The 57,671-nt window shown below is 66.7% G+C and carries 50 protein-coding genes and 1 pseudogene; 28 read left to right on the top strand and 23 right to left on the bottom strand.

What is annotated here, in order from left to right; genetic code table 11:
- The first annotated feature begins 113 nt into the window (after positions 1 to 113).
- Both O5O46_RS33325 and O5O46_RS33320 read left to right on the top strand, forming a co-directional pair.
- The gene (locus O5O46_RS33325) at positions 114 to 239 is read left to right on the top strand and encodes a hypothetical protein (RefSeq protein WP_269859407.1); all 126 of its coding nucleotides are present in this window, start codon (positions 114 to 116) and stop codon (positions 237 to 239) included.
- Positions 240 to 595: 356 nt separating this feature from the next.
- Positions 596 to 979, top strand: a complete 384-nt coding sequence (locus O5O46_RS33320; protein ID WP_269859406.1) for a hypothetical protein — start codon at positions 596 to 598, stop codon at positions 977 to 979.
- On the opposite strand, the gene O5O46_RS33315 is transcribed toward O5O46_RS33320, so the two are convergent.
- Positions 966 to 2,399 (bottom strand): DUF6177 family protein, encoded by a 1,434-nt coding sequence (locus tag O5O46_RS33315; RefSeq protein WP_269859405.1) that lies wholly within the window; start codon positions 2,397 to 2,399, stop codon positions 966 to 968. The two genes, O5O46_RS33320 and O5O46_RS33315, sit on opposite strands and share 14 nt — an antisense overlap.
- Positions 2,400 to 2,961: 562 nt before the next feature.
- Between O5O46_RS33315 and O5O46_RS33310 the strand changes: the two genes are divergently transcribed.
- On the top strand, positions 2,962 to 3,801 hold the full coding sequence (locus O5O46_RS33310) for a hypothetical protein (protein WP_269859404.1): 840 nt from the start codon (positions 2,962 to 2,964) through the stop codon (positions 3,799 to 3,801).
- A 114-nt stretch (positions 3,802 to 3,915) separates the two neighbouring features.
- Here the strand turns inward: O5O46_RS33310 and O5O46_RS33305 are convergent, their stop codons facing one another.
- The 7 genes and pseudogenes from O5O46_RS33305 to O5O46_RS35730 all read right to left on the bottom strand — a co-directional run.
- The gene (locus tag O5O46_RS33305; protein ID WP_269859403.1) at positions 3,916 to 4,383 is read right to left on the bottom strand and encodes a hypothetical protein; all 468 of its coding nucleotides are present in this window, start codon (positions 4,381 to 4,383) and stop codon (positions 3,916 to 3,918) included.
- A 106-nt stretch (positions 4,384 to 4,489) separates the two neighbouring features.
- Positions 4,490 to 8,227 carry a hypothetical protein gene (locus tag O5O46_RS33300; protein WP_269859402.1) on the bottom strand — a complete coding sequence of 1,246 codons (3,738 nt, stop codon included), beginning with the start codon at positions 8,225 to 8,227 and terminating at the stop codon, positions 4,490 to 4,492.
- Positions 8,224 to 8,616: a DUF6507 family protein gene (locus O5O46_RS33295; RefSeq protein ID WP_269859401.1), complete on the bottom strand. Its 393-nt coding sequence runs from the start codon at positions 8,614 to 8,616 to the stop codon at positions 8,224 to 8,226. The genes O5O46_RS33300 and O5O46_RS33295 overlap by 4 nt, the downstream gene beginning before the upstream one ends.
- 54 nt (positions 8,617 to 8,670) lie before the next feature.
- Positions 8,671 to 8,979: a pore-forming ESAT-6 family protein gene (locus O5O46_RS33290; protein WP_269859400.1), complete on the bottom strand. Its 309-nt coding sequence runs from the start codon at positions 8,977 to 8,979 to the stop codon at positions 8,671 to 8,673.
- A gap of 20 nt (positions 8,980 to 8,999) precedes the next feature.
- Positions 9,000 to 9,332 (bottom strand): hypothetical protein, encoded by a 333-nt coding sequence (locus O5O46_RS33285; RefSeq protein WP_269859399.1) that lies wholly within the window; start codon positions 9,330 to 9,332, stop codon positions 9,000 to 9,002.
- A gap of 273 nt (positions 9,333 to 9,605) precedes the next feature.
- Positions 9,606 to 9,836 (bottom strand): hypothetical protein, encoded by a 231-nt coding sequence (locus O5O46_RS33280; protein WP_269859398.1) that lies wholly within the window; start codon positions 9,834 to 9,836, stop codon positions 9,606 to 9,608.
- 175 nt (positions 9,837 to 10,011) lie between these two features.
- A pseudogene (locus tag O5O46_RS35730) lies at positions 10,012 to 10,161 on the bottom strand (IS701 family transposase); the annotation flags it as partial.
- Between the two features lie 304 nt (positions 10,162 to 10,465).
- On the opposite strand from O5O46_RS35730, the gene haaT reads away from it, so the two are divergent.
- From haaT to haaN, 4 genes are all read left to right on the top strand, one after another.
- Complete coding sequence (gene haaT, locus O5O46_RS33275; protein ID WP_269859397.1) at positions 10,466 to 13,246, top strand: cyclophane-containing RiPP biosynthesis TPR protein HaaT; 2,781 nt, start codon at positions 10,466 to 10,468, stop codon at positions 13,244 to 13,246.
- Positions 13,247 to 13,376: 130 nt separating this feature from the next.
- Entirely contained in the window at positions 13,377 to 13,577 is a 201-nt protein-coding gene (gene haaA / locus O5O46_RS33270; protein ID WP_269859396.1) for a HaaA family cyclophane-containing RiPP peptide, read from the top strand.
- A 13-nt stretch (positions 13,578 to 13,590) separates the two neighbouring features.
- Positions 13,591 to 14,751 carry an FxsB family cyclophane-forming radical SAM/SPASM peptide maturase gene (locus O5O46_RS33265; RefSeq protein WP_269859395.1) on the top strand — a complete coding sequence of 387 codons (1,161 nt, stop codon included), beginning with the start codon at positions 13,591 to 13,593 and terminating at the stop codon, positions 14,749 to 14,751.
- A gap of 76 nt (positions 14,752 to 14,827) precedes the next feature.
- Entirely contained in the window at positions 14,828 to 15,301 is a 474-nt protein-coding gene (haaN, locus tag O5O46_RS33260; protein WP_269859394.1) for a cyclophane-containing RiPP N-acetyltransferase HaaN, read from the top strand.
- 256 nt (positions 15,302 to 15,557) lie between these two features.
- Here haaN and O5O46_RS33255 read toward each other — a convergent pair whose 3' ends face one another.
- The gene (locus O5O46_RS33255; protein WP_269859393.1) at positions 15,558 to 16,511 is read right to left on the bottom strand and encodes an IS481 family transposase; all 954 of its coding nucleotides are present in this window, start codon (positions 16,509 to 16,511) and stop codon (positions 15,558 to 15,560) included.
- A gap of 371 nt (positions 16,512 to 16,882) precedes the next feature.
- Here O5O46_RS33255 and O5O46_RS33250 point away from each other — a divergent pair, with 371 nt between their 5' ends.
- Entirely contained in the window at positions 16,883 to 17,572 is a 690-nt protein-coding gene (locus O5O46_RS33250; protein ID WP_269859392.1) for an amidohydrolase family protein, read from the top strand.
- Between the two features lie 253 nt (positions 17,573 to 17,825).
- Here O5O46_RS33250 and O5O46_RS33245 read toward each other — a convergent pair whose 3' ends face one another.
- The 3 genes from O5O46_RS33245 to O5O46_RS33235 all read right to left on the bottom strand — a co-directional run bounded on the left by O5O46_RS33245 (position 17,826) and on the right by O5O46_RS33235 (position 21,864).
- Positions 17,826 to 19,685 carry a DEAD/DEAH box helicase gene (locus O5O46_RS33245; protein WP_269859391.1) on the bottom strand — a complete coding sequence of 620 codons (1,860 nt, stop codon included), beginning with the start codon at positions 19,683 to 19,685 and terminating at the stop codon, positions 17,826 to 17,828.
- Positions 19,682 to 21,100: a ParB/RepB/Spo0J family partition protein gene (locus tag O5O46_RS33240; RefSeq protein ID WP_269859390.1), complete on the bottom strand. Its 1,419-nt coding sequence runs from the start codon at positions 21,098 to 21,100 to the stop codon at positions 19,682 to 19,684. Before O5O46_RS33240 ends, O5O46_RS33245 begins: the two co-directional genes overlap by 4 nt.
- 92 nt (positions 21,101 to 21,192) lie before the next feature.
- Positions 21,193 to 21,864 carry a hypothetical protein gene (locus O5O46_RS33235; protein ID WP_269859389.1) on the bottom strand — a complete coding sequence of 224 codons (672 nt, stop codon included), beginning with the start codon at positions 21,862 to 21,864 and terminating at the stop codon, positions 21,193 to 21,195.
- Between the two features lie 330 nt (positions 21,865 to 22,194).
- Between O5O46_RS33235 and O5O46_RS33230 the strand changes: the two genes are divergently transcribed.
- The 3 genes from O5O46_RS33230 to O5O46_RS33220 all read left to right on the top strand — a co-directional run bounded on the left by O5O46_RS33230 (position 22,195) and on the right by O5O46_RS33220 (position 24,777).
- The gene (locus O5O46_RS33230; RefSeq protein ID WP_269859388.1) at positions 22,195 to 22,890 is read left to right on the top strand and encodes a hypothetical protein; all 696 of its coding nucleotides are present in this window, start codon (positions 22,195 to 22,197) and stop codon (positions 22,888 to 22,890) included.
- A 458-nt stretch (positions 22,891 to 23,348) separates the two neighbouring features.
- Positions 23,349 to 24,323, top strand: coding sequence for a NaeI family type II restriction endonuclease (locus O5O46_RS33225; protein WP_269859387.1), 975 nt, complete (start codon positions 23,349 to 23,351; stop codon positions 24,321 to 24,323).
- Positions 24,307 to 24,777, top strand: coding sequence for a very short patch repair endonuclease (locus tag O5O46_RS33220; protein ID WP_269859386.1), 471 nt, complete (start codon positions 24,307 to 24,309; stop codon positions 24,775 to 24,777). The genes O5O46_RS33225 and O5O46_RS33220 overlap by 17 nt, the downstream gene beginning before the upstream one ends.
- Here O5O46_RS33220 and O5O46_RS33215 read toward each other — a convergent pair.
- Complete coding sequence (locus O5O46_RS33215; RefSeq protein ID WP_269859385.1) at positions 24,736 to 25,914, bottom strand: DNA cytosine methyltransferase; 1,179 nt, start codon at positions 25,912 to 25,914, stop codon at positions 24,736 to 24,738. The genes O5O46_RS33220 and O5O46_RS33215 overlap by 42 nt on opposite strands.
- A gap of 861 nt (positions 25,915 to 26,775) precedes the next feature.
- On the bottom strand, positions 26,776 to 27,027 hold the full coding sequence (locus O5O46_RS33210; RefSeq protein ID WP_269859384.1) for a hypothetical protein: 252 nt from the start codon (positions 27,025 to 27,027) through the stop codon (positions 26,776 to 26,778).
- A gap of 1,070 nt (positions 27,028 to 28,097) precedes the next feature.
- Between O5O46_RS33210 and O5O46_RS33205 the strand changes: the two genes are divergently transcribed.
- Positions 28,098 to 28,817 carry a hypothetical protein gene (locus O5O46_RS33205; RefSeq protein WP_269859383.1) on the top strand — a complete coding sequence of 240 codons (720 nt, stop codon included), beginning with the start codon at positions 28,098 to 28,100 and terminating at the stop codon, positions 28,815 to 28,817.
- A gap of 316 nt (positions 28,818 to 29,133) precedes the next feature.
- Entirely contained in the window at positions 29,134 to 31,215 is a 2,082-nt protein-coding gene (locus tag O5O46_RS33200; RefSeq protein WP_269859382.1) for a hypothetical protein, read from the top strand.
- 44 nt (positions 31,216 to 31,259) lie between these two features.
- Here O5O46_RS33200 and O5O46_RS33195 read toward each other — a convergent pair whose 3' ends face one another.
- The 3 genes from O5O46_RS33195 to O5O46_RS33185 form a co-directional block, all read right to left on the bottom strand.
- On the bottom strand, positions 31,260 to 31,556 hold the full coding sequence (locus O5O46_RS33195; protein ID WP_269859381.1) for a hypothetical protein: 297 nt from the start codon (positions 31,554 to 31,556) through the stop codon (positions 31,260 to 31,262).
- Positions 31,557 to 32,925: 1,369 nt separating this feature from the next.
- The gene (locus tag O5O46_RS33190) at positions 32,926 to 33,969 is read right to left on the bottom strand and encodes a methyltransferase (protein ID WP_269859380.1); all 1,044 of its coding nucleotides are present in this window, start codon (positions 33,967 to 33,969) and stop codon (positions 32,926 to 32,928) included.
- A 29-nt stretch (positions 33,970 to 33,998) separates the two neighbouring features.
- On the bottom strand, positions 33,999 to 35,216 hold the full coding sequence (locus O5O46_RS33185) for a cytochrome P450 family protein (protein WP_269859379.1): 1,218 nt from the start codon (positions 35,214 to 35,216) through the stop codon (positions 33,999 to 34,001).
- 234 nt (positions 35,217 to 35,450) lie between these two features.
- On the opposite strand from O5O46_RS33185, the gene O5O46_RS33180 reads away from it, so the two are divergent.
- The 8 genes from O5O46_RS33180 to O5O46_RS33145 all read left to right on the top strand — a co-directional run bounded on the left by O5O46_RS33180 (position 35,451) and on the right by O5O46_RS33145 (position 42,174).
- Positions 35,451 to 35,579 (top strand): hypothetical protein, encoded by a 129-nt coding sequence (locus O5O46_RS33180; RefSeq protein ID WP_269859378.1) that lies wholly within the window; start codon positions 35,451 to 35,453, stop codon positions 35,577 to 35,579.
- Between the two features lie 102 nt (positions 35,580 to 35,681).
- The gene (locus O5O46_RS33175; protein WP_269859377.1) at positions 35,682 to 36,599 is read left to right on the top strand and encodes a SagB/ThcOx family dehydrogenase; all 918 of its coding nucleotides are present in this window, start codon (positions 35,682 to 35,684) and stop codon (positions 36,597 to 36,599) included.
- 60 nt (positions 36,600 to 36,659) lie between these two features.
- On the top strand, positions 36,660 to 37,676 hold the full coding sequence (locus O5O46_RS33170; protein WP_269859376.1) for a TOMM precursor leader peptide-binding protein: 1,017 nt from the start codon (positions 36,660 to 36,662) through the stop codon (positions 37,674 to 37,676).
- Positions 37,669 to 39,024 (top strand): YcaO-like family protein, encoded by a 1,356-nt coding sequence (locus tag O5O46_RS33165; protein WP_269859375.1) that lies wholly within the window; start codon positions 37,669 to 37,671, stop codon positions 39,022 to 39,024. Before O5O46_RS33170 ends, O5O46_RS33165 begins: the two co-directional genes overlap by 8 nt.
- A 2-nt stretch (positions 39,025 to 39,026) precedes the next feature.
- On the top strand, positions 39,027 to 39,797 hold the full coding sequence (locus tag O5O46_RS33160; RefSeq protein WP_269859374.1) for a CPBP family intramembrane glutamic endopeptidase: 771 nt from the start codon (positions 39,027 to 39,029) through the stop codon (positions 39,795 to 39,797).
- Positions 39,794 to 40,306 carry a hypothetical protein gene (locus tag O5O46_RS33155; protein WP_269859373.1) on the top strand — a complete coding sequence of 171 codons (513 nt, stop codon included), beginning with the start codon at positions 39,794 to 39,796 and terminating at the stop codon, positions 40,304 to 40,306. The genes O5O46_RS33160 and O5O46_RS33155 overlap by 4 nt, the downstream gene beginning before the upstream one ends.
- Entirely contained in the window at positions 40,303 to 41,367 is a 1,065-nt protein-coding gene (locus O5O46_RS33150) for an LLM class flavin-dependent oxidoreductase (RefSeq protein WP_269859372.1), read from the top strand. The genes O5O46_RS33155 and O5O46_RS33150 overlap by 4 nt, the downstream gene beginning before the upstream one ends.
- 90 nt (positions 41,368 to 41,457) lie before the next feature.
- A complete protein-coding gene (locus tag O5O46_RS33145) occupies positions 41,458 to 42,174 on the top strand; it encodes a TetR/AcrR family transcriptional regulator C-terminal domain-containing protein (RefSeq protein WP_269859371.1) in 717 nt (238 codons plus the stop codon).
- 2 nt (positions 42,175 to 42,176) lie between these two features.
- On the opposite strand, the gene O5O46_RS33140 is transcribed toward O5O46_RS33145, so the two are convergent.
- Positions 42,177 to 42,950 (bottom strand): helix-turn-helix domain-containing protein, encoded by a 774-nt coding sequence (locus tag O5O46_RS33140; protein ID WP_269859370.1) that lies wholly within the window; start codon positions 42,948 to 42,950, stop codon positions 42,177 to 42,179.
- A 652-nt stretch (positions 42,951 to 43,602) separates the two neighbouring features.
- Here O5O46_RS33140 and O5O46_RS33135 point away from each other — a divergent pair.
- On the top strand, positions 43,603 to 44,106 hold the full coding sequence (locus O5O46_RS33135) for a helix-turn-helix domain-containing protein (protein ID WP_269859369.1): 504 nt from the start codon (positions 43,603 to 43,605) through the stop codon (positions 44,104 to 44,106).
- A gap of 28 nt (positions 44,107 to 44,134) precedes the next feature.
- Here O5O46_RS33135 and O5O46_RS33130 read toward each other — a convergent pair whose 3' ends face one another.
- Together O5O46_RS33130 and O5O46_RS33125 are read right to left on the bottom strand one after the other, a co-directional pair.
- A complete protein-coding gene (locus tag O5O46_RS33130; RefSeq protein WP_269859368.1) occupies positions 44,135 to 45,784 on the bottom strand; it encodes an MFS transporter in 1,650 nt (549 codons plus the stop codon).
- Positions 45,785 to 46,522: 738 nt separating this feature from the next.
- Positions 46,523 to 46,744: a hypothetical protein gene (locus O5O46_RS33125; RefSeq protein WP_269859367.1), complete on the bottom strand. Its 222-nt coding sequence runs from the start codon at positions 46,742 to 46,744 to the stop codon at positions 46,523 to 46,525.
- Positions 46,745 to 46,825: 81 nt separating this feature from the next.
- On the opposite strand from O5O46_RS33125, the gene O5O46_RS33120 reads away from it, so the two are divergent.
- Entirely contained in the window at positions 46,826 to 47,125 is a 300-nt protein-coding gene (locus O5O46_RS33120) for a hypothetical protein (protein ID WP_269859366.1), read from the top strand.
- Between the two features lie 178 nt (positions 47,126 to 47,303).
- On the opposite strand, the gene O5O46_RS33115 is transcribed toward O5O46_RS33120, so the two are convergent.
- Both O5O46_RS33115 and O5O46_RS33110 read right to left on the bottom strand, forming a co-directional pair.
- On the bottom strand, positions 47,304 to 48,104 hold the full coding sequence (locus tag O5O46_RS33115) for a hypothetical protein (protein WP_269859365.1): 801 nt from the start codon (positions 48,102 to 48,104) through the stop codon (positions 47,304 to 47,306).
- A 5-nt stretch (positions 48,105 to 48,109) separates the two neighbouring features.
- Entirely contained in the window at positions 48,110 to 48,496 is a 387-nt protein-coding gene (locus O5O46_RS33110) for a hypothetical protein (protein WP_269859364.1), read from the bottom strand.
- Between the two features lie 67 nt (positions 48,497 to 48,563).
- Here O5O46_RS33110 and O5O46_RS33105 point away from each other — a divergent pair, with 67 nt between their 5' ends.
- The 5 genes from O5O46_RS33105 to O5O46_RS33085 all read left to right on the top strand — a co-directional run bounded on the left by O5O46_RS33105 (position 48,564) and on the right by O5O46_RS33085 (position 56,436).
- Complete coding sequence (locus tag O5O46_RS33105) at positions 48,564 to 52,892, top strand: CHAT domain-containing protein (protein ID WP_269859363.1); 4,329 nt, start codon at positions 48,564 to 48,566, stop codon at positions 52,890 to 52,892.
- Between the two features lie 468 nt (positions 52,893 to 53,360).
- On the top strand, positions 53,361 to 53,870 hold the full coding sequence (locus tag O5O46_RS33100; RefSeq protein ID WP_269859362.1) for an XRE family transcriptional regulator: 510 nt from the start codon (positions 53,361 to 53,363) through the stop codon (positions 53,868 to 53,870).
- A gap of 138 nt (positions 53,871 to 54,008) precedes the next feature.
- The gene (locus O5O46_RS33095; protein ID WP_269859361.1) at positions 54,009 to 54,698 is read left to right on the top strand and encodes a hypothetical protein; all 690 of its coding nucleotides are present in this window, start codon (positions 54,009 to 54,011) and stop codon (positions 54,696 to 54,698) included.
- Complete coding sequence (locus tag O5O46_RS33090; protein ID WP_269859360.1) at positions 54,695 to 55,849, top strand: MAB_1171c family putative transporter; 1,155 nt, start codon at positions 54,695 to 54,697, stop codon at positions 55,847 to 55,849. The genes O5O46_RS33095 and O5O46_RS33090 overlap by 4 nt, the downstream gene beginning before the upstream one ends.
- Entirely contained in the window at positions 55,846 to 56,436 is a 591-nt protein-coding gene (locus O5O46_RS33085) for a phosphatase PAP2 family protein (protein ID WP_269859359.1), read from the top strand. The genes O5O46_RS33090 and O5O46_RS33085 overlap by 4 nt, the downstream gene beginning before the upstream one ends.
- Before the next feature lie 98 nt (positions 56,437 to 56,534).
- Here O5O46_RS33085 and speB read toward each other — a convergent pair whose 3' ends face one another.
- Positions 56,535 to 57,533: an agmatinase gene (speB, locus tag O5O46_RS33080; RefSeq protein WP_269859358.1), complete on the bottom strand. Its 999-nt coding sequence runs from the start codon at positions 57,531 to 57,533 to the stop codon at positions 56,535 to 56,537.
- Between the last annotated feature and the right edge of the window lie 138 nt (positions 57,534 to 57,671).

Below are 57,671 nucleotides of genomic sequence, written 5' to 3'. Positions count from 1 at the left end.
GAGGCTTTCACACGCTCGGACTTGAGCCTCGCGCCGTTCCGCCACCTGGACGTTGCATGGGCCCCTGGCAAAATCCAGACCTGGATGTCAGTGCCTCCCCGTACGCTTGTGCCATGCCACCGCGAGCAACCTTGTCGGCGGTGCCCGCCGAGCGCGCGGCCCACGCCCAGCAGCGCATACGCGCCCTCACCACAAAGGGCAACCTCGCGCCCGCCGACCGGCTCAACCTCGCCCGCTAGCAACGGGAATGGGTCCAGGCGTGGAAGGCATCGTCGGGGCACGATTACACCCCTGCTACGTAGGCTGGCGGCCGTGCAGAGGAAGGCCCGTGAACCGGATCGTCCGGGTTCTGTCGCGAGAGCGCTCATCCCTCCCTGGGCTCATGGCGCCGAAGCCGTCACGGCGATGCTTCGTGTGCGCCGGGTCAAGAGCCACACGTGGCCCCTCGACCAGGACTTCCGTTTTCGTCTTGTGGCTCGTTGGGTGCACAACACAGATGGGAACAGAAGACCCATCCGGCCGCCCCGTCCGCAGCGCCTCCCCGGCGATGCGGGCTGCGGCTGCGGCGGTGTCGCCAGCCAGCACGACGCGCGTCGTGGACTTGGACGAGCAGATCCGTGCCAAGCAGGCCGAGATCAAGGCACTCCGGCAGAAGACCCCAGTCCGACAGGATCCCGCTCTCGCCGACGCCTTGCCCGCCGGAACCTGCGAGATCGCGGCACTCCCGGATGCCCTCCGAAGGAGGATGTTCGAGGCTTTCCAGCGGCAGATGCACTACGACAAGCGGGTCAACCGCGAATGCGTGAGTTGGACGAAGGAGGAAGGACGCCTGGGACTTCTCACCCTCGTGACGGTGCCCCCCGTGACTCCAACAGGTCGCCCCTCGAACTCCAAAGCAGACAAGGCCAAAGTACGCAGTCCGGCGAGGAGACACCTCGGGGAAATATACCGATTAGTTACGCTCGTCAAGTACGCATGATGTTCGCCTCGCCCAAGTGTCGTGTGAGCTGTTCGAGGCTCTTCCACCCCGCGGTGGCATCTGCTGTGTCGAGGCGGTAGTACAGGCCGGGGCGGTCGGGTGGGCCGAGTGGTTGCGGAGGAGTGGGCAGCGGCGGACGACTGGCGTGGGCAGGGCCTGCGTCTTCGACTGGTTGGGGGCCGAGGGCGAAGGCGAACGGAGTGGGGATGCCTTCGACATGTGGAGGGACCGTGAGGTCACAGCGAGCCGTCCGGTGTTGCGCAAGTAGCGAGCGCAGATTGTGGTTGGTCACCAACTCGCCTGCTAGGGAGGCAAGCTCGCCTTCGGCAATTTCCTGCCCCTTGCGATAGCCGACCGCGAGCGTGATGTCTTCTTCCACGCCATCCTCGGTGCGGGATACGCGCATCGTGGCTATGGCCGGGCAGTCGGGTGAGCCCACGGTCGTGATCCACGTGTCGTCGGGGGCGCGGTGCCGGGCAAGGCGGGTGATGTCCGGCCGGGACCATGGGAGGTTCACGGGCTCGGCGGTGGCCCAGCCGGCGGGGGGTGCGCCGGTCAGGGTGCGCCAGGCGCTCTCCAAGGCGCCGCCGAGGAGGAGGTCGTCGGTGGCGGGGTGGCAGGTAGTGAAGGAGAGCAGGAGCTGTCCTTCGCCTGCATGCGCTGCATCGGGCGTGGTGAAGGCGTGGGCTATGGGTGTCTCGCCTGATGGGGCTGGTACCAGTGTGAACGCTCCATCGTTCCAGTGGAGTTGGGCACCTGAGAGCCCGTCGTAGTAGGTACCGTTCGGGTCGCGGATGACCCATCGATTGGGCAAGCCGGTCAGCGCTGTGCGGGTGGGCAGGCTGAGGCGGGCGTCAGGTGGGGTGACGATCTGCAGGGCGCGGCCACTGGTGATGCATGCTCGGAGCGTGTCGGAGAGCCATGACGTCATGGGCACGACCGGGCGGTTTTGGATCACGACTGCGACGCGGTCGGTGAGGACGTCGACGGCGGGCTGTGCGGCTGCTGGGGTGGGGACGACCGTGGTGTCCGCTTTGACCGGCGCTGCGTTGTGGGGCGGGAGGGCGGCGTCGGCGGGCCAGACCGTGCCGTCGAGTTGGCGGGCGAGGTTGCTTGCGAAGGCGGCTGCAATGCGTTCGCCCTCTAGGGCGGCGGTCGACGCCCGGGCCTCCACCCACCAGGTGGGCGTGGTGACTGCATCGGCATCCGCGCCGAGCAGACGGGCGGTCTCGCCCGGAACTTGCACGAGGATCGGGGACTCAACCGACATCAAGGGGCGACCGCCGCCGTCGCAGAGCTGGAGGACGGCGCCCTCGGCTACGGATTGCACATGGAAGTCCGGGCCCGCGGACAGCAGTGCGGCAATGATGCTGCGGCTGTCGGGCATGCGGGGTGTGAGTGCGATGACGTCCTTGGTCACGCGGAATCCTCTCGGGGCACCGGTTGCCGCATCTCGCCTGCTGGGCGAGGTGCGAGCGCGATCTGGATCAAGCGGGGGTCTCGCCCCGGCGGATGAAGCTTCCCCGCCCGGGGGCTGGATGGTCGCAGGGGCGGTGCCCATCAGCTGGCCTTCGGTACGGTCGTCGGAGAGGACCAGGCCGGTCTTGCCGCCTTCGCGCAGCGCGACCAGGAAAGGGTCACACAAGCCACGGGAGCCGCCAGCAATGCAGCGGATGCTGCAGACCACGGAGACGGTAAGGACGACCCGACCGACTGCAGCGTCCTGGCGCTGCGCACTACGGCCATCGTGATCACCGAGGTCATGACGCCAGCGATCGGCCTTACTGTGTGCGCTGCACTCCCGATCCTCTCTTGGCGCAGGGTTAACGGTGCCGCGATCGTGCGAGGGGCGGTGCCGACCAGATGCCGGGGCGTGCGTACCGGGCGGTGCACGAGTCGCATGGTCACCGGCACCTCCCACTTGATATGAACGACCGGTGAGCAGTGACGACGATCGTGCGAGGGATGGGATCGCTGCAGACGTGCGGGCGCTCGTTGCCGATCTGCTGCCGGTGCTCGCTCCGCACGCCATGCTCGACCAGGACGCGGGTCGTCTCGTCCTTCTCGTCGGTACCGCGCACGCGGAGGTCTCCCTCGACAGGCTCACCGCTGCCTGCGCGAAGCTCCCGCCACACGCCTGGCCGACTCGCGTCGAGGCGTGGCTCGGCGAGAAGACGGGAGAGGTCGCTGCGGCGCTCCAAGAGCGGGAGCAACGCGGCTTGGTAGAGGAGGCGTTGCGGGTCCAGGTCACACCGCGCAAGCGCCGAGGTGAGCGCAGGCTGCTGATGTGTACGCCGTACGGCAACCTGCTCGACGTTGTCGTCACGCATCGACCCCTCGCTGGCGGCGGCCCGGCCAGCGTTTCGGCGCTTAGCCGGGAGGACGTCAACCGGCTGGCCGTGGCGGATCCCGGCAGTCGTGCCCTCGCCAACACCTTGCGCGAAGAGTTGCCGATGTTCACCGTCGCTGACCGGGTGTTGCCCACTGGCGATCCGGTGCGTGTCATCAGCCATTCGACCAGCCCGTATGTCACCAGCGCCCTGCTGGACATCACCCGCTTCCTGCCTGGCCCATGCCCGTACGGCGCCTTGATCGCGCTGCCGCGCTACAGCGAGATACTCCTGCACCGGGTCCATCCTCAAAGTCTCCATCAGGCGGCCCGTGCCCTGGCCGATCTCGTCAGCGCAACCCGCGCGCGAGCTCACGACCCCTGCACGGATCGGCTGTTGTGGTGGGCGGACGACGCGCTGTACGGCGTGAGTTTCGGTCGGCTGGCAGGACGGCTGAGGGTGCCGCGGACCCTGCGTGGTCTGATCCACTAACCCTCCCCCTCACCTGCGTACGGCCTGGTTTGGCGGCGCAACCACAACCGTCGACGGCGTACTGCCACCGACTCCAGCAGCTGACTGTCGGAATCCGGCAAGATCGGCCCGAACTCAGGTGGTCTGCTCCGGGGGCAGGCCCTTGATCTTGCGTGTCACCCTCTCGACGAAGGCGTTTGCCTCAGCCTCGGTGATCTCCTCGTGCTCGTCTTCGTCATTGTGTCCGAGCTCGTACAACCTCAGGTACTGCGTAGGCTCCCAGCGCAGGTTTCGTGTGAAGGCCTCGTCATGTTCGACGCCGCCACTGATCCGGCGTCGAACGACGCCACTCGGGTTGCTGCGAGAAAAGCCCTCGCTAAATCTCGCGTAGTACTTCGTCAGCTCTTCCGCCGATCCCCCCTGGGAGGGTTGCCGGTGCTTGCGCTCCTCGGGAGTCAAGCGTTCGTACGCGGCGAGAACCCTCTCCTTCCCCTCCGCCAAGTCGAAGGTCGTTCCGCCATCTCCGGGATAGGGGTTGCGGTGGTCGTAACCGCCGGGGTGGATGTCGCGGGGGATACCGCCGGGAAATGCCGCGCAGGACATGATGTAACGATCGGCTGTCGTGCGGGAATCTGGATTCAGCCGACGCTGCAAGTGCGAGCAGGCGTCACAAATCGTAGGGGTGCGGCGCATTATGGCAGGAGTCCTTCTAGGGTTTGAGGTACTTGTCGATCATCTGCCCAATGCTGACGGCGAGCGGGCGGGGGCTGGGGGCGAGTTTGTACTCCGTGAACAGTTCGGCCATCATCTCATGCGGGTCTGTCGCACCGTAGTCAGAGACCAGCAGGGCGACTTCACTCTCGGTGATGGGGTCGTGCGGCTCGCTACTAGAGTCGTACGGCCGACCTATAGCCTCCGAAATCCTATGCTCAAGCTCCTGGTTCGCGGCTGGCGAGTCGAAGATTTGCTGGGCCAAGTGGTGGCCGAACTCATGGTAGAAGATCCCTTGTACGGACCCTCCGCCGGGCACGGTCCAGTTGGCTGCCTCCTCTTCCGCGCCAAGCCTCATCCGCTCACCGTAGTCCGCAAAATCCCCGGAATCCAGATAGATTCCCCGCACCTCCGGCCCGCCATCGTGCAGGATGGCGTACGCCAACACCGAGTCCTCGCCAGCGGGGATGGTGTGTACTACTTCTAGGCCTTTGAAGGTTGCCGGATACTCCGAGGAAAGCGCGTCCATTGCCTTGTTGATATCTCTGGCAACTTCAGGCGAGATAGCGTTCGCTGTGTAATTGATGTCGACGCCGTGCCGGTCACCGATCGTCTTTCCTTCCAGCTCCGCGGCATTGAGCTGGGGATCTGCAGGGCCGTCGCCGTACAGACGGTGATCTGCAGTGGCGTGATCAGATCCGCCCGTGTGGCCGTGGTCTCCTTGGCCGTCGTGAGGCGTGTGCTCGGTATGGGGAGGTCCTGAATCTTCGCGGTGGGTCGGCAGGGCGGTGCTATGGCGCTCATGGGCCGCGGAGGTGCCCGCATCATGCCCAGCGTGGTCCAAATGGATCGTGTCGGCATGCGGCGGAACCGGGACACGGCCGAACAGCTCATGCTGCTGTGCCTTGATCGCAGCGATCTCGTCAGCCGAGGTACCGGGCAGTCGTTCCCGCTCGTAGAGCACGTGCGTGTCCATCTTCGCCGTGAAGCTCTCCGGCGTGTGGAACTGCACCTCGAACATCTGGCCCGTAGACGGGTCGCGCCAGGTCGAGTTGATCCCCTTGTAGCCTGAACTCTCCCAAGTGTTCTTGAAGGTGACGTTTTCAAAACCACGAGAGCGAAGGTCGTCAACGGCGTGCTGGACGCCGTGCGTGTAGTTTTCGCTGGGGATTTCGACGGTGTAGCGCAGCGAGTCCTTGATCCGGGCCAGCGCGCCTTCCGGGGTGAGCTCGGGGTTTTCCAGCATCGCCGTGGCGATCTTGCGCTTGAGGGAGTCCCCGCCCTTCAACCGGTATTCGAGCCCGTTGAGCTTGGCGTGGTCCACGTCGTGCGCGATCGACTGCACCGCCTCAGTGATGTGAGGCTCGGTGGAGACGGCCCGGTCCAGGAACTGGTGCGTTGCGGCATTGGCTTCTGGGCTCAGCGTGAGGCCGTTGGGCCCTTCCCAGGAGCCGTCGACCAGGTTGCTGCGGGGGGGCTCGTCGGGCGGAAGGTGGATGCCGCCGTAGTTTCCGCCGTGCGAGCCGACTTCACCCGGCGCAGCGTGGCCGTCAGTGGTGCCGGGAGGCTCCATGTGCTCGTGTGTGACGGCGTGTGGAGGTGCGTGCGGGGCGTGCGGTGAGGAGCCCGCGTCGGTGTGGCCGAGATCGTCCGTGGAGAACGGGGCGGAGTAGTCCTCCCGCGCGGGAGGCTCTCGGTGTGTGCTCCAGTCCGCCACCTTGGTGGCGGCAGCGTGCGCCTCGGTGTACGGCGCTCCCGGGTGGGCGACGTAGTACCGGTGTTCGGCGAGTTCGTGCTCCAGTAGCAGGACATCCGCGGGTGTGTGCTGTCCGGAGCGCAGCCGGATCCATGCCTCGGCCATGTCTGGGTTGGCGTCATAGCGCGCATGCACAATGCCGCCATCGACTGATTCGAGGGGGTGCTCCTCTTCGAAGATGTGGTGCTTGATGGCATTGAGTTCTTCCGTCGAGAAGCCGTGCGTGCCGTCCAGGCGCTCAACGTCGTGGAGCGCTGCGGCCATGCTGGGAACGTCGTCGGTCCCTCGGATGGAGGTGTAGGCGTCGTTGGCCCACTTCTCCGTCTTCATCCAACTGCGGAAGGTGCCGTCGTCCGGAGGGCGGATGGAGCCGCCTGTTTGTCCTGGCAGGAGGGCGATGCCGTCGGTTTGCGGGTGGTCGTGGCCGATCCATGGGTCGGTAGGGGCGGCGTGGCCACTGTGGTCAGCCGGGCCAGGAAGCGCGTGGTCGGCGTGGGTCCCGGCGCTGTGCGCTGCTTCGTGGGAGTGGTGGGCTGATGGATCCGCCAGATCGTGGCTCACGTTCCCGGGCGCGTGCGTGGTGACGTGCTCTACGGTGAGAGGGGTGTCGTGTCCCACGTGGGAGACGACGAGTTCGTTGGCGCCGTGCGCCTCGATCACTGTGCCGTCGGGGAAGTGCCACTCTCCGTTGTGGAGGACGGAGCCGTCGGAGAACTTCGTCGCACCGTCGGGAAGTTCGACACCGTGGAGCTTCGAGAGGTCATCGAGGCCATGGATGTCGCCGGTCTTGAGGCTGTCCAGGGCGGCGGCGATGTCGGAGAGCTTCGGCAGCTTGCCGGCCGCTGTGCCCACAGCCTTGGCGACGTACGTCATCGGGTCGACGAGACGTCCAGCCTTACCGAGGGCGCCAGCGGCCTTGGCAGCCGCGGCGAAGCGCCCGGCCTCCTCGGCTTCCCCGATCTTGGTGAGGGGGCCGGCGGCAAGGGTGCCGACGTTGAAGACGGTCGAACCGGCGGCGCGGACGGGGTTGGTCTTCCACTCATCCCAGGCGACGAAGCTCCTGGCGAAGGCGTCAGCTGCCTTCTGGTCGCGCTGCATCCACTGCGGGACCTCGCCGGTGGGAAGGCCCGCTCCGGTGCCGGGCGCCATCCCGTTGGCGAGGCTGTTAGCGGCGGCAGGGAGATTAGGGATGGCCTTGGACAGGAAGCCGACCGTCACATCGCCCAGCCCTGCCCAGGACTGGCAGAAGGTGTGCGGGTCAAAGACGTTGACCAGATGGCCGAGGCCCTTGAGACCACCCCAGACGCCGTCGACGATGAAGCCGTCCCACACACCGACTTTCGCGTAGTGGCCGAGACTACCCAGTACGCTGCCGAGGCTGTTCCAGCGATAGGTCTGTTCGACTGCCTGCCCCCACGGCAGCTCTTTGGCCTGGTTGAGCTGGCTCGCGGTGTAGCCGTACATGTTCGGCTTGTTGGATCCATCGTTGGCAGTGAATCCGACCCCGCAGAAGAACGACTCAATCTTGCCAGCTGCCTTGCGCTCGGCATCCCAGAACGCCGACACCGTGGCGTTGACTTCATGCCAAAGGTTGTTGTGTTCGTCGACGCTGTGCTGGTTGGAGCGCCAGTGCGGGTGGCCCTGGATGCGGGCGCGGAAATCCGCCGCCTGCCTGCGCAGGTCCTTCAGCTTCTGCGCAATGGGGCGGACCTCGTTGGCGTACTCCGACAGTGCGGAGGCGACGGTGGCCAGGTCGTCGCCGAAGGTCTTTGCGCCATCGGCCACCGGCTTGGTGGTGGCGAACAGCTGCTCCGCCTCGGGTGCTCTATAGAAGGCGGACAGCCCCTGGAACGTGGAGTGCACATCACCGCCGGACTTGGTGATGTTCCCGCCGTCAGTCTTCAAGCCCGAGGCTTCGGACTCGAGTTGGTCGAGGTTGCCGGTGAACTGCGGGATCTTGTCGGGATCGATCAGATTCACTGCTTGTCCTGCTGCGGAGGAACGTACGGAGGAAGGGAGGGGTACTTCTGGACGGCGTTCTTCTGGGCTTCGGCAGCCATGTCCAGGTCGCCGTTGAGGTAGTCCTTCGTCGCATCCACCGCGCCTTGCAGTGACGCGCCGCTGCGCTGAAACAGGTACTTCAACGATGCCTCGGTGGATTGGGCGAACTGGCCGAGCGCCACGCCCACCAGGCCGACGCCATCGATGCCCTCGCCAGTCAGAGTGCCAGCGGCGTGCGCGGCGCCTTCCAGGTGCTTGGCGTACGACTTGGCATCGCCCTCCATGCCCTTGGCGGCCTGAGCAGTCTTGGTGACGATGCTGTTGACCCCCGCCGGGTCGATGTCCCACTTTCCGTCCCCGTGCGACAAGCCGTGCTCACCCCTCCCCGTAACGTTTCTGCTGAACCGCGTACCGTCTCGGGTTCAGCCGATTGCGTCGACCGAGGCCTTCGCGCGCTGCAGGGTCTGCTGCGCGGTGCCGTCGTTCTTCTCCAGCGTGGACCGCACCAGGTGGATGATCTGCCGCACCTCGTTGGCCGCACGGTGCCACCGCTGCTCCTTGCCGTGGTACTCATCCGAGACACCATCAGCCTGAAAGTCGGCCATCGCCGCCTTCACCTGCTGGTCCCGCGCGTTGATCACCGTCTCCAACTGCGAGATCACACCCGCCAGATTCGTCTGCGCCTCCGCGGACGCACCCGTGTCATAGCTACGACGATCAGCGTTACCCATGAACCCAATCCCCCTGTGTCTCAGCGGCCGGAGAACCGGGCCGCGTCGAAGTTCGCCGAACCCATCGCCGACCGCGCGTCATCCGACATCTGCGTGTCACCCGTAGTGAACGACTTGTTCATGCCACTCTGCCCACCCAAGATCGAACCCAGCGAACCGTTCAAATCCGCCGTGATCCGGTCCGACTGCGCCTTGAACGCATCGAACGCCGCCTTGCCCGCACCGTTGAACTTCCCCTCCAACGGCTGCGCCGCCGCGATCAACTGCTTGATCAGCGAACCCAGATCCTCACTCGACCCCTGGGTGCCCTTGATCAAAGTCGACAGCGTGGAGCTGCCCATGTCGAACTTCACGCTGGTTCCCCGCCCCGTGTGAGTGCTGCCTCAACTCGCCCACCTGCGCGCTCAGTTCGCCGCAGGCACAAGAGAGATCAAGTCTATATTCCAGCTCAGTGTCACCTTGAGGCACATCTCAGCCAACCTTGAGGTCAGCCGGAACCTCGCTACTCCGGGCCCTGACGGAGGGCGCGGAGCTACCAAGATGACGCGCTGGTTGGGAGAGGGCCTGGTGCTCCAGTTGCGCCTCGGTGCCACATTGCGCTCCCCCTGCGCGGCCTGTCGACTCAACTACGACTGCACGAGCAGTCTTTCAGGGGCAACGCCATCGCGTACCCAAGCAGCGGCCACCTTCATGGCGACCGCACGATAAAGGACATCTTCGTTGTCGTCTTCAGGACGGGTGACTTCGGCTACTTTGTCGAGAACAAGTACACGCTCACGTTCCTGGATATCTGTGAACTTATAGCGCACTTCTTGGTCGTCCTCAGACATCTTCTCGACTCGCGCATAGAGCGCCATTGTCAACTCCTGAGAGGCCAGGTGGTCGTCGTTCGCGGCGGCCGGAGCAGGCTCCGAGAGCGATCTTAACCAGCTCGACGGGCCACACACATCGCGTCGGACAGCTTCGGAGCTCCTCCACGCCATCGTCCGCCCACACTGGCTACCGGTAGTTCGTTAAACCGGGCGGTAGAGATCAAGGCCGTGCGCGGTGCTGACCGCGTCCAGCAGGGCTTGGAGTTCGGCAGGCGGGTCCTTGTCCGTCCAGGCTCGCCACCACCGGGTCAGGGTGGTGGCGGGGGTAAGCCACTACCCCCTCGGCGAGAGCCCGTCTGCCTCCGGTTGGGCGGCGCTGCAACAGCTCATGCGCCATCTTCGCCCCGCAAGCGAAAGGCAAGGCTGAAGATCTGCTGATCCGGCGCGACGTCCTGTGGTTGGCTTCGTTGTCCTTCATGCGCAATGGTGTGTCGACGGGTGGCCCGCCTCGGCGTCGACCTTGACCAAGCCCCGCGAAGGCTGGTCCGCTTGGAGGACGAGGTGTCGTACTGGGGGGTGGCCTTCGTGGTCAGATCGGATCTATGTGCGCTGTCTCGGGTAGACGGCGGCCAAGCGGACACGAACAGGCTCGTGACCAACGTGGCGGCGCGCGCATGAGGCTTCGTCGGGGCATCGCTATCGCCGTCGTCGCCGGTGGTGGCGCGCTGACGACAATGCTCGTGGGGCTCGTCACGAACGCGGTGTCCAGCCAGTCTCATTGGCCCGGATGGCTGGGCTGGATCCAAAGACACCCCTGGTTCTCGTTCGTCGTGCTCGGCGTGGCAACAGTCGGTTTAACCGCTTTACTGACCGCGTTGTCCGAGAGCCGCGGGCCCACGTTGAGTGCTGAGCCGTCGCCCCGGCCGAAAGTTGACGCGGGCCCTCCGGGTGCCGCGCTGGTGCTGCGGTCGCTGCCGCGCGACTCCGTGGTGTTCACTGATCGGTCTGCCGAGCTGGAGCGGCTGGTGGTGTCGGTGGCCGCCTCGCAGGAGAGGGGTGAGGCGCTGCCTGTTCATGTGATCGACGGGATGGCGGGGGTAGGGAAGACCACCTTCGCAGTCCACGCCGGGCATGTGCTCTCGGAGCGGTTTCCGGACGGGCAGCTGTTTGTGAATCTCAACGGGCACACGTCGGGGCGCAGCCCGGTGCAGGCTGACGAGGCTCTGGCCTCGTTATTGGCGGCTGCTGGTGTGCCGACGCAGCAGATCCCGGTCGGTGAGGACGTGGGCGCGGTCACGGAGGCGCGGGCCGCGATGTGGCGCAGTCGGCTCGCGGACAAGAAGGCGCTGCTCATCCTCGACAATGCGGTCAGCTACCGGCAGTTGGAGCCGTTGCTTCCGGGTGGCGGCGGCTGTCTGGTGCTGGTGACCAGTCGCAGGCGGCTGGCGGCGCAGGAGGAGGTGGTCTTGCCGGTGGATGCGCTGCCGCCGGACCACGCGGTGGATCTGCTGGTACGGCTGAGCGGGCGGTCGGCGGACACGCTCGACCGGGGTGTGCTCGAGGAGTTGGTGCGGCTGTGCGGATACCTGCCGCTGGGGGTGTCGCTGCTGGCAGCGCGGCTGCGGCACCATCCGTCCTGGAGTGCCGAGGACCTGCGGGAGCGGCTGGTGGCGGCCCGGGATCGGCTGGGGGAACTGCGCGCCGGGGAGGGTACGGTCACCGCGACGTTCGATCTGTCCTGTCGGGATCTCGCGCCGGAGCGTCAGCGCTTCTTCCGGTTCCTCGGCTTCTACCCTGGTACGGACCTCGACGCGTATGTCGGGGCCGCACTCTGCTTGGTTCCGGTGGCGCAGGCCCGTCGCCACCTGGACGCGCTCTACGACGCCCACCTGATCGACGAACACCCAGGGGGCCGCTACCGGCTTCACGACCTCTTACGCGACTACGCCCGCGGTCTCGCCGACGAGGGAGACAGCATGGACCACGTTCAGGCCGTCCAACGTGTGTGTACCTACTACCTGGCCGCGCTCGCCGCCGCGAACACGCACATCGTCCGCGGCGACGCGGTCACGGCGCCCGCGCTGGATGCCGCCTCGCGGGTGGAGACCCCACCCATGAAGACGCGTACAGCGGCGCTGAGTTGGCTGGAGAACGAGCGGCCCAACATTTTGGCCTGCATCCGGCAGGCGAACAGCCTCGCCCTGCACGACCTGGTGATTCGCCTGGCTGCGGCCATGGCGCCTTTCCTGCGGCAGGCCGGCCCGTGGGACCAGGCTGTCGGCCTGCATCGGGCGGCAGCCGAAGCCGCTCGGCACACCGGCGACCGGCGCGCGCTCGCCGGTGCGCTGGCCGAACTCGGAGTCGTACGACGCTGTATGGCCGCTTACCCCGAGGCGACCGAGGCACTCAACGAGGCGGTGACACAGTATGAGACGGTCGGCGACCGGCGCGGAAAGGCGGATGCCCTGAACCAGGTGGGCATTGTCTGGTACCTGACCGCGGACAACGAGGCTGCGGCCCGAGCCCAGAGCGAGGCCCTGGCCATCTACCGTGAGCTCGGCGACCGGCTCGGCCAAGCCAACGCGCTCGCGGACCTGGGCATGGTGCGCCGGCAGACAAGCCAGTTCGACGCAGCCGTGGAGGCGCAGGGCGAAGCCCTGTTGATCTACCGTGAGCTGAACGACCGGTACGGGGAGGCCAACTCGCTGCGGGACCTCGGCGTGGTGCACTGCTGCTTGGGCGAGTACGACCGAGCCGCCCGACGGCACCGCGAGGCGTTGGACATCTACCGCGAGCTCGACGACCGGCACCACGAGGCTTACGCATTCAACGAGTTGGGCGTGGTGCGTCGGCTGAGCGGTGATCTCGCCGGTGCCCGGGACGCTCATGCCCAGGCGCTGGAGCTCTTCACCGAGTTCGGCGACCGGTTCGGGCGGGCGAACAGTATCCGTCATCTCGGGGTACTGGAGCGCGTTTCCGGGAACGCCACGGAGGCGATCCGGCTGCTGGAAGAAGCCCTGGACGCGTATAGCGATCTGGGCAGTCGCGGGGGCGAGGCCGCCTCGCTGAGCGAGCTTGGAGCGGCTCTCGGGAACATCGGGAACCGGGACGGCGCTGTGGAGGCGTTCCAGCGCAGCCTGGAGATCCTGAGCGAGCTGGGTGACCGGTACGGCGAGGCTGAGGTGTTGAACCACTGGGGATCGCTGCTGCGCACCTGCGGTGACCAGACCGCCGCCCGCGGACACTTCGAGCGAGCGCTGACTCTGGCCCGCGACATCCGCTGCCCGCTGGAGGAAGCACGGGCGCTGGAAGGCATCGGCCGCTGCGACTGGGCGGTCGACAGGTCCGTTCAAGCCGCAGGCTCACTGCGTCAAGCACTGGCCACATACCGGAAGTTGGGCGCGGGCCCGGCGGCTGACGACATCGAGCGACTGCTGGCATCACAGGCCAGATAGCCCGGCATGTGACCGGTTTCCGTATGCCGCCGCGAGCGGTACGACTGTTACGTTGCCAGCTCATCTGTCGTCTCCACCGCCGCCGCACTGTGCCGGTCTGCCACGGTGCGCCCATCACGAGGAGCGCTGAATGCCGTCACCCACGTCTGCTCCCGCGCCACACGCCTGGGCTCCCGTCGTCCCCGAGCCCGCTCAGCCGGCACAGGGCACGGTGGTCTTGGACCGTGTCGCAGCCCGCGTCCGGCAGCGGCTGGCGGCCGAGCAGGCCGCGACGAACCGCGTCGGCGACGGCGCCCACGCAGCCTCGATCATCTGGCCCTGGCCACTGTGAGCGCTACCGCTCGATGACACCCCTGGAAGACACCGCACCCTTTCAGACGTTCATTCTCAAGGTCGCGAACCGCTGCAACATCGATTGCGACTACTGCTACGTCTTCAACTCCACGGACCAGGCGTGGCGGCACCTTCCCGCCCGGATGAGCCTGGACGTGGCCCGAGCAGCGGGTCGACGGATCGGTGAACACGTCGCGGCGCACGGGCTGCGCACGGTGCATATCGTGCTGCACGGTGGGGAACCGCTGCTCGCCGGTCCCCGTCACATGGCCGACCTGCTCAGCGCTCTCCGGACTGGGGTACCGGCGGATACGGCGGTCCGCTTCGAGCTGCAGACCAACGGGACGCTCCTGACGACGGCGTGGCTGAACCTCTTCGAGCAGTACGAGGTGGCCGTGGGCGTCAGCCTCGACGGACCGCCAGCCGCGAACGACCGGCACCGGCTCACTCATGCCTCGCGATCGAGCGCCGCCTCGGCCGTACGCGGCATCGAACTCCTACGCTCCCGACCACACTTGTTCGCCGGACTGCTCGCCGTCGTGGACCTGGCCAACGACCCGGTCGAGGTCCACGACTACCTGGCAACATTCGATCCCCCGGTGATCGACTTCAACCTCCCTCACGCGACGCACGATCAGCCGCCCCACCGCAACGACCCGACCGTGCCCGAATACGGGCTGTGGATGAGCCGTGTCTACGACGCCTGGCTCGCCCGGCCCGACCACCGGCACAGCGTCCGGATGCTGGAAGACATCGTCGCGCTCACCTCCGGCGTACACGGCTCAGTGGAAACCCTCGGCCTCGCCCCACCGACCAGCGTCGTCATCGAGTCCGACGGAACAATCGAAGGCGTGGACACCCTACGATCCGTCGAGGAAGGCGCCTCCCAGCTAGGGCTCAACATCGCCAACCACAACTTCGACCAAGCCCTTCGCCATCCCAAGCTGCAGCACCGGCAATACGGCATTACCGCGCTCGCCGAAAAGTGCCAGAACTGCGCGCTGGTGGACGTGTGCGGCGGCGGCTACCTCCCGCATCGCTTCAGCGCCACCGATGGCTACCGGAATCCATCCGTCTACTGCACGGACCTGGAGCACCTCATACGCCACGTCCAGAACTCCCTGCGGCAGCACGGTTGGGACCCGCACGCACCATCTGCACCGTCCCCGTAGCCATGCCGTACCCCCCGCATCGGATCACGCGTTGGAGCAAGCGAGTGCAGCGACTGAAGAACGACAGGAGACGCCGATGACCGTGACGATCCGCCCCGCCGACAAGCGGGACATCCTCGCTGTGGCCGAACTGATCGAGGAGATCGAACGGTTCTACGGGTCGACCGAAATCCAGCCGCTCGAAGAACGCCGGTCCCAAGTGGAGGAAGCCCTCTTCGGGTCACCGCCGCTGGCATCCGCTCTCCTCGTCGAGGACGAAGCCGGTGACCTCGTGGGCCTCGCCGCATACTCATTCCTCTGGCCGGCAGCAGGCGCCTCCCACTCCCTCTTCCTCAAAGAGCTCTATGTCCGCGACACCCTCCGCCGACAAGGCATCGGCGCCCAACTCATGAACGAGCTCCGCGACCTCGCCGCCGCGCGACCCGGCTGCAGCCGCGTCGAGTGGATGACCGACCACGACAACCCAGACGCACGGGCCTTCTACCGATCGCTCGGATTCACCGAGTTCGAGGGAAAGATCGTTTACCGGATCGACACCAATACAGCGTGAGGGCTGAGTAGCAGGAGCCAGCTGAGCAGGCGAGTGAGCATCACGTAGAGTAGGCTTAGCGACCACGATCCGAGATCAATCCCTGCGCGTACTGCTCCACTCGCCATCGCTAGTCACAGGGCGGGGCCGAGTCCGAGTTCTGCAACCTCACAACCCAGTGCCCGCCTGATGCGGTCTTGGTTCCCCCTCCGTGCTTGGTCACCCGGGGCCGACACCGGATGCGTACGGCGCCGTAGGTGAATGCCGGATCGGTGACCTAGCTGTATTGCCCTGTGAGGTTGGGGACGCGGCTGGCGGGTGGTTGGCCGCCCAGCGCGGTGTGTCCGCGGTGGTGATTGTAGGTGTGCAGCCACTGCGGGAAGGCGTCGCGTCGTTCCTGTTCGCTGCGGTAGGGGCGGGCGTAGGCCCATTCCTCCAGCAGGGTGCGGTTCAGGCGTTCGACCTTGCCGTTGGTCTGGGGCCGGTAGGGCCGGGTGCGTTTGTGGGTGATCCCGGCCGTGGCGAGCATGTCGCGCCAGTCGCGTGAGCGGTAGCAGGAGCCGTTGTCGGTCAGGACGCGCTCGACAGTGATTCCCGCCTGGGCGAAGAACGCCTGGGCCCGCTGCCAGAATCCGGTGGCGGTCTCCTTCTTCTCGTTGCCGAGGATTTCGCTGTAGGCCAGGCGGGAGTGGTCGTCGACGGCGGTGTGGATGTAGCTGTAGCCGGTTTTGGAGCGGGTCTTGCGGCCTGCCTGTCGGCCGAGCGCCTTGTGGCCGCCGCCGTCGGGGATGTTGCCGAGCTTCTTGATGTCCACATGCACCAACTGGCCTGGTCTGTCGCGTTCGTAGCGTCGTATGGCCCGGCCGGTGGCTCGGTCGAGGTGGGTCAGGCGGGCCAGGCCGTAGCGGGTCAGTACGCGGTGCACGGTAGAGGGCACCAGGCGGAGCTTGCCTGCGATGCGGGCTGGTCCCCAGCGGTGCAGGATCCGGATCTTGATGATGCGGCGCTCGGTTCGTGTGGGGGTGCGTCGCGGGTTGGCGTGAGGGCGGCTGGAGCGGTCGGCCATGCCTGCCTCGCCGAGTTCGCGATAGCGGTGGACCCACCGTTGGGCTGTTGTCGGTGAGACCTGGAAGCGTTCCGCGGCCCGGCGCAGGGGCCAGCCGTCGTCGACCACGCAGCGGGCCAGACGCAGACGGCCGGTCTCGGTCAGGGGTGCATTACGGTGGGGCACGAGGGCCTTTCTGTCGTCCGGCGTAGATGTCGCAATCCACACCGAGCCAGAAGGCCCTCACCCATTTCAAGGTCCCTCAACCGAGACCTGCATCACCCGTCCACAACCTACCGGGACAGAACACCTAGCTCGACCAGACGTACGCCTCGCCGGGGCCGAGTTGGGCTAGCTGCTCGGCAGTGCGTCCAGGCAGGACCGCATTCGCCTTCTGCAAGTGCCTCAGCCAGGCCGGGGAGGTGGACTTGTGCGGGCTCACGTGGTTGGGACAGCCCGATCAGCTGGACGGGCACCGAGGGAGGGTCCTGGCTCGCCACAAGGACGCCCATACTCTCTAGGCCCTAACCGACTCGCGGAGAACGGGAGTTGCGACGTTGATCAACGCTCGCCGCGTCCTCACGGGTACCGCGGGGGAAGTCTTCGAGGACGGCGCAGTCCTTGTCGATGGCGCCGCCATTGTCGCCGTGGGCCCGCGCTCTGATGTCGAAGCGCAGGCACCGTTAGGTGGGCAGCGCCTCGCCTTCCCTGAATCGACCGTGCTGCCAGGATTGGTCGACGCGCATGTCCACCTTGACTGCGACGGAAGACCTGACCCCGTCGCCGCTCTTCAGGGCCGTGACAACGACGCACTGCTCCAGGACATGGCGACCAGAGCGGAGCAGCTCCTGAGCATTGGCGTCACGACTGTGCGCGACTTGGGCGACCGTGACCACCTGGTGCTGCGCCTGTCGGAGGCGATAGCCGCCGGTACGGTTGCCGGTCCGCGCCTCATGTCGGCGGCCACGCCTGTCACGCCGCCCGGCGGTCACTGCTGGTTCCTCGGCGGTGAGGTGAACGGCGTGGAAGAGATCCGTCGCCTTGTGCAGCACAATGCGGCGGCCAGGGCGAAGGTGATCAAGGTGATGGAGACCGGCGGGGGGCTCACCAAAAGCGGCGCGAAGAGTTGGGAGTCCCAGTTCACACCTGACGAGCTGGCCGCGCTTGTCGACGAAGCGCATCGGGCAGGACTACCAGTCGAACATGTCATGCTTGACGAAGCAGCGCGTATAGGTGTCGAAGGCTGAGGCGAGCCATAGTTGACTCGGCAACAGACCGTCACCGGCCCTCGTTGCCCGTCTTTCTTTGCTTGCTTGCCCTGACTTTGTTGCCGGACACAGTGCGTGGGTAGCTCTGCAGCAGTACGACTGGCGGGACTTGAGCGGTGGACAGCTCGCACAGTCAGGGCTTGATAGCGTGTGTATAGGCGACCTCGAGTAAGACAAAGCCTTCCCTGCGGTGAACAAACCTCGGCGCCTACCTCAAGGGCTCAAAGTGACGCTATCTGGCGTTCAGGTCGTCAGCCCCCGGGCCGCTGCCAACATCGATATGTTTAAGAAGCGCGCGCACATCTGCCAAATCCATGCCAGCGGCCGCGGAAGGCTCCTCAACTAGATCAGCGAGTTGCTGGACGGACGGGTCGTCCAAGATACGGCCCATGAACTCAAGTTTCTGCTCCAGTCGCATTGCCACAACCTCGTCTACAGTCCCGGCTGCTACCAGGACTGTGACCCTGGTCTGCGTACCCGGCGCAAGGCCGAGGCGATGGATGCGGTCCATGCTCTGCAAGAATCGCCCAGCCATGAAGTCGCGGTCCACGTACACCGCATCATGGCAGACATGGTGGAGACTGATTCCCTCGCCGAGGGTAGCCGGATTGGACAGCAGGACCAGACAGTCGGGGTCTTCACGGAAGCGCCGCAGCTCCTCTTCCCGTTCAGCGGTGCCGCCGTGGACCGCAGCTGGCTGATAGGGCGCAAGCAGTTGCTGAAGGGTGATGAGGCTTCGGACGAAAGTGGTCCACACCAACGTTTTACGGCCGAGAGCGGCGTTGTCAGAGACGATCTTCAGTGTCTCATGGTACTTCGGGGAGAGCTCATAGCTGGGTAGGTCTCGAAGCAGCGCATACAGCGAGTCGTCCGGTGACGCCTCAAGGGGCGGCACCCGGTAGGACAAAGGCTCGTACCGGGTCGTCCCCTCGACGAGCAGCGCGGGACTCGTGGCCGCCATAAGCAACCGGAGCATGGACTTCCCGAACGCCTCGAAATCCCCCCGCGACGCCTCGGCACGTGCAGAAAAGTTACCCTTCAGAGTCTCATAGATCTCCCGGTGGATCGGCGGCATTTCCACGTGACGAACCTTAGGCTCAAACGGCGGCAGTCCGAGCTCCTTCTTCGTCGTTCGCGTGAATAGCGGACGCAACACCTCGCTGGCGTAGGCGAGATCGCCGCCTGCCACCGCGTCCGTGACCACCCGCTTCCCGTGGCCGGGCCACACGAAGGACAGCAAGTTCTCAAGGTCCCGTGCCCCGTTGGGGGCCGGAGTGCCGGTCAGGATCAACCGACGCGCAGCCAGTGGGCCCAGGGCTAGGCACGCCGAACCGTAGGTTCCATTGGCCCCGAGCTTCATCCGGTGAGCCTCGTCCAGAATCACCATCGAAGGCGCCGCGCGGAGCCATGAGGCAAGCCCCGTCAGCGATCGATCCAGTCGTTCGTAGTTCACAATGAGCACCTCGGCGCCCGGCTCGGGGGAAGGCCCCATCACTACTGCGCGCAAGGGCGCCTTGAAGCAGGCGGTGCTCTCGTACAGCCACGACTCATAGGCGGACTTCGGACCCACTACCAACAGGCGCCGGGCTTCCCCACGCACGCGCGATGCAGCGAACACCGCGAGGCCCACCCGCGTCTTGCCGGCACCGGGCACGCTGAAGTTCGCGCCGTGCCGGAGCGAGAGCAACCGGGCGATATCCCGCAGCTGGAACGAGGTGAGGTCTGCCGTCCAGTCGTCGCCGAAAAGACTGACGACGTCTTGGTGATCGGCACCGTCGGGCAGCGCGGACACGTAACCATCGAGGCTGCGCTGCGCGGCGTCGGCGTCATCCAGAACACCGTTGACCAGCGCCACGAGCGCTTCCTCCCATTGGACCCCGGGGTGCTGCCAGCTGCCCAACTCACCCAAGCCGACCAGGAAGTCATCGAGGTCGATCTCGGCCATCAGAGAGCCGCGTTGGCTGCCCGTGGCAATGCGGGCAGCCAACTGGGCGAAGTCACTCTGGAAGGCCGACTGTGTCCGCAGCACCACCCTTGTGCGCGTTACATCGAAGCCGAGCTGGAGAGACGGGCGCTCCGTGGTGGCCGTCATGCCCGCACCTGCTCTGCGGAAGCCGCCTCGATCATCCAGGCCAGGCCGTCGCCTGGAGGCTCGATGCTCCGCTGCGCTTCAATGGCGAGCTTCCCCATAACGGTGCGGAGCTGGATGAGTGCATCGTCGAATGCGCCCTCGTCCAGACTGCTGGTGCTGCGCGCTAGTACCAGGTCTGTGATGGCTTGCTCCAATGCCTTGCACGCGTCGCTGACTCGGTCCGGAGCTGCCTGGCGCTTCTTCTTCAGACGGACGTCGCGGCCGGCCACAGTGATGGCCTCGTTGAAGGCTTCCTGAAGCGAACCGATGACCTTGGAAGCGGCGTTCAAATCGGCAGGCGCTGCCTTGCCGCCGGCAACCTCGACAGCCTTGGCTTTGAGCAGCGTGTCAGTCAGCGAACGGGCAGCGGAGACCTTGGCACCAGCGGTCTGCACAGTCCGGTTAAGGCCAGGGATTACGACCGCCGCGGGTGCTGCGCCTCCACTTGGCTTTAGCGACTCGGGGAGCAGTCGCTCCAAGTACTGGGCATGGAAGTCCGGTTCGATGAACCGGACGTCCGTCTTGGCGAAGTCGAGCACAATGGCGGCCAGCCGCGCCTCCTTGAGGAGATCCGCTCGCTCCCTGTTCCTCTCTTTTTTGTAGGCGCGGTAGAGCTCGGCCAGCTTCTCCTGCGACCTCTCCAAGTCCATAAGCCGGAGTTCGAAGTTGCTGTTCCGGCTGCGTGAGATCAGTTCCCGCAGCTGCGCCAGAATCCACATGTCGCGCTCCAGCGCGGGAACCGTGGTGTGAAAGACCTTCGCGATCTCGGAGAGTTCGCGGCCGATCTGGACCTGCTCCTCTACGGCCATCAACTGGTTGATGTACGAGTAGTCCCGCCGCTTGTCCGGACGCAATTGGAGGGACAACTCAACTGCGTTGACATCGTCCCAGGTGCAGGACGTGGGGAGCACGCCTACCCGCATGCTCGTGACCCCGAGCTCTTTCAGCGCCGCACGCCGAGTGTTGCCGTTGACCAGGATCCCCTCACGGGTGATCAGGCCCGGTTCGCTCTGGCGGTGCTCACGCAAGCTCTCCTTGAGGGTGTCGAAGTCCGGGTCACGCCGCTCCGGTTCGGAAGGCCGGGCCTGGAGCAGATAGTGCAGGTAATCCTGGCTCTCGACGCTCCAGGCATCCTGCTGGAGGCACAGATCTCGTGCCGAGTCGTAGCTGCGCTGTGCGCGGATACGGTGGGTGCCCGGGTTGTAGAGCAGGGCATCCACGGGCATGTCGATGACCTCTATGTGGAGCGGAGCCCCCCGCCATTCGACTCTCAGCGTCTCCGTCACGCCCTCGGCCTCCTTGAGCTCCTTCAAACGCTGTTCGACGAGCCTCCGGTTCTCAACGGCGGTCGGCGGTAGGCCGAAATCAGTGAACATCTGCGCAATCTCCTAGACAGGCCGACGAGTGCGAGCGTGGGCGGAGACGGCCGAGCCGGGCCTCTCCCCGTAGGACGATGGTCGCGAATGGGTCACCTAAGTACGGCCCGGACTTGGTCGCGGGCGTCCGCCGGCAGCGTCCTGTAAGCCGCCCAGATATCCTCGACTTCACTGAAACCACGAGCGTCCTGCTCGACCCACGCGTACAGCATCTTTCGCTCGATCGCCGACAGCCTTCCGATGCGGGAAAGCACGTCGCCAAGATCGGCGGTCAGATTGCGGCCGCCCACCCGACAGCGGTTGCACTCAATTACTGCCTGCACCTCGGTCGCGCCGGAGGGGAGCCGCACCTCGCGACGGGCGATGTCGAGCTGGGATGCAATGTAGGTGCCGGGGTACTGCTCGCCGGGACCAATCCCGCACGAGCGGCACTTGTGCCCGTCGCGAGTGAGTAGCGCATGCCTCTGTGCGGCCGTGAACGTCTGAGTGGACTTGGTTGCCTTGCCTGGCTCCCAGACCGGTGCGCCCTGTTCCACGAAGCGCTGCTCGTGAGCCTCGAGAGTCGGATCCTCGCGGTTGGTGTCGATACGCCAACCGAAGTCACGCAGGTCGCGCATCCGTCGGTCGATCTGCGACGTCCCCAGGAAGGCTTCGCGCAGTTGCCCCTTGGTGAACAGTCCCCCGACACCCACCTCCTGCACCAGCCACAGTGCAGCACGCTTCATAGTGCCTAGCTTCGGATCCCTCCAGGACGGCATGTCCATGCGCACGGTCCACCTCTCTCATCGGCAACGGGCCCCAGACGAGTGCCAACCCCGGTCTGGTCTCACCGGGAGCGGGCCTTCTGTCCAGCAACAACCAAACCGCAATCGCTTGAGAAGACGGAAGGGCAATGGTGTCCCACTTGTGGTACCGGGAAACTCGGAACAGGTAATGAGCCTCCAACTCCGCTAGGAAGGCGCCAGAATCGTCTCTATACCTGTCAACTAGCCGATGGGGAGGTCAACTTGCCCCAGCTGCACCAGTTCAAGCCGCTCCCCCCGCTCCTCCCTGCGGAGTGGCGTGCTCTGGCTGAGGCCGTCCGGAACCTGGTCATGGCCATTGGCGAGTCCTACGGGAAGATCAGCGACCGCTTGGATAGGCAGGTCTTTCGGAGCAAGTCCGTGCTCTCCGACCTCGCCAATGGCAAGCGGAAGCGCCCGCCCAGCATCGGCCTGCTGCAGGCACTTCACGGCCTCGCATCTGTAAAGGCAGAGGCCGCGGGCATTGCGGTCCTCCCCTGGGACGAGCTGAACAAGATCTGGGAAGCACTCACGCCGCCACCGCCGATCAAGCCTCCGACCTGCCCGGCTTGTGGGGCTGCTGCGCCTTACGAGCGGGCGCAGGCAGGGAAGGAGCCGACCAGCACCTCCGTTCGGAATCCGCGCGCGGCGGACGTGCCGTCATTGCCGGTCCCCCCTCCGAGGGGGGACCGGCAACAGCTCGCCGATGTTCGGTCGCCGTCCATCGCCGTCGTGGAGGCTTGTCTCGCTGCCGGCGACTTGGAAGGAGCGGTTGGCCTTCTTCACCATGCCGGCGCAGAAGCACCTCCGGACGAGACGGCCGCCGCGATCGCGGCCTGCGCAGACCGAAGCCTATTCGAGGCCGTCGGCATGATCGCCAAAAGCGCAGCCAACCGCTCTGACCGCGATGTCCTGCGGGTACTCTACGAGCTCAACGTGCTGCGAAGGCACGCCGAGGCGGAATTGCTGCTGGGGTTGGCGCTCGGCATGTCCGCGAACCAGGCATGAGGACGGGCCTGATCCGTGCTCACCCGGGTCCAGGAACCATCAGAATCTGTGTCAGGCCACCCCTAGTTCTGACACATCTCTACGAGACCTCAAGGTCAGGTCGCGTTTTGAGTGCAGGGAGCTGACTGTCTGCCATGCGATGAGAGCCTTAGCTGATGGAACGTCGCCTGAAGTGGTAGCTCCTGGCGCTCGCTCAGTATCGGCGGCGCCGTTCGGACGGTGCCTGACCGGTCACGTCGCTGGCGGTGTGGGGTCCAGGGATGACGTGCCACCCGGAGCATGCGCATCTCTGCCAACGTGGCAGGGAGGAGACCTGATCCGTTTCTGAGCCCCCTTTCCGTTCCGGCCTGCGCGGCCGTTCAGGCGCGAGCCGTTGCCGCAACTCGGCTCTTTGCATCGTCCGTCACAGCTAGCGTTGCCTTCCAGTCCAAAAGTCGAGAGATGCGGAGCCCCCCGTCGTGGGCAGACTCGTACTACAGCCACTTGGCACCGTCTGTGAGAACCCTGCGTGCAAGTCGCCGGGCCGAATCTTGCAGGCTCCGACCGACGACGAGGACCTCCAAGGCGTCCTGCGCGCGATCGCCACTCCATGCCTGGCCGACGGCTTCACGGAGGCGATCAGATCATCGGTGGACTACGTCCTGGACGGGGCCCGAACCTCGCGCTTCAACCTCCTGTCGCCGAAGGTCCACCCGGGCGAGCGAGCCTCGGTGGGAGCCAAGCTCGAGTACGAAGTCCAGAGGGTATTCGGTTGGAAGAAGGCCAAGCCGCTCGACATCTTGATCAACGATACCCCCGTGGACCTGAAGGCCACTGTCGGGGACAATTGGGCAATCCCTGCGGAGGCGCACTGCCACCTCTGTATCTGCACTCAGATCCAGCTGAAGAAGAACCGCCACCGCAGTTGGCTGGTCCGCACCCATACCTCGTGGCTCTACCGCGGGAGTAACAACGACGGCAAACGAGGGATTGCTGCCGACGCCCGTGAGCAATGGGCAGTCCCGCTCTACGAGTGGACGCCGCTCCCCGTGAATCCGCTCTCGCTCCTCACAGAGGAGCAAGCCAACGCCGTGCTCGCCGAGGATCGGGGCCAGGAGGCGCGCCTCCTGATGCTGTTCGGCTACCTTCCGGGAATCGTCATCCCTCGCAGCGTAATACTGACCGTATGCGCCGGCCGGCAGGACCCGATACGAAGGGCCCGCGCCATCCGCGAGAGGGCGGAGGCCCAGGGGCTGCTCCTGCTCTGCGGGAAGTGGCAGGACCAGCGCGTAACAGCAGCTGCGCATGGATACGATCTCGGGCCTGGCGACTGGGTCGCCCTTCCTGCCGCAGACCGAGGCGCGCGCCCCGCCATCCCGGAGGCCCGCCCAGGCCAGGCGGGAGGGGAACAGTGGAGTGGAACACGGGAGGCTAGCGATGGTGCACTCTTCTGACTGGGAACCACCCGTCGGCTCTTGGGCCTCCTCAGCCGCCAACCGCCGCAGTATGCTCGGCAATCGCAACCGCGACACATCCCCGGAGCTTGCCCTGCGTTCGCTCGTCCACGCGTCGGGCCTCCGCTACCGGGTCGCTGCGAAGCCTCTGCCCGGTATGCGCCGCACCGCAGATCTCGTCTTCCGCCGAGTGCGTGTTGCCGTGTTCGTGGACGGGTGCTTCTGGCACGGATGCCCGCAGCACTTCGTGCCTCCCAAGACGAATCCGGACTACTGGCGCCAGAAGATCGGCCGGAACATGCAGCGCGACAAGGACACCGATATTCGACTTGCCGAGGCAGGCTGGCTGGTGCTGCGCTTCTGGGAGCACCAGCCAGCAGAGGAATGTGCTGAAGCGGTCAAGGACGCGGTCTCAAAGCGCAAGGAGTGCGGGCTGCTCGTACACCGGGGCTGAGACGGGCTCATCGCTTTCACAGCGCGGGGCCGGGGGTGCAGCGCCCTTGTCGGCCTGCTTAAGAACATCGATGATCATCTTACCGACTGCTTCGGCCACGGGGGGCGGGAAGGCGTTCCCGACCTGCCGGTAGGCGGCCGTCTTACGCCCGGAGAATTTCCAATCCTCGGGGAATCCCTGGATTATCGCAGCCTGCGGCACGGTAAGCATCGGGCCGTCTTCACTCAAGAGGTGTCGGCCGGGTTTCACCATGGGGTCCTCGTCGGCCACGCCGAGAGCGTTGACTCCCAAGTCTTTCCACGCTCGCTTGGCCCTGGTCGGGCCGAGATCCGCACCGCCGTGCTTCTTAGAGCCGCCAACCAGCGTGGGAGCGGCAGCCTTGCGAGCTCCCTCGTACTCCAACCACCGCTCGTAGCATTCTGCGGCTCTCTCTGCAAACTCGGTCCCACGAAGAGCGTCGTAGCGTTCCTTCATTGAATCCCGGAGCGCGTCGGCCACCGTGGGAAAGGCAGCCCCATTACTTTCAGGAAGTTCGTCGAAATAGGGAGCGTACCGCCCTTTCACAGCCACGAGGATGGCCCTAGGGCGCAGCTGAGGGACCCCGAAATTCTTGGCTTCCAGGACCTTCCAATCACGCTTGGTGTATCCCATTCGCGATAGCTTGGCCTCGATTTTCGCCCTGTAGGCGGCGAACTTGTGCTTGGGCTCCAGAAGGCCGCGGACGTTCTCGATCATCACAGCCTTGGGGTCGAGAGCGTCGACCATTTCAAGCATCACAGGGAACAGATCACGCTCGTCGTCCTGCCCGAGCTGCTGCCCGGCCACAGAGAAAGGCGGACAGGGAACGCCACCAGCCAGGAGGTCCACTTCCCCCCGCTTCAAGCCGAGGTCGGCGATAGTGAACTGCTCGGGCCGCTTGCCCTTACGCTTCCTGGTGAACAGCTTGAGGTCCCGCTGGTGTACGTCCCCTTCGCGTCCACCCAGCTTCCCGATGTTGTCCCGGAGGGTCTGGCACGCATCCGGGTCGATCTCAATCAGAGCCAGGTGCCGGAAGCCTGCTGCGTCGAGCCCGACCGCCTGCCCTCCCGCGCCGGCGCAGATCTCGACCGAGGTGTATACGCGGTCCTGCACCGTCACAGCAACCCCTCCTCAGCACGCGCCAGCGCATTGCGCTGGCGCGTGCACCTCTGGCGGTGCAACCGCCGAACCAATTTGATCGAACAGGAGAACGATCAACATGCATCGCCGATCGTGCCAGGACCTCACCGAGAGATCCACCAGCACCACAGAAGCGTCGCCGCAACGGGTGAGCCAGGGACCACACGACCGAATATGAAGCCCAGAGTCTAGTTCCCAGGCGAACGGCGGATGCGCCATGGTCCCAGACACGAGGCGTGCGCCGTCACCCAACACCCACTCGAACTCCGCCGACCAAGGCCCTGGCCGGACCAAGGGGCTCGAACCTGCACAGAGTCCCCGACCACCCGACGGACTCCAAATTCAGAACGACACCGTCGCAGTAGCGGCCAGCGACCCCGCTCTACCACGCGATGATCCGGCTTTGTTGTGTTGGGCCAGCCCATCCACTGCTCCTTCGGACACAGCCGCTCCGGGCAGGCGGCCCCAGCCAGCAAGGCGCCCGTCCGCCCCTACCGTGCCCCCCGACGGCGCCCCGTCCCGTACACCCCGTGCACACTCCCGTCGGCACGCCCGAGAACCCGCAGCAAATCCCGGGAAGTCCGGCAGACAGCCCAAGGGCCCTGACCAGGCCAAACGCCCAGGTCAGGGCCCAAGCGGCAGACAAGCCGAGCTGTACGCCGGGTTCAGAACGAGACGGCCGCCGTCACCACCAACATCCCGCCCCGCGTCCGCACCGACCCGACTTCCCATGTTCTGCTGCTCCCGCCGGGGGCACCCTTCCTGAGGCAGGGCCGCAATCGCTGCCCTGACCTGCAGGAAGTCAAGGTTTCTGATCTTCCCGGCCCACTTCTTTACTTGTCAGTAAGCGAAATTCCCTCCCTCCGGCGGCTGCTCAGCGCGTGATCCAGGCCGCGTCGCAGCGCGATCTTGTTCCGGCGGAGCCGGGCGCTTGGCCGACCAGCCAGCCAACAGGTCCGCTAGAGCGGCGACCGCCTGCCGTTCCTGTTCGGCGCTCAGCGGCACGAAGTCCGGAGCGGCGAGCACGACAGGCTGGGTGCGCGAGCCCTTGCCGCGTCGGAATTGCTGTACTTCAGTCCATGTGTTCTTCATGTCCTCATTAGGCACCGAAGTGCGCCGATGCGCCGTTGTGGGAGCCGAGAAGGCCATCCATCCATGCATGCGAGAGGGCGGATCGGCGGGCAATTCACCGGCGGTCGGCACGGCCAGGCCTGATGATCGACTGCGCTGCTCCGCTTGGCTTATCCGGCGATGACGAACGCCTTCGCCGCGCTGCGACTGCTGCCGGTGAGTGTCGGGAGAAGGACGTAGAGATCCTGGTGCTGCGGCACCAACTCGCCATGCTGGAGCGCCAACTCGACGGGACCCCCGCTTCACACCCGTGGACCGCGCATTTCTCGTTGAACAGGTTCTGAACCTGTTCAACGAGCTTGGGTACGAGCGGACCACGCTCACCGCGGTCAGGGACCGGTTCAAGCTGCCGAAGTCCACGGCGCGCGACCGCCTCGCCGAGGCTCGGAATCAGTCGGCATGAACCACGCGAACCCCCCTGGGGGCCGAGCCGGGGTTCGTTAAACCATCAAGCACCTGCGAGAGAGGAGCGATTATGGGCCTCCAGTTCAGGGAGTCGAAGAAGATCGGACTGTTCCGGACAACAGCTCCTAAGAGCGGCATCAGCACCTCGGTCGGCGTGCCGAGGGGTGAGGATCACCAAGCGGGCGGACGGCCGCACCCAGACGACGCTGAGCGTCCCAGGGACGGGCGTGCGCTCCGTGGCCACCCAGGGCAGCAAGCCAGGAATGCGGGGCAAGCAGCAGGCTCAGGCTGCGGCGCCGTCAGCCAGCGGAGTTCGCTACGGGGGCCAGGGAGCCAACCGTTTCGCCCTGCTCGGCTTCACGGGCGGCACGATCACGGTCAGGGGAACACCTTCGAGCTGCGTCGCCACGGGTCCGCCGTCCTGCCACCTGTTCGTCGAGATGAAGTACATCTCCCACGTCTACGTCACGGCACCGGAACACCCTCGATTGTCCGTAGAGCGCTGTTCTCGGCGCCCCGGCCACGTGAGCGCGATCACTGAGGGTGACGTGGTGCCGCGGCAGTTTCCAGTACGCCCTGCGAGTGTGTGGCGGCCCGATACGTGAAGCGCCGGGCACAATGGCGGGATGCGTGAAGACCACGAGCTGCTCGCCAGGGTGCGGGAGTTGCGGCAGCGAGGCAGTGGACCAAAGCAGATCGCCCGTGCGCTCGGTGTGTCCTCTTCCCGGGCGGGCGCGTTGGTACGGCAGGTGGCCCAGGCCGAGCAGGCAGACCTCGCGCCGGACCGTCGAGCCGTGGTGGGGTGCTGGGTCAATGCGGGGTGGACCAGTGGTCTTGGCATGTCCGCCGCCCCGCAGTGGGTGGCCGCCGATCCGCTCGGCGCCCAGGACCAGCCGGGCACGGGCGGCTTCGCACAGATCCTCATCGCCCGTCAGGAACGAGCCAGCAAGGTGACCGTATGCGGGTTCCTGGTGGATGTGTACTGCCTGGGTGTCAAAAATGTCATCGGCCCCGAGGTCATGGGCTCCGGCTCGGTGGACGCCCATGTCCGTACCTATTACTCCGCCTTCGACCACCCGCCCCTGACGATCGGGATACAGCAGGCACAGCAGATCGTCCACGGAGCCGTCGCCTACGCACGTGCTGTGGGCTTCGGACCCGCCCCGGGCTTCGACGAGGCCGCCACCCACCTCGGAACCCCCCCACCCGGACTGCCCGCGATCAGCTACGGCCGGGAAGGCACACCGTTCTACATCGCTGGCCCGTACGACGACGCGCCGGCGATCGTCCGAAAACTGGAGGAGACCTGCGGCCCGGGGCAGTACCACTACTACGCCCAGATCTGAACCGAGTACGACCGAGAAGCAAGCACCAGCGCCCGAGTAGCCGGGAGGAGGCTTGCGCCATCAAGCGGGAGCGCCGGGTTCCGCTGCCACGGAATCGGTGACAGCCCCCTCCAGCTGCTGCTCGGTCAGCACCTCGGTCTTCACCGTGCGACACACGATTCACCGCCTGTCGCCGCCCGTAGCGCAACCCGCGCAGGTCCGCCACGGCCCCGGCGGGCTGAGCCGGCCTCGAACCAGCCGGCTCAGCCGCCGGGTTCACGGGGCCGACGGACCGGTACGGTGAAGAGGTAGCCGCCGAAGGAGCCGCAGTATCCCGATGCGTATGTTCTACAACTTCGCCGATGACGACGAGTACGAGGCAGGGCGCGACCTGCTCGTGGAGCGGCTGGAGCGATGGGCCGCGCTGCAGGGCGGGCCGCGGGAGGAGCTGGACGCGTTCGCGGTGGCGGTGGCTTTGGACTACCGGCACTCCGGGACCCGGGACGGGCGCCTAGGCCTGTGGGAGCCACGCCACATCGAAGAATTCCTGCTGAACTGGGCGCCGCGCGCGGTGACCGTGCTGCCCGGCGAACAGCTGCCCGACGCGCCGGGAGCCGTGCGGTGGCTGCTGCGCTTCCTACACGCCACGCAGCTCGCCGATCCGCGTGGGCCCGGCCTCGAGGAACAGCTCGTCTCCGTGGATGCGGCCGCGCACGAATACCCGGCAGCGATGGCCGACCGCTCCCTCTTCGGACCGGCCAAGTTCTGGATAACGCTCGCCGCCGAACACGGCATCGACCTGAGCAACCAGTCGGCGCTGGACGGGTTCGTCGAGCGCGTCCACGCCGGAGAGCAGCCGCACGACGAGGACGCGCTACGTGTCATCGCCCAGCGGCACATCACCGAGGGCCCGGCCGACGGCCAACGCTCCGAGCCGCAACTGCCCGTCATCCTGCCGTCCGCACAGACCCTACGCGCCCAAGCCAGGCACATCGCACTGCTCACTCAGGTCAGGCAGCTCGCCGAGTGGGCGGGCAAGCAGGGGCGAGCTGTCACAGCGACGGGCCGACTGAAGACCGCCGACGCGCGCGAACTCGTGGACCTTCTGGCCACCGGTGACGCTCTGCCCAAGGCCCTGCGTTCCGGCGATGACCTGCCGCGCCTGTCCCTGGTCTTCGAACTGGCCAAGGCCGCGAGGGTGGTCCGGGTCACCAAGGGCCGCCTGTACGCAGTCGCCAAGGCCACCAGGGACCTGAAGGACCCTCTCGCCCTGTGGCGGCGCACCTTCGACGCGCTGTTCGCCATGCGTCGGCCGCTGCTCGGGGCGAAGAGCGGCTGGCATGTCGAATCGATGCTCTTCGATACGTACGAGGACGTGCTTCCCGACATCCTGGCCACCCTCTACAGCCTGCCCCACCCCATGCCCTGGCCCCGGCTGCGCGACAGCGTCGACCACAGCCACCGCGTCCGCTTCCAGCTCGGCGATGAAGCCCACCAGACCTGGTTCGACCACGCGCATCGCGACCTGCGCCATGTCCTGGACGTACTGGAGGATTTCGGCGCCATCGACCGTACCCGTGGCACAGCCGCCCACGAGTACCTGGACATGCCGGTCCCCAGCCGCGCCCCCGCGCTACCGCCCGGCATGCCCGCCGAACTCGCCGCCTTGCTCGGGGACCAGCCACCGGCCCCGGTCTTCACCTCCGACGAACTCACCGACGCACCCACGGAGTTGATCAGCCTGACCGCCCTGGGCACATGGGCCATGCGCGCCCGGCTGCTGGCCGAGGGCCGCGACGCACCCCTGGTCGGAGAACTCGCCGACGCCCCCGCGGCCGGTCTGCTCGGCGTCCTGGCCGAGCACTACGACACCGACTCCGCCCGCGCCGAGCTGACCACCTGGCTCCAAGCCCACGGCGGCGAAGACTCCGCCTACCCCCACCTCCTCGACGCGGTACGGAACATGCCTTTCCGCAGCCGCGCCCAAGCCATGCTCAACACCCTCCTGACGGCGCTCCCCGAACCGGAGGGCAAACGCCTCGTCCGCTCCCTGCGCACCGACCCCCGCCTGGCTCCGTACGCCATCGGCACCCTCGTCCAACGCGGTCTGCTCTCCCTCGCCGACCTGACTGACACCGAAGCCCTGGTCATGGTCGCTGAAGGCATGCTCCAACTACTGGAGGCCACCGGACCCGACGGCTTCGCAGAAGCGATGCTCGCGCAGGGGCCCGACTTCCAAACAGCCGTCGAAGCCGCCTTGGCCGCACCCCACCCCGACCAGACGGCACTTTCCAAGCTGCAGGAGTCCGCGGCGCGATTGCCCCGTCCCCTCTCACCGCGCGGCGGACAGCACACGAGCAGCAAGTCAGCCCGGACCAGACACAGCGAGAAGAAGCGGAGGCGAGACCGCCGCCGCTAGACAGGGCACTCAGCCCGGACCCGGATACCCAGACCACCATCGAACTACGATCCGCTCGGCGGCGACTCCGGGGCCGCACAGTAACCCGCGCGCCGCGCTTTCGCGTGCACCGGCAAGAGACTGATCGGCGGGCCCTCGATCAGCACATCGGTTTTCGCGTTGTGGCTCGTTGGGTGCACAACACAGATGGGGACAGAAGACCCGTCCGACCGCCCCGCCCGCAGGGCCTCACTGGCGATGCGGGCCGTTGCGTCGACGGTGTCACCGGCCAGCACTACACGGCAGCGGACGCGGTTGGCGCGCTTGTCATAGTGCATTTGCAGCCGGAAGGCCTCGATCATTCTCCGGCGGAGGGAATCTCGGGCGCGGTGATCTCGCGGGTTCCAGTCGGCGAGGAGTCGACGAGCGCGGGGCCCTGTGAGCTGGGGCCCTCTGCCGAAGTGTCTTGATCTCGGCTTGCTTGGCGCGGATCTGCTCGTCCAGGTCCGCGACGCGCATCTGCACACCCCGGATGAAGCTCTGATCCAGTCCGTCCGCCACTTCCAGTGCGTGGAAATGGCGTTCCCGTCGGGCGGTGACGTCTGCCGCTGCTATGCGTAGTGCTTGTTCACGCTCTGTGTGGCGGCGCGACTCCTCTTGGTCTGCTGCGGGCAGGGTGGCTGCGAGTGGAGCAGCGCGGCCGCGAAAGACGCGCCTTGCGCGCCGACAGAAACCGCCTCGGCCACCCAAGGGGAAGCCCCCAACGCCGAAACTGACCGTGGTGACCGGGCGGTAGCAATCAGCGGCTCGCACCCGGCGCGCTGCGCAGATGATCCTCGACCACCTACAAGTTCACCCCGATACGCAGTTCACTGCCACCGCTCTCAGCCGCGTCATCGGCAAGAGCCCCGGCGCGATGTTTCGTCCCGGAGACAGGGTCGCCTTGGTCCACACCACCGATCCGCACACCCACCTACCACCGGGCGATGAAGGTACGGTGACGGCTCATCAGCCGGGCGAGCAGTGGCGGAATCGCTTGGCCATCGCCTGGGACTCGGGGATCGAATCTCGCGATGCTGCTCGACGAAGGAGACCACGTGCGCAAGCTGTAGCGCACCCCCGTGACAACCCCGGGCCGGGGAAGCTTCAGGCCCCGGCCCGGAAGGGGCAGATGGGTTCGGCCGCCTGATCGGTGCATGCGGGCAGATTGTCTCGGGCTGCTTGCATGTGGTCATGGCAGACCCAGCCCACCACGCCACTACCCGAACCTTGATCTTCTTCCAGCACCCGGCCTTACTGTCGGCCACGTCGAGGCGGGAGCACTGACCACGACGGTGAGCCACACCCATGGCGCTCGCGTGCGGTTGCGGCTGGGTCCGAAAAGCCACGAGCCGTTACCTCACACAATGGCACCCCAACTGGAGGCGGCCGCGCGGTCACAAGCGGCTCCGCGGCTCTCGCAGGCGCCGCCCATGGGATCACCCACACACCAACTGCCATGAGTTTCGAACCACGCGAGCAATCCCTCCGAGATCAGGGAGGCCGGCCTCGTGCGCTGCCGCCTCCGCCATACCGCAGTCCAGCCCCTGCAGCCACCAGCGCACCCGCTGAAGAGAGGGAAAACGACATTGGATCTCGGCGCGCCAAACGTGAGCCGGTCTGCCTTCCCCGCGCGATTGGGGGCTCGCGGCCGCTGACAGTCGCCACACCCGGCAGAGGCCATGCGAGTTGTCAGCTGGGACGGGCGCTCAATAGCCACTGAGGCGGCAGGAGTTCGCTGGCCTCGGTGAGAGTGAAGTCGCACGAGGCGAGAAGGGAGTCCCATTCGTCGCGAGTGTGGATACGGCCACCACAGTTGATCATCACTTCGATGTCGACGAAGCGTCCCCAGTCGTACCCGTTGCCTGGCGTGATCACCGATTCGATGAGGAGTAACCGTGCGTCGCGGCGGTCGCCGATCGTTGCGCGCACAGCTCGGAGAGTTGCGGTGACGGTTTCAGCGTCCAGGCAGTGCAGGGCGTTCTTGATGATGTAGATGTCCGCGTCGGGCGGTACGTCTGAAGGGAGGGAACCAGCAGCCAACTCCACGCGATTCGCTAGAGAGCCGGTGGTGAGGTCGGGGTGCGCCTGGCGGACAACTTCCGGCCGGTCCATCAGGATGCCCGTGATATGTGGATGTGTGTCCAGGATGGTACGTAGCAGTGTGCCGGTTCCCCCACCGAGGTCGGCAACGACCTTGGTGTCAGTGAAGTCGAAGGTGTTCATCAGGGCTTTGGCGACACCGGCTGTGAGTGGGGCCCACGCGCCTTGGTAGACGGCGCGTAGTTCAGGTTCATCATCCAGGTACTGGAACAGGGCCTTGCCGTTGGCGTCTTCGAAGCTTGGCCGACCGGTACGGAGCACGTCCAGGATGCGGTCAAACGACTGTGTGGTGGACTCGTCGGCCAGGAAGAGAGTGAAGTCGCGCAGTGAGAGCTCGGTGCCCGAAGTGAGGTGACGGCCCATGGGCGTCAACGAGTAGCGGCCGTCGCCCAGCTCGGCGAACACGCCTACGGCAGCGGTGGCGCGCAGGCAGCGGTGCAGGGGGCCGGACTTGACTCCGCAGGCATCAGCGAGGTCTTCGACGGTGCGAGGACCGCTTATGAGTAGGTCGGCTATGTTGAGCCGGGTTAATGCGATCAGTGGTTGAGTGATCCATTTGGCGGCCACGAGTTGCATGAGGCGTAGGTGCGGTGGCATCCACTCGGGGAAGACCTCTGGGCCGGTGTCGTTCATGGGTTCTCTTCTCTGTTGGTGTGGGCGGATCAGTGCGTAAGGTTGACGGGTAGGTGGCTCATGCCGCGCATCACGATGTTGGCCCGCCAGGGCAGGGCGTGGTGCGGGACGCTGAGACGCACAGCGGGGTAGCGGGTGATCAGTGAGGTAATGGCGGCCTTGGCCTCCATGCGGCCCAGCGCATGCCCGAGACAGTGGTGGACGCCGTGCCCGAACGACAGGTGCGCTGAGGGCGGTCGGGTGATGTCGAGTCGGTCCGGGTCCTGCACGAAGTCTGAGTCACGGTTCGCAGCGGCGAAAAGGATCAGGACGGGATCTCCTGCGGGTATGCGCACCCCGTCGATCTCGATTGGCTCGGTAGGGAACCGCCACGTGGCCGACTTGACCGAACCCTCGTAGCGGAGAAGTTCCTCGATCGCATTATCGACTAGGCCAGGGGCATCGTGGAGGAGTGCGAACTGGTCAGGGTGGGCGAGGAGAGTGGCGACGGCGTTCGTGATGAAGTACGCGGTGCTTTCATGTCCGGCGAAGAACAGCTGGAACAGCAGTGAGTTCCGCTCCTCGTCGGTGATTTCTTGGTGAGCGTGGGCATCAAGTAGCAGTCTCATTAGCCCGCCGTCAGCGATCGCGTCGGGATGAGCCGTGAGGCCGTTGAGGTAGGCCGCTAGGGTGGCGATAACCTGCCCAAACACCTCGTCCTCGGCCGCTTCCCCGCGCAGCACCAGCAGTCCCAGCCGGTGGAACAGTTCGGTGCCATCGTCTGGCAGCCCGATCAAGTCGGCAAGGACACGGATGGTCAACGGCAGGGCGAACTCGGCGAGCAGATCAGCCTCGTCGTGCTCTTCGAGGCTGTCCAGGAGCGACTCGGTGATCTGTAGGACTTTTGGTTCCATCGCGAGTATGCGACGTGCGGTGAGCGTACGGGACATGATTCGCCGCATGCGCGTGTGGTCGGGCGAGTCTGTGGCCAGAAGGTGGCGGCCGTAGAGGGATTGTTTCTCCTCTGTCGCTAGCCCAAGGAGCGCGCTTCGAACTTCGGGTGTTGTGGAGACTGGGTCAATGCTGAGGCGGGCATCGGACATCAAAGTGCGAGAGGTGCTGTAGTCACACACCAGCCATGCCATCACCTTGGGAGCGACTTCCATGTGATGGATGGGGCCGCCCTGCAACAGGTGACGGTAGGCCTGGTACGGCAGAGCAGCGTTCGACTGGGCGAACGGTTGCGGCTGAGTGGCGGGCTGTGTCATGCCCGTTCGTCTATCACGTGCTTCCTCAGGCGCCTCAGGAGTCGCACAAGTTGTTCTGATCTCTTGAGGCCGTACCGGGGCTGGGGGGACGCTCGCCGTGGGTGGTCTCCAGAAGATCTGGAGCGCCTGGGCCGTACCACCACGTGAGGAGTCGAGTGCGACCTCTTCCTCACGCGGTAGTCGCCCGCCTGTCGAGGCATGTCGTTTCTACCCAAGATAAGGAGGTGTAACCCCATGAAGCTGCGTTCTGAGGCCACGGTTGAGCACCGCAACACCACGGCGCAGGTCACCCTCAGCGATGAGCGTGACGAGGCGATCGTGATCCCGGGCACGTCGTGCTGCTCGGCGGCGGTCACCCGCTGAATGAACCCCTGATTCAGGGATGCCGGGCAGGCAGCACCTGTTGCCTGCCCGGCGCATTGCTGTCCAGGCCCGTTCCGGCGGTTCACGAATGGATGATGCACCTTGACCTATAGCCCGACCGATGTGCGGGATGCGCTGGTCACCACGGAGGCCCGCGAAGTCAGCCCGCAGGCCCTGGGCGTGGGGCTGCGCACTCACCCGCTCAGGTTTGACAACCACAACGCGTCCGATGCTCTGCCGCGCGTCGCTGAGGAGTTCCTGGTCGCTAGCCGCAACACACGGCACGACCGGGAAACCCAGCTGTCGGTCGCCCACTATTTCACCGACCCGGTCACCATCGCCTTGGCCCAGGCAACGCGCAGTCCGCTTGATGGAGCCAAAAGAATCCAGCTGCCCGAATCCAGGCTGTCTGATGTCTCCTTGGCCCAGGTGCTCGCAGGCCGTCGCAGTGCCCGTGATTTCGCCTCCGCCCCGCTGCCCTTCGGATCGTTGGCGAGCGTGCTCAGGTACGGCGATTCGGAGACAATCGAGGTTCAGTCCCGGTTGGAGTCCGGCGGTGAGGCGGCGCTTCGGCTGCGCACCGCGCCAAGTGCAGGGGGTCTGTTCCCAGTCGAAGTGTGGGTCGTCGCCCGCAACATCACGGAGCTGGAGCGCGGCATCTACCGGTACCTGCCGGATGCCGACGCGTTGGAGACATGGGCAGGGGAGCAAGAGCTGACCAGGCTGTTGTCCTCGTGCGCGGACGTTGCCGGAGACGATCTGGCCGGAACATGCGGGGCCCTGCTGCTGTTCGTTGCTTCCCCATGGCGCTCGATGCGCAAGTACGGACCGCGGGGACTGCGTTTCGTGCTGCATGAGACCGGCTCGATCGCGCAGAACATCCACCTGACAGCGACCGCGCTTGGCTTGGGCAGCCTGGACTACTCGGGCTTTTTCGATGACGAGACTCATCGGGCGCTTGGCATCGACGGGGTGTACCGGGCGGTCGTGCACATGGTGCTGCTCGGCGCTCGTCGTTGACGGCCCCTCTCCCTTCGATTACTTCCTCGGAGTTGACGCATGGCAGGAACAGAAGCCCGTGTGAAGCGTTCCTTCACGGTGGTCGGGCACAGTCCCGATGTCGTCGAGTTGCGCACGGGAGTGTGGAACCCTCGCTCGTACACGGTCACTGATGAGTCGGGCAAGGGCAAGCTGTTCGACCTGATCCGTGGCCTGGACGGCGCCCAAAGTCACAAGGAACTCGCCAAGGCGCACGGGGTGTCCCGCGCCACGGTGGAAGCCGTTGTGGATCACCTACGGACGCTGGACGCTGTCGAATGGAGTCCTGGTAGTGCGCTGGACTCCTACCTGGACCAGATGTCGGCGCTTCGCGTAGAAGACGGTGCAGCCACCAGCCGATCCGAGCGGTGCGTGGTGATGGGCGACGAGCCGCTCGCGGGAGCCATTGCCGACCTCGTCCAGGACGCGAACACAACCAAGGTCGAGCGGCTTTGTGCCGGTAACCGGCTGGCCGAGCGCATAGCGACCTTGGATGAGACCGCCACACATGACGGGCTGAGGCTGGCGCACCTCGCCGAGTCGTTCGCCGAACTGCGCGGCGCCTACATGCTGTGGTCGCAAGGGGTCGTCAACCCGATCCGGTCCCGCGCGTTCAACCGAATAGCGATCGAGCTGGACATCCCGTGGACGCATGTGGCCCTCGACGGGCCGTTCCTGCTCGTAGGCCCCACTATCGTTCCCGGCAGCTCACCGTGCTACGAGTGCTTCGAGACGCGGGTGGTGATGAACCTGCGTGAATCCGCCAGCTACGTGGCCTACAAACAGGCCCTCGCCGCCAGCGCCGTAAAGCATGGCAAGCCACCCATGCTCGCGGCCGTCCGACAGATCCTCGCGGGGCACGCCGCCCTGGAGGCGGTCAACTACCTGAGCACAGGGTCGACGTTCACCATCGGCAAGGTCCTGGGCATTTACCTGCCCACCATGGAAATCGCCTACCAGGACGTGCTGCGGTTGCCAGGGTGTGCTGCCTGCGGATCGGTGCGGGGCCGGGACGACGCGAGCTTGTACTTCGACGCGAGGGTGTGGGCCAGTGAGTGACACGCAACTGGCGCTGAGGGTCTGGCGGGATGAGGACGAACGCGCCGCATCGCTGCAGAGCCAGATGCAGGGCAGGTTGTGCGGGCTGATCACCTCCATCGGAGGGTTGAACAAGCCGCTGCGCTCCCCGCGCATGTTCGTCGAAGGCGCTGATCTCACGGGGGTCCACCTGTGGCAGAACCGCCCGGCGCCCAAGGCCGGCTTCTACCACATCGGCGGCTTTGGCTTCCTGCCGTTCGAATCCCGTATCCGGGTCCTCGGCGAGACGCTGGAACGCTACGCGGGGCACTCTGTGGTGCGAGAGGGCCGCCTACCCGTCGTGATGGCCAGCCACGCGGAACTGGTTGACTGCGGAGAGCCGGTCATCGACTCCGCCGCCCTCAATCTCTTCGATAGCGCCCAGCTCAACCGGGAGAACTTTCCTTACCAGCCGTTCGACCCCAACGCCGCGATGGGCTGGGTCCGAGTGCCCTCCCTCCTCGACCACACCGAATCCTTGGTCCCGGCACAGCAGTTCCTCCTCGGATACGTGCCTGCTGACACTGAGCCCTGGCTGGTCTCGGCGGTGACGACGGGCACAGCGGCCCACACCGTTCCTGACGCTGCGCTACGCGGGGGACTGTATGAGCTGATCCAACTCGACACCGCCATGGGCCACTGGTACGGCAACACCGAAAGCGTGCTGATTGAGGCGGACGAGCGGCTGGCCGCTCTCAAGGGGTTCTTGGACCGGCACTACGCCAGCACTGTCGCGCCGGAATTCCATTACCTTCCGAACCCGGATCTCCCCGGCTTCACCGTGGCTTGCCTCCTGCGTTCGCCGAACAACGCTGTTCCGGCCCTCAGTTGCGGGCTGGGATCGGGGGCGAGCTTGGAGCGGGCGATGTACCGGGCGTTGCTGGAGACGGTCGGTGTCCACGCTCTCGCGGGGTGGAGCCTGCTCGAACACGCCACGGATCCGGCCGCTGGGCCGGTCGAGGACCAGCTGGCGGGCATGTTCGACTTGGAGTCCAACGTCGGCTACTACGCCAGCCGGGACGGCGCGCAGCTGGTGGAGAGGCGGTTCGCCCAGCATGTTCGCAAACCGGCGAGCGACCTGCCCGCAGACGATACGCGCCAGCCCCGCGAGATCGTGCGATCAGTGGTGGACGCATTCCGCTCCACGGGGAAGCACCTGTTTTGGGCGGATCTGACAACCGCCGATATCCGCCAGCTGGGATTCACAGTGATGCGCGTGTGGTCTCCGGACACCCTAAGTCTGCCGCTGCCGAGTGCCCCGCCGGCTGCGCACCCGCGGTTCGCTGACTACGGCGGGTTCGTCAATCCCCTGCCGCATCCGTACCCCTGATCATGCACGCCTATCTGGTCGCCGTGCTGGTGTTGTGGGGGCTGGCGCCGATGGCGCTCGCCTCCCACCTGCACGGCCGGTGGATAGAACCCAAAGCCCCGCAGGTCCCGGCCCTCGCACCCTACTTCGTGATCATGTCGGGGTTAGTGGTTCTGGGGCTGCGGCTGGAGGGACCGGGCATGCTTACCGATGGGTGGTGGCCCGGCTTGGTCGCCTCGGTTCCGCTCGGCTATCTGATCGGCCGCCTTGCGTGGCACACCGACCGAAGGATCACAGCACGCCTAGCCGGGCGCTGGGGGGCGGCGGGCCGGCCCCGCGCCCACCGCGCCAGCGGCCCTGGGCGACCAGTGGGCATCGCTGCAGACGGAAAAGACTCCCGCGAGGTGCGAGAGGCGGTGCCCTCGAACCGCTGGAGCCGAACCGAGCAGGCCCGAGAAACACGCGTTGGCCTTTGGTGGCTGGTGGTTGGGGCGGTGCTTGAAGAGATGGTGTATCGCGGCGCACTCGGCCACATCGCCCTCCGGATAGTGCCGTGGCCCCTGGGGGCAATGGCGTTAGCGGCCGTGTCGGTGACGTTTGCCCTATCGCACTTGCCGTTCGGGTGGGGCCAGGCCATAGCGAAATTGCCGCTATCAGTGTTCACCCTCGCCGCCACCTTGGCCACCGGCAGCGTGCTGGCCGCCGTCATCGGCCATACCTGGTTCAACGTCCGCGTGTTTGTGCACTACCAGACCGCCTTCGGCAGTAAGACGGCAGGAAGGAGGCCACGATGACCGCGGCGGCGTTACTGGCACTGGGTGTGCTTCTCGGAACGGGCGAGTTCGCCATATGCGGCCTGCTGTCCACCATCGTGGCCAGCGCGGTGCGGTACGAGCCGATTGGCGAGGACAACTGGATGGCCATCGTCGGTAGCGACGCGGTCCGCCCCTACCGCGCTCTTGCCCGCAGGCTCCCGACCATGGCGACCGTCGCCGCGTTCGTCCTCATCGGTCTCGTCCAGGAGCTCATGTTGCGGGCTGGCGCCATCGCGGTTACCGGAGGCCGGACAGAGCTGGCGGTGGCTGTGTCGGTGATGGTGTCGCTGCTGGTCATGACGGTACCCGCACGTGGAACGGAGGCGAGATGTCTCGCTGCCGTCGTCGGGACGGTGACCGGATGCGTGCACGCCCTGCTGTACAGCAAGACGCACACCGTCCTTCCACTCGCCGTGGCCAATGCCGCTTTCGTCTCCCTCACTTCCCTGCAACCGCCCAACCAATCACTTTCAGGAGGACCTTCGTGAAGCACGGGATATCGCTACTTCCAGACTGCCGACCTCACCACAGGTCAGCGAGAGACTACTTCGCCGATGCCCTGCGTGTATCGCGGTTGGCAGACCAACTCGGCTTCGATTATGTGAAGATGACCGAGCACTACCTGCGTGATTACGGCGGCTACTGCCCCAGCCCGCTGGCCTTCCTCTCGGCCGTGGCCGCTCAGACCAGCCAGATCCGCCTAATGACGGGAGGGATCCAGGCATCATTCCACCACCCCGTACAACTCGCCGCTGATACAGCCCAGTTGGACGCGATCAGCGGTGGCCGCCTTGAAGTCGGCTTCGCACGAGCCTGGTTGCCTTACGAGTTCGACGTGTTTGGCATCGACTTGGACGACAGCCGCGCCAAGTTCACCGCGACCATCGAGGCCGTCCGACGGTTGTGGGCTGAGGAGAAGGCATCGGAAGATACGCCGTTCTTCCGCTACACCGATGCCACCTCGCTGCCTCCAGTCACTCAGGCGCCCCATCCGCCAGTGTGGGTCGCCGCGGTCCGCTCACGGGAGAGCTTCGCGTGGATCGGGGAGAAGGGCTTCTCCTTGCTGATCGCCTCCCCGCCGAAGGAGGATGAACTGCCGCGCATGCGCGAGATGGTCGAGGTGTACCGGGAGACGTTCGAGGACCAACACGGGAGTGCGGGCCTTAAGCCGCGGGTTGGACTGAGCGTGCCGCTGTACGTCGCGGAGTCGGACGAAGAGGCCTACCGTGTGGCGGCGCCGTACTTACGGGAATACCTCCAGGTGTGGGGTGAAGCTGCGAACTCGTGGACCGGAGTGAAATCGACCGCCTATCCCGGCTACTCGACCCCCGGGAAGACGTTTGTGGGCGCGTCCGAGGAAGATCTACGCAGCAACGCGACTGGCGTGGTGGGCAGCCCCGAAACTGTGCTGGAGAAGATCGAGTGGCTGCGCGAGCAGCTGTATCTGGACATGATGCTGTGGCAGATTGACTACGGAGGGCAGGAGGCGGCGTCGATGGAACGGAACGTGCGGCTCTTCGCGCAGGAGGTCATGCCGAAGGTCGGCTGAGTACTGCCAGGCGAGACAACTAGCCACCCGCTCGTCTAACGGTGTTAGATGGCGGGTGGCCGCAGTTTGCGTGGATGAGGAGGACGAGTGGTGGCGGACGCGGGTGCCCGCAGACGAGCAGTGATCAGGCGCCGCACCGAGCCACGCCTCGAACGGGATCCGGTGACCGTCGACCGCATCGTCTCCGCGGCATTCGAGCTTGTTGAAGCCGACGGGCTGGACCGGCTGAGCATGCGGAAACTCGCCGAGCGGCTGGGCATCCAGGCCCCGACCCTGTATTGGCATGTCAAGGACAAGCATGACCTGATCGACTTGCTGGCCGAGGCCCTGTTCGCTGACTTCCCCTTCGATCAACTGCCCGTCACTGGGGATTGGAGGGATGGCCTGAGTACGTTCGGGCACGCCTTCCGTCGCTACCTGCTGTCCAAGCGAGATGCGGCACAGATCCTCGCCAACCGGTTCGTGCTCGGCCCCCACATGCTGAACCACCTCGAACGGCTACTGGGGTGGCTCCGGAACGCCGGCCTAGCGGACCGCGAAAGTGCTGACGCACTGATCATGTGCCTGGTGTACATCCACGGGTTCGTGCTGTGGGAGACCACGCCGATGTCCGGTCCCGTCGCCAGGGGTGAGGCCCCCCGCGACTACCTCAAGGAAGTCCGTGAGGGCCTCCAGGCGTTGTCGCGGGAGACATTCCCTCACACCGTGGCACTCGCCGACCAACTCACCAGGGCCGGAAACGACGAACGGTTCGCGTTCGGTCTAGCCTGCCTACTCGACGGCATCACGGCCCAGACCCGGTCGTAGCCTTACGGGTGATCGACCGTCGGTGGAGTAGCCTGCTGCGGCTCCAAGGGAACCAGCGAGATGATCTTGTGCCCGGTCAGGTACCGGGGAACGGTCTCCACCACGGTCACGCGCGGCCCCCACGCCGGATGGCAGAACGGGCGCGTGATGACAGCATCCGCCAGGGGGTGGGCATCCATGCGCCGCCACACCCGCCGTAGCCGCTCGTCACGGGTGATGGCACGCAGCAGGTACTTGGGCCAGTCCGCGTCAGGATGCACCTCGGACGCGGTGCGCAACTCACCGAGCAGAGGCGCTGCCCATGCATCGTCCCAGTCGCCGAGAAGCGTGTCGCGGACCTGTGGAGTGAGCAGCACCTGGCGCATGAAGCTGTCTTGGCCGACATCCGCTAAAGGGAGCTTGCGGTAGGCCCCGTTGGAAGCGACGATCTGCCAGGCGGGATCCACGACGACGGCTGGGCATCGTTGTACCGCCAACAGCTCCGCGAACGCGGATGCATCCTCCAGCGGGGCGCTACGCAGCGGTGGCGGATCATGGCGCACGGCGAGCATGTAGAGCGTCCAGCGTTCACGCGCACCCAATTTTAGGATGACAGCGAGCTCGTCCAGGATCTCAGTGCTGGGGTTGCGGATACGCCCTTGTTCAAGGTTCCAATATCCGCGGGGCGATAAGTGTAATCGTTCCGCCATGGTCTTTTGCGAGATACCAACACGGTCGCGACATCGCTGCAGGAATGTCTGGAGTTCTCGGTGCCTCGGCATGGTTGCCGTGATCATCAACCCCCCTTGGAGCCGTGTATGCCTTAACCGTTGCAGGTCCGGGATACACACCTGTGCCTTCTTGTGGGTGTAAATTCGACGGTCAGCCCCGTCGCCACCACTGAAATATCTACATCCGGCGCCCTGTTGGCCGAGTGCGCACCCTTGGACGCGGGAGTCTCGGCCACTTAACGCGGGGAAGCATGGACAGGCAGTCGGGTGTGTCCCAACTTACGATGAGGAGGCATGGCGACGGCAAGCAGAAACGATTCTCTGCGGTCTCGTGGCCCTTGCATCCGTAGCTCCCCCGGCGGCTCGCGGACTACTCGCGGTGTCCACTGGCGAACAAGGTACGTCCCTCTGGCTGTTCACCTCGGTGGAACCCTCGACATCCAGTTAATCACACGAGTGAAATTCACTCAACATAGTTACAGTGGGTGCCCACGTCTCAACAAATGGCTAGTTTTGCTCTTGCAGATGATCAAGACCCCAACTTACTGCCCGCTAGCTCACCATGGGGCTCCTTTGACATGGGTGCCAGGGCAATGCCGGCTAAGCAATATCGATGCGCAAGGTTCTAACGGGCAGAAAAGACGGGGGGACTAATCGGTTGCGCATGGTATATTGCTTACACGGGGAACTAATAGTTGCTCGGGCGGAGGGGCTGCGCATGATGGAACTGGCAGGCCAGACCTTGGCCGACAAACTCAATTATCTCTTCGCGGCAACCAAGTCACCCGCAGGGCGCGAGTACAGCAACGAGCACGTCGCGGCGGCCATCCGCAACACAGGGGTCATGATCTCGCAGAGCTACATTTGGCAGCTGCGGAAGAGCAAGAAGACGAATCCCACCCTCAGTCACCTGCAGGCTCTTGCTGACTTCTTTAGCGTTCCAGTTGCCTACTTCTTCGACGACCAAACAGCCGATCGGGTCACCAAGAAGCTGGCGTTACTGGAAGCGGAGATAAGTCGTTTCGACAGGATCATGGGGGATGGCCAGGTACAGCTGATTGCGATGCGCGCCGCCCAGTTATCGCAAGCTCGGCGCCAGCAGGTCATGGACCTGTTGGAGGTTGTTTATCGACTGGAGCTCGCGGAACGCCGTGGCCTAGCGTCGGAGGCTGGACGCCCGGAGATGCAGAATGGCGAGGAAATGCGAAATGGCCCCATCTAGATGATGGAGCCATTTTCGCGAATTCCGATCAGCCAATAATGACTGCGTCTTGGCTTTGCTGCTCAAACTCCGCCAGTTCCTTGCCTCGCACGTTTGGTAGCGCAAACGCGATCAGGAAGCAAGTGGCGAACAAGGCGATTTGCAGAATTAATGTGTGCTGTACCGACCACGCGAAATTGACTCGATTTGCCTGTTGCGCGGATGTGGCGAGAACGTGGCTGGCTCCTTCCGCGTGACCAAATTTTCGAGTGTCCGCTTCCGCCAATCGGCAACTGGCCGGTGTCACGGAGGTGTCTTTTTCACTGGCCCGGTCGCGGAAACACTTCCCATATTCCCGGACGCTGATTGCGGCATCAGAGGCAGAAAGCCCTGCCGTCGACAGTTGTCGGGAGATGGCGGGTGCCTGGTGTGCAGTGACAGTGTTGGAGTGCCAACCAAGCATCCCGAAAAAGAGGGTGCCAAGGACGGCGATACCGACGGCACTGCCGAACTGCTGGACCGTGGTGAGCGTCCCCGAAGCTGACCCTGCGTGGTAGGCAGGCACCTTCGCGAGGATAAGTGTCACCAGCGGGGTGACCGTCAGCCCGAACCCGAGGCCGGCGACAAGCAACGACGGCAGCAGTTGCAGGGTGCGAAGGTCTGTTCCATGCTGCCGCACAGTCCACATGATCCAGCACGTGCCAGCGATGAGCAGACCCAGCCCGATGTGCAGGATGTTTCGGCCAAGGCGTGGCGCGAGCGCGATCGATACCCCAGAACCCAGGCCGGAGCCAAGAGCGTAGGGGACGAGGGCGACACCGGTGTACAGCGCGGAGTAGCCGAGGCCGGCCTGCATGTACACGCTGAAGATCAAGAAGAACGGGAGGAAGGCACCATAGAAGAGGAGAATGAGCACCAGTCCGCCAGTGAAACCCCGGTTCTTGAACAGGCTCATGCGGATGAGGGGGGCGCGACCGACACGTTCTCTGTAGTGCTCGTAGACGGCGAACATGAGCAGCCCGCAGACCCCCGCGCCCAGCATGCCGATCAACCACTGCGGCCAGCCCATGTCGCGTCCTTGGACAAGGGGATATACCAGCGCGCCGATGCTGATGGAGACCAGCGCGACGCCGACCCAATCGATCGGGTCCGGCTCCTCGGCGCGTGACTCAGGCATGTAGCGCATCGCCAGCAGAACGGTGATGACGCCAATGGGGACGTTGACAAGGAAGATCGGCCGCCACCCCCAGTGAAACAAGTCGGCTTGGATGAGTAGCCCGCCAACGAGAGGTCCGGTAATCGCCGCCAGCCCGATAACACCGCCCAACGCTCCCAGAGCGGCGCCCCGTTGCTTGCGCGGCACGGTGACCTGGATGACGGAGTAGACCTGCGGGTACATCAAAGCGGCAGTCAGTCCCTGCGCTAACCGCGAACCGACCAGCATGCCCGGTGTTTGAGCAGCACCACACAGCAGAGATGCAATGGTGAAACCGGTCATGCCAAGTAGGAACATACGCTTGCGTCCACACCGGTCACCGAGTCGTCCACCAGCGACCAAGAGCACGGCGAACGCCAGCGTGTACCCGGCAAGCACCCATTGGAGCTGGCTGTATGTGGTCCCTAATCCCCTCTGGATCGCAGCAACAGCGACGTTGACGATGCTGACGTCCACCAACTGCATGAACGCGGCGACCAGCACGAGAGCGATAACAAGCCCTGTGCGGGGACTCCTGGCGTGTGGCCGGTGCGTTGGAACCGCCCGGGTACCGGCGTGGGCCATGGCACCCTCCCCCTTCATACGTGTCGGAGCAGGGGCGCGCCCCCACACCTCTAATGGTGTTAGTGAACCCTATCGCTGTTAGGGCGCGCAAGGAGATAGCTCCGTCGTCGGTAAGACGAAACAGCATCAAATGCACAAAGGCCTATGAAAGTAACGTGCTCAACGTGCTGTGACGCGATCCTGCTGGCGGCCGCGCGGCTCTCGCCTGTAACAGATCTGTGAGGCGTGCGGCGTACACGATCACCCACGCCTCCTCGGCGACCAGCACGGCATCCTGAGTCGCCACCGTGTGCGATTGGTGCACCGCCGACAGCACCAGCCTCCCCCTCGACCATGCAACTCGGGTCCACCACGCGCTGCGTGGCGGACGTACTGGGGCCCGGAGGTAGCGGGGCGCGCGATCAAACACCAGGCACGGGCATGGGATTGCGGCTGCACGGGTGCAACTCCTCGGGAGACGCCGGGTGATCAGTTGACGTGGGCCTGGGGGTGTGTCAGGCCTGCGTGGCGATGCCGGGAATGGTGCGCTGTGCGGGTCACGTGAGGGTGAGGGCCGCTTGACTAGCTCCCGCTTCGACCAGTGGGTGGCACCCTCGGGGACCGCCCGGTCTGCCCGCGGCCGCCGCGTACGCCCGCTGGGCCGCGGACCGACCCGAACTACCCGAACCGCCCGCCCTCACCGCCGCCCGGACACCAGCCCTTCCGCCAGAGCCGCCCCGGGCTTCCGGCCTGACCGCCATCGGACTGCGGCGCCTGGCCGCCGACGCCGCCGCCCGCGCCGCCCGGCTGCTGGCCGGCGACACCACATCCCTGGAACTCACCCAGCACCAGGACGCGTTGCGCCTGGCCGCCGCCCACAGGGACGCCGAGTGGTTCCACAACATCCAGGCCAGAACGGGCATCCGCCCAACCGAACTCGCCCGCCTCACAAGGGCCTGGCGGAACGGTGGTCCCGCCGGTGTGACCGCGGCCGAGAAGCCGTTCACCCCGGAGCCCGCAACGATGGCCGCGGCCCGGACCGCGCTGACCCGGGCCCTACAGGACGTGGATGACAGCAAGGCCCAGCCGCGACTGCGCGCGTGGCGCAACCGCCTCACCCTGGAAGGAGCCGGACTGCAACTCCGTCTCGGCCCGGACATGCGCTGGCATCCGTACGAGCGTGAGGACTCCGAGTGGTGGCCATGCGCCGCAGCCGACCCGGACCCGGTCGCTGCCCTCGCCGCGGCCTGGGAGAAACGCCGGGAATCCGCAGGCAGTTGACACCTGAGGCCGCCGGGAACCGGCGCCGCCAGATGGTGTTGTCCGCAGCGGTGCGGCCGCACCGCCACCCGGCGTCACAAGTGCGAACATGCCGCGTGACCTGGACGGAGGCGGCGGCGCAGCCCGACGTCATGCCTCCGCCCCCGGCCGGTTGACGCGAACCGGGAGTGCCCGGCCCTCATCCCTCGCCGTGTTGCGTCATGAAAACCGCCTCCGTGGTCCTGCACAACCGCCCTACCGCCTCCCGCAGTGACTGCCAGGAGTGCAGCCCGACCAGCGCCCCGGCCGGGGCCGCCGGCCACCAGCAGGTGCCGAGGAGGGTGAGGGCGGTGCTCCACGCCAGGGCCTCGCAGGCCGCGTCGTAGGCGTCGCGGGCGTCGCTCAGGGCGGTGCGGGAGGTGTCCGGCACCACCAGCAGCAGCTTGGGCCACTCACTCGCGACGTCGAGTCCCGTCCCCGCTTTGACGTGCGCCTCGGTGGCGCGGAGCCGGTCTCCCGACCAGGTGGGGGAGCTGGGCCTGGTCGACGCGGTACGGGCGCGGCGAGCGTCGAGCCGATCGGCGCGGAGTGTCCTCCCCGCGGCTCGTGCCCGGACCGCCTCCTTCCCGATGTCCTCGGGATGTGTCCAGCACCGTTCGCGCCACGCGGTCAGTCGCCGCCCCAGTGGCATCAGCCACCAGGGCCAGGCCCCCGACGCCAGCGTACCGATCGCCCGCGCGACGACCGGTACCGCGAACGCGGCCGCCACCACCGCCACCGCGTAGAGCACGAGCGACGCGACGGCACGGGTGGACGTGCCACCGCTCACCCGCAGCGCACCGGCGATCCGTTCGCGGGCGAGACCGAGGTCGTCCCAGTGGCGCTGGCCGAGCTGCCCGCCGCCCACGGCCGCGATCACGACGAAGAAAGCGGCGGGCAGCAACCGTCGCAGGAACCACCCGTCGGGTATGCGCTTTTGGAGTTCGACGAGCAGTCCCACCGGGCTCAGCCGTCCACCAGTCGCATCGGCTGACTGGCCAGGGCGCACACCGGCGTCTGCGCCTCCGCTCCCTCGCGCAGGTCAACCCGGGCGCAGCGGCCCGTGGGACAGATCCAGCCGACGGACCGCGGCGGTGGGCCGGACGGCCAGCCGCCCGCGCCCATCGTGGTACGCAGGCCGATCCCGCCGGGGATCCCGGCCGCCTCGGCCGCGTCGTGCAACTCGCGGACGGCGTCCCGCCATTCACCGGCGGAGGGGTCACCGTCCCGGACGACCGCGAAGGACGGCTCCCACAGTTCCGGGCCGATCAGTTCGCGTAACGCGTCGATGTTGCGGCAGAGGTACTCGACGGCGTCCTCGTACACCCTGTGCGCCTTCGCCCCGTCCCCCACCGCAGACTCCCTGAAAGTCCGGAGAAACACTGCCCCCTGATGCGCGGATCAGACTAGTGTACGAGCGGTGACTGAGCTTCAGGACCGGGTTGTCGCACGCCTCTTAGCAGCTCAGAACGCCGGGGATGCCGCGGCGTTACGCGAACCGGACCCGGTCGGTGATGCGTTGGCCCTGCTGCGCGAGGCGGCGCCATCGCCCGAGGAAACGATTGATCTCGCCGCGGTCGCCGCCGTCTGCTGGACCTTCTGGCTCCGCCACCTTGGCCCCGAGGACCCGGACGCGCAGCAGAACATGACGATCACGTTGAGTGCCTTCGGGTTCCTGTGTCCACGGGTACCCGCGGACGCACAGCTTCCGCAGCCGCTGCGGGACGCCTTCGATCCAGCGGATCCGGCGCATGACGCACGGTTCGCGTACCTCGTCAGCTCGGCGTACGGCGATGCCGTCGGCAACGCGCCGGACCTCACGGAACCCGACCGGCTGGCCGCGCTGGACCGTGCCCTTGCCTGGTCCGAGACGGCGCGCCAGTCACTGCCGGAAGGCCACGAGGGTTACGCCGAGTTGGCGTTCCACGCCCTCGGGCTCGATGTGATGCGCTTCCAGCTCGCGGCGGACCCGGACGCCCTCGCCTCCGCGGCCCGGCACGCGGGAGCGGTGTGCGAGCGGTTGCCGTCCCTCGGCCCGGCGGCGGCCGAGGCTGCCGACGTCGCCATCGGGACCCTGCTGGACGCCGCGCGATTACTCGGTGAACCGTCACTCGCCGAGGTCGAGCGGCTGGTCGAGGCGGCCCCCGAGGACGCGCTCACCCCGAAGGCCGCCGACGGGCTGCGCTTCTTGCGCGAGCTCCACGCCGCACCCACCAGCTGGCCGGGTGAACGGGACCTGCGCGTCGGCTCGGCCATCGCCGAAGCGGGCGCGCGGGAGCACGACGCGGGCCGGGTCGCCTGCGGCGTACGACGCCTGCGCGCCGCACTCGCGCAGACCCCCACCGGCCATCCGGCCCATCCCCTCGTCGCCGCCGCCCTGGGCCAGGCGCTCGGGGCCTTCGCACGGGAACGCGACGACAACGCGGCGGCATATGAGGCGCTCGAACTGCTGGCCACCGTCGGCGCGACGGGCGCGATGAGCGACATGGACAGGGAACTCCTCACCGACCTGCGGACATTGACGAAACTGGCGGACGGCGACGATCCGCGTCTCTTCCAGGCCGCCCGCCCGGCGATCGGCCGGATCATCGAACGGCTCAGGGCGAGTTCCACGCCGGACGGTGAGTCCATTGCGGACATCGACCTCGAAGTCCTCGACACGGCCACCGCGATCACCTCGGGCGCGGTGTCCGACGAGCGGATCGCCCGGTATCGCGCCGCCCTGGCCGCGCTTCCCGCCGAACAGCCGAGGCGTTACGCCTATGTCGCCGTCCTGGCCGCCCTCATCGGGGCGCGCGGGCAGGAACTGAGCGGGACCGAACCGGACAGAGCCGCCCAACTCGCCGCCGAGGCAGGTGCGTTGACAGAGGAGGTGGCGGCCGTCGCCCCGGCCGACTTCCTGCCGCTCGGCCTGCTGCGCCGCGGCATGTTCGACGCCGCGCTGCCCGTCGCCCTGTCAACGGTCCCCTCGGTCGGACCGGAGGACGGCACGGTGAGCGGTGAGTTGGCCAGGACGGTCTCCTTGATGTCCCGCCTGTCCGACGTCCAGTTCGACGGGAGCGAACACCTCGAATCCGACATCGCGGTGATACGGGGAATGCTCGCGGACATCGGCGAGGAGGACCCCTTGCGCGCGTCGTTGTCCGGGATGCTCGGCATCGCGCTCTCCGCCCATGCCACCGCACACGGCGATCCCACCCCTCTCGACGAGGCCGTCACGCTGCTGCGCCACGCGCGCTCGCACGCGTCCGACCACCCCGCGGAGCTCGATTCGATACTCGCGTACGCGCTCACCATCTCGCCCGTCGGGCTCTTCGACGTGGAAGCGGCGCGAGAGGCGTCGGCACTGCTCGCCACCGCGGCGGCGAACGGGACCGCCACCGGCGGAGATCTGGCGTTGTTGTCGGCCCGTACCGAGTTCTTCAACGCCCTGCAGATCTATCTGGTCGGCCATGAACCCGGCCAGCTCGCACGTGCCCGGGAGCTCGCGGGACGGTTCAAGGAGCTTGTCGGCGAAGCGGCGCTCCAGCACGGGGACCGCTATCCAGGGCTCGCTGTGGCGGGCGACGCCCTGCTCAACCTGGTCGAAACCGTCGGGCCCGGCGGCGGTCCGAACCCGGGCATCACCGACGCCCATGTCGACCAGTGCAGACGGACGTTCGCGGCGTGTCCTCCCGGTCACCCGACGCGGATAGTGGCCGCGTCCACGCTCATGCGGGCGCTCGTCCAGCGTGCCCTCGCGGTGCGCGCCGCCGATCCGGATCGTGCGGCGCGCCTCGCGGCCGAAGCCGAGGAACTGAGCGGCACCGTGGATGAGCGGGCAACCGACGGCTGGACCGACGTGATGCGGGCGTACATCGGTGGCGTCGGCCAAGGCAGCCCGTCTCCGGTCTCGGCGACGAACCGGTCACCCGAGACCCCGCGGCATGCCCCCGCGAACGCCGTGGAGGCCATGCTGACGAGTCTGCGGAACCGCCTGTCCGGCATCGACGACCCCACCGCGAGGCGCGACCCCAGGATTCCGGCGTGGTTCCGGGCACACGATGAACTCGGGGCCGCGGCCGGTGCGTTGGCGAGGGCGCCGAGCATCGATGTGGGCCTGGAGCACCTCGAAGCGGCTGTCGAGGCCATGGCCGACGTCACCGACCGGGGTAGCGACCAGCGGTCCGCGGAGCACGGTCTGACGACGTTCGAGGGGGACATCCGCTCGATCATCGAGCTGGTCCTGTTGCGGGCCCTCGGCCAGCAGGCCGCCACCGTGGCGCACGACCTCGTGCGGAACCTCAGGGCGGCCCTTGAGGAACGGCGTCCGCCGGATGCCTTGCCCGAGTTGGAGCCCCTGTCGCGGGTGGTGGCGGGGCCCTACGTCGACCGCGCCACCGAACTGCTCGAACGTGGGCGCGGGCTGCTGCTGTCCCGGCGGATCGAGGCCCGCGCGGATCTCAGCGAACTGCGGTCGGCACACCCCGCGCTGGCCGATGACTTCGAGCGGCTGGCCGACCAGCTCGGTGCCGAGCCCGATGCGCCCGTCACGGCACCAGCAGGGCACGCCGAGTGGTCGCGGCTGGCCAAGTTCCGCGCGTCGCGGGAGCTCGACGAACTGGTGAAGCGGATCCGCTCCCACCCCGGGTTCCACGGCTTCCTGCGTCCGCTCTCCGCCGAGCAGTTGCGCTCTCTCGCGGCCGAGGGCCCGATCGTGGTGCTCAACCACGCGCGACGCTACTGCCATGCCCTCGTCGTGACCGCCGACGAGATCACGGCGCTTCGTCTCGATGCCGAGGCGGACGAGATCGCCGACGCGGCCCGGCGGCTGTGTGACGCCGTCGACGCCATCAACGCCCATGGTCCGGTGCGGCCGTCCCCGGCGGAACTCATCGCCGCCGGTGCCACCGTCCGCGAGACGTTGGCGTGGAGCTGGCACAAGATCGTGCGTCCGGTCCTCGGTCTCGTCGGGACGTGCGAGCGCGTATCCGACGAAGGCCCGTGGCCGCGGATCTGGTGGGTGCCCACGGGGCCGTTCAACGCCCTTCCGCTCCACGCGGCGCAGTGCACTCTGCTCGACTGCGAACTCGACGGCTGCGGCGCGGCGTTGGACACCGTGGTGTCCTCGTACGTGCCCGGTTTCCAGATCCTGGCGTACGCGCGCGCCCGGACCGAGCACCGCGACACCGCCCGCAGCGGCAGCGCCCTGCTGGTCGCGGCGCCGGAGGACGAGCTGCCCGGTGTCGCGGCGGCGGCCGACTACGCGGCCGGACTGCTCGGCGCGCCTGAGCCACTGGTCGGCGCCGCCGCCACCCGCGCGGCCGTCCTGGCCGCGCTCGGCAGCACCCCCTGGGCGCACTTCGGCTGCCATGCGGCCGGCGACCCGATGGAACCGTCCGGCGCGCTGCTCCATCTGCCCAGCGGTGAGCCGCTGTCCGTCCTGGAGATCTGCCGGGCCCGGCCGCGGTCGGCGCGGCTCGCCTTCCTCGCGGCCTGCGGCACCGCGCGCACCTCCGAGCGGCTGTCCGACGAGGCCATCCACATCACCAGCGCGTTCCTTCTCGCCGGTTTCCCCACCGCGGTCGGAACCCTCTGGGAGATCGACAGCACCCACGCTGACCAGGTGACCCGCGCCTTCTACCGCCGTATGACGGGCGACGGCACCGACGCCTCCGCCCACGCCCTGCACCACACCGTCCGAGACCTCCGCCGTCGGATCCCCGACCGCCCCCACATCTGGGCCGCCTACGTGCACGCGGGGACGTGAGCCAGCGGCGCGCCCGCCCCTCGCGGGCAGCGCCCTCGTCCGGTGGACAACCGTCTGGACGTCCGACGCCGGGCCAGGACACGGGAGTTGCCCGCCTTCGCCGTGGGGTACGCCGGGTGGCTCACCGGCCTGATGAGCCGCATCGTGGGCCGCTGAAGCGCGGTTCGCGGTCCGAGGCCACGGCCTCGGACCGCTTTCCGTGCACCGCGTTCCAGTCGACGTCGACGCGCAAGCCAGTTAGATGTTCCCCCGTCACTGACTCCCCCCGGTGCGTCTAGCGAACTAGATGCGGTGCCAGGAACATACCTTCGACACCAACGCCTCTGTCAAGTCAACTAGATGAAACGGCCTGAGTGATGGGCTGTCAGGTGACAGATTCTCTCTAGTTGAAAGGATGGGGATAATGAGAGCCTGTAGACAGACGGCACGGACAGCACGGGCGCGGGGTGGGGAGTAGTGATCAAGGCGATGGGTGACCAGGCTCCGACTACCGAGCCGCGTACGATCGCGCAGAAGCTCGACTACCTGATCCGGGAGATCCATCCCAAGGGGCGCGGCCCGTTCACGTACCAGGAGATCGCCGACCAGATCCGGCAGCGGGCCAACGAGGGCGACCCGACGGTGTCGCACGGCACGGTTCAGGCCATCCGCACCGGCAAGGTCACCAACCCCGGAGTGGACTCGCTGCGGGCGCTGGCCGCGTTCTTCGGGGTGCCCACCGCCTACTTCCTGGACGACACCGTCTCCGGCGCGGTGGAGGCCCGGATCCGGGAGATCAAGCAGAGCGCGGAGCAGGCCGACGCCGGCGACGAGCTGGCCGACGCGCTACAGGACCGGGAGGTCCGCGCCGTCGCGTTCCGGTTGAGCGGCCTGTCGGCCAAGTCGCTGCGTGGCATCAAGGGCATCGTGGAGGGCTTCCGGCAGGCGGAGGGGTTGCCGGAGGTGAAGCCGCAGCGGACCAGACGCCGCAGAGGCTGACCCACCGCGCCCCGCCTCGTGCCGACCGGCACATTCCGCTTACAGTACTGGTCGCGAGTGGTTTGGGTGCGCTCCGAAACGTTCTGCGGTCCGCCCGGCCGGTTCTGGTGTCGGGTGGCTGAAATGAGGCGGGAGCGGATGAAGTGGTGGAGACGTCCACATAGACAGCCGTTCGCCGATCTCACCGAACGGCTCACCATCCCCCAGCCGTTCAGCCTGGAGGATTTCTGCGCGAGCATCGCGGAGCAGCGCGGCCGTCCGCTGCACCTGCTGCCGCTCGACGGCCCGATGGACCCGAACCTGCCCTGCGGCATCTGGCTCGGCCTGGACTCCGCGGACATCGTGTTCTACGAGGCGAGCGCGGCCGACATCCTCAAGGTGCACATCGTGCTGCACGAGATCGCGCACATGCTGCTCGGCCATGTCGCCCCCGAGCTGGACATCACCGGTGACGCCACCGAGGCCGAACTCCACACGGCCACCGAGCACTTCGAGAACCTGCTGTCCCGTACCAGCCAGGCGGTGCATGATGCCAGCAGCCCGTCGCTGCCCATCGCGGACATCATCCGGGCGGAAGCCGCGCGGATCCGGACCAGCGCCGCGGCGGCCACCGAGCGGGACAGCGAACTGGGCCTGTCGGCCGACCGCATCGTCCATCTCCTCGGCCGCACCAAGTTCGCAAACCGTCAGGAAAAGGACGCGGAGACACTGGCCACGCTGATCCTCGAACGCGCCAGCCGCAACGAGACAGGCTCCACGTCGGACGAGGCCGCGGATGTGCTCTCCCGCCTCAACGACGCCTTCGGACACCCGGCACGGGGGCTATGAACACCGTCAAGGAAATCGTCCTCGCCCTGTTGTGGGCGGTCACCCTCTGGCGACTGCCCGCCGCGGTGCGCGTACCGCGGCAACGCGCGCTGTGGACCGCGTTCGCGTCCATCGCCGCCGCCTCGACGCTGGGCGAGCCCGGCGTGGTCGACCACGTCGACCAACTGGCCGGGGTCCACAACCTCTCCACCCTCGGCAAGAACCTGCTGGGCATCGTCGGCTCCGCGGCCATCCTGGACTTCGTCGTCGCCATCGCCCGGCCGAGGGCGCTGCCCAGGGCCCGCCGCGCGCTGACCGTGCTGGCGACGGTGTCCATGACCGCGATGAGCGTGCTGTTCGCGCTCACCCCGCGGCCGTCCGAGGTCAGCGACTTCTACCAGGCCAACGTCGGCTCCCTGGCGGGCACTGCCTACTGCATGGTCTTCACCGGCTGCCTCGGCATCGCCATGACGGTCGCCACCTGGCTGTTCTGGGCGTACAGCCGGCACGCCGGGGCCGCCTGGCTGCGTACCGGGCTACGTCTGCTGGGCGCCGGAACCGCCCTCGGCGCCCTGTACAGCCTGCTGCGCACCGCCCTGATGCTGCTGGGCTTCCTGCATCCGGGCGTCATCAACGCCCCGGCCACCACGGTGGCGGACGCGGTGGAGAACGCCGCCATCTCCCTGATCATCGTGGGCAGTTCACTGCCCGCCGTCGGAGTGCTGTGGCGCTCCGTACGCGACTGGTGGGCGCTGCGCCGCATCCAGCCGCTGTGGGCCGAACTGACCAGCGCGGTACCTGACATCGTGCTGGACGCCCGCTCCCGCCTGACTCCCCGGGTGCGACTGCACCGTACGGTCATCGAGATCCGCGACGCGGTGCTGGTGCTCTCGTCGTACGTACCGGAACACGTGCGCAGGCAGGCGGAGCACACCGCGGGTCTCTCCGGTGTCCAGGGGGACCGGCGCACCGCCCTGTCCGAGGCGATCTGGCTGCGCACCGCGTGCGCGGCGAAGCTCGACGGCGCCGACATCGTCGGCGAGTCGGAACGTCAGGCGACCGCGTCGGCCACCATGGCCCTCGACTTCGACGCGGAAGTGGCCCGGCTGCTGATCCTCAGCGAGGCCTACCACTCCCCCGCGGCCCGCACCCATGCGAAGGAACAAGCGTGACCCTTCTGACCGAGACGGAATCCCGACCGGCTCGCCTGATAACCGACGGTCTTGAGCCCAAGAACTGGATCATCGCGGTGTCGCTGCTCATCGGCTGGCACGCGGACCGCCTCGCCGGGGTCGGTTGGGGCGTGTTCGCCGCGGTGTTCGCGGGCGGCATTCCCACGCTGTGGATCAAGTTCGGGCAGCGAATGGGATATTGGGGAGACCGCCACGCCCGCCGCCGTCAGGACCGGCTGATCCTGATTCCGGGCGTGGTGGTCTCCGTGGTGCTCGGCATCGTGCTGATGGCGTTTCTGGGCTCGCCCCGGGAAATGCTCGCCCTCGTCGCGTCGATGCTTTCCACACTGCTGGCGATCCTGGCCATCACCACGGTGTGGAAGATCTCCGTCCACACCGCGGTGTCCGCTGGCTCGGTGGTCATGCTCGCGCTCGCCTACGGCCCCTGGCTGCTCGCCCTGTTCCCCCTGGTCGCCGTCATCGGCTGGTCCCGTGTGGCCCTGCGCGACCACACCCTCGCCCAGGTCATCGCGGGCACGGCCCTGGGCGCGACGGTGGCGGGAGCGGTTTTCGGGGTGTGGGGATAAGCCGGAGCAGCCGGACCGAACCCCCGTCAGTCGTCCACGCTGGCCAAGACCGAACAGCCCGGGGCACGGCGGTGCCCCGGACTGCCCGTAGCGGTGGGCTACTTGCCGCCGCGCTCGCCCGACCAGCGGGCCGGGCCCATCTGGCGGGACATGATGGTGATGAGTTCGTACGCCGTGTGGGAGGCGGCTACCGCGGTGATCTCGGCGTGGTCGTAGGCGGGGGCCACCTCCACCAGGTCGGCGGAGACCAGGTGGCAGGAGGACAGGCCCCGGATGATTTCCAGCAGTTCACGGGAGGTCAGGCCGCCCGCCTCGGGGGTTCCGGTGCCGGGGGCGTGGGAGGGGTCCAGGACGTCGATGTCGACGGAGATGTAGAGCGGGCGCTCACCGATGCGTTCGCGCAGCTGCTGCACCACCTCGTCCACACCGCGCCGCATCACATCGGCGGACGTCACGATGCCGAAGCCCAGCTTGGCGTCCTCGTCCAGGTCGTCCTGGTGGTAGATCGGGCCTCGGGTACCCACGTGGGACAGGGCGGAGGTGTCCAGGATGCCCTCCTCGACCGCCCGCCGGAACGGCGTACCGTGGGTGTACTTCTCACCGAAGTGCGTGTCCCAGGTGTCGAGATGAGCGTCGAAGTGCAGCAGCGCCACGGGGCCGTGCTTGCGGGCCACCGCGCGCAGCAGCGGCAGCGCGATGGTGTGGTCACCGCCGAGGGTCATCAAACGGGCCCCGGTGTCGATGAGTTCACCGGCGGCCGACTCGATGGTCTCCACCGCCTCGTTGAGGTTGTGGGGGTTGGCGGTGATATCCCCCGCGTCCGCGACCTGGGCGAAATGGAAGGGGTAGACCTGCTGCGCCGGGTTGTACGGGCGCAGTTGGCGCGACGCCTCACGTATCGCGTTGCCGCCGAACCGTGCGCCGGGCCGGTAGGAGACGCCGGAGTCGAAGGGCACCCCGACCACCGCGATGTCCGTCTCCCCCACCTCGTCCAGCCGGGGCACCCGGCCGAACGTCGCCAACCCCGCGTACGTCAGGGTCCGTTCGGTCACTTCCGGTCCACGGGGTGGGATCACGCCGTTGTTGAGCGGGGCCATGGTCGTAGCGGTGCCTTTCTTCGGGAGGAGGGGGCGGTTTACGTGGGCGGGTTGCCGTGCTTGCGGGACGGGAGGTCGGCGTGCTTGGTGCGCAGCATCGCCAGGGAGCGGATGAGCACCTCGCGGGTCTCGGCCGGG

It is taken from the genome of Streptomyces sp. RPT161 (assembly GCF_027533845.1).
Taxonomy (GTDB): Bacteria; Actinomycetota; Actinomycetes; order Streptomycetales; family Streptomycetaceae; genus Streptantibioticus_A; species Streptantibioticus_A silvisoli_A.
Note: the sequence above shows the minus strand (reverse complement) of the source record. Positions and strands in the feature narration are given on the sequence as shown.

What these genes read in the sequence shown, in the direction of transcription:
- O5O46_RS33240 (WP_269859390.1), bottom strand. Translation starts at nt 21,100, where the DNA reads ATGTTCACTGATTTCGGCCTACCGCCGACCGCCGTTGAGAACCGGAGG.
- O5O46_RS33140 (WP_269859370.1), bottom strand. Translation starts at nt 42,950, where the DNA reads ATGATCACGGCAACCATGCCGAGGCACCGAGAACTCCAGACATTCCTG.
- O5O46_RS33160 (WP_269859374.1), top strand. Translation starts at nt 39,027, where the DNA reads ATGCACGCCTATCTGGTCGCCGTGCTGGTGTTGTGGGGGCTGGCGCCG.
- O5O46_RS33095 (WP_269859361.1), top strand. Translation starts at nt 54,009, where the DNA reads ATGAAGTGGTGGAGACGTCCACATAGACAGCCGTTCGCCGATCTCACC.
- O5O46_RS33290 (WP_269859400.1), bottom strand. Translation starts at nt 8,979, where the DNA reads ATGGGTAACGCTGATCGTCGTAGCTATGACACGGGTGCGTCCGCGGAG.
- O5O46_RS33245 (WP_269859391.1), bottom strand. Translation starts at nt 19,685, where the DNA reads ATGACGGCCACCACGGAGCGCCCGTCTCTCCAGCTCGGCTTCGATGTA.
- haaA (WP_269859396.1), top strand. Translation starts at nt 13,377, where the DNA reads ATGCCGTCACCCACGTCTGCTCCCGCGCCACACGCCTGGGCTCCCGTC.
- O5O46_RS33200 (WP_269859382.1), top strand. Translation starts at nt 29,134, where the DNA reads ATGCGTATGTTCTACAACTTCGCCGATGACGACGAGTACGAGGCAGGG.
- haaT (WP_269859397.1), top strand. Translation starts at nt 10,466, where the DNA reads ATGAGGCTTCGTCGGGGCATCGCTATCGCCGTCGTCGCCGGTGGTGGC.
- O5O46_RS33180 (WP_269859378.1), top strand. Translation starts at nt 35,451, where the DNA reads ATGAAGCTGCGTTCTGAGGCCACGGTTGAGCACCGCAACACCACGGCG.
- O5O46_RS33265 (WP_269859395.1), top strand. Translation starts at nt 13,591, where the DNA reads ATGACACCCCTGGAAGACACCGCACCCTTTCAGACGTTCATTCTCAAG.
- O5O46_RS33305 (WP_269859403.1), bottom strand. Translation starts at nt 4,383, where the DNA reads ATGTCCTGCGCGGCATTTCCCGGCGGTATCCCCCGCGACATCCACCCC.
- O5O46_RS33220 (WP_269859386.1), top strand. Translation starts at nt 24,307, where the DNA reads ATGGTGCACTCTTCTGACTGGGAACCACCCGTCGGCTCTTGGGCCTCC.
- O5O46_RS33230 (WP_269859388.1), top strand. Translation starts at nt 22,195, where the DNA reads ATGGCCATTGGCGAGTCCTACGGGAAGATCAGCGACCGCTTGGATAGG.
- O5O46_RS33280 (WP_269859398.1), bottom strand. Translation starts at nt 9,836, where the DNA reads ATGGCGCTCTATGCGCGAGTCGAGAAGATGTCTGAGGACGACCAAGAA.
- haaN (WP_269859394.1), top strand. Translation starts at nt 14,828, where the DNA reads ATGACCGTGACGATCCGCCCCGCCGACAAGCGGGACATCCTCGCTGTG.
- O5O46_RS33090 (WP_269859360.1), top strand. Translation starts at nt 54,695, where the DNA reads ATGAACACCGTCAAGGAAATCGTCCTCGCCCTGTTGTGGGCGGTCACC.
- O5O46_RS33210 (WP_269859384.1), bottom strand. Translation starts at nt 27,027, where the DNA reads ATGAAGAACACATGGACTGAAGTACAGCAATTCCGACGCGGCAAGGGC.
- O5O46_RS33325 (WP_269859407.1), top strand. Translation starts at nt 114, where the DNA reads ATGCCACCGCGAGCAACCTTGTCGGCGGTGCCCGCCGAGCGCGCGGCC.
- O5O46_RS33185 (WP_269859379.1), bottom strand. Translation starts at nt 35,216, where the DNA reads ATGACACAGCCCGCCACTCAGCCGCAACCGTTCGCCCAGTCGAACGCT.
- O5O46_RS33155 (WP_269859373.1), top strand. Translation starts at nt 39,794, where the DNA reads ATGACCGCGGCGGCGTTACTGGCACTGGGTGTGCTTCTCGGAACGGGC.
- speB (WP_269859358.1), bottom strand. Translation starts at nt 57,533, where the DNA reads ATGGCCCCGCTCAACAACGGCGTGATCCCACCCCGTGGACCGGAAGTG.
- O5O46_RS33235 (WP_269859389.1), bottom strand. Translation starts at nt 21,864, where the DNA reads ATGGACATGCCGTCCTGGAGGGATCCGAAGCTAGGCACTATGAAGCGT.
- O5O46_RS33195 (WP_269859381.1), bottom strand. Translation starts at nt 31,556, where the DNA reads ATGATCGAGGCCTTCCGGCTGCAAATGCACTATGACAAGCGCGCCAAC.
- O5O46_RS33190 (WP_269859380.1), bottom strand. Translation starts at nt 33,969, where the DNA reads ATGAACGACACCGGCCCAGAGGTCTTCCCCGAGTGGATGCCACCGCAC.
- O5O46_RS33100 (WP_269859362.1), top strand. Translation starts at nt 53,361, where the DNA reads ATGGGTGACCAGGCTCCGACTACCGAGCCGCGTACGATCGCGCAGAAG.
- O5O46_RS33205 (WP_269859383.1), top strand. Translation starts at nt 28,098, where the DNA reads ATGCGTGAAGACCACGAGCTGCTCGCCAGGGTGCGGGAGTTGCGGCAG.
- O5O46_RS33135 (WP_269859369.1), top strand. Translation starts at nt 43,603, where the DNA reads ATGATGGAACTGGCAGGCCAGACCTTGGCCGACAAACTCAATTATCTC.